General features: G+C 62.7%; 57 protein-coding genes (2 of these 57 only partly in view). 46 read left to right on the top strand and 11 right to left on the bottom strand.

Going from position 1 to position 56,674, the window contains the following annotated elements; all coding sequences use genetic code 11:
• Positions 1 to 663 carry the 5' portion of a YitT family protein gene (locus AC27E8_RS07320; RefSeq protein WP_014464358.1) on the bottom strand. The gene continues 216 nt to the left of window position 1, outside the view, so only the first 663 of its 879 coding nucleotides appear in the window; its start codon is at positions 661 to 663; its stop codon lies off the left edge, out of view.
• Positions 664 to 718: 55 nt separating this feature from the next.
• Positions 719 to 1,765: a YkvI family membrane protein gene (locus AC27E8_RS07315; protein ID WP_487098689.1), complete on the bottom strand. Its 1,047-nt coding sequence runs from the start codon at positions 1,763 to 1,765 to the stop codon at positions 719 to 721.
• A 170-nt stretch (positions 1,766 to 1,935) separates the two neighbouring features.
• Between AC27E8_RS07315 and AC27E8_RS07310 the strand changes: the two genes are divergently transcribed.
• Complete coding sequence (locus AC27E8_RS07310; protein WP_487098690.1) at positions 1,936 to 2,739, top strand: undecaprenyl-diphosphate phosphatase; 804 nt, start codon at positions 1,936 to 1,938, stop codon at positions 2,737 to 2,739.
• Positions 2,740 to 2,811: 72 nt separating this feature from the next.
• On the opposite strand, the gene ylbJ is transcribed toward AC27E8_RS07310, so the two are convergent.
• Complete coding sequence (gene ylbJ / locus AC27E8_RS07305) at positions 2,812 to 4,101, bottom strand: sporulation integral membrane protein YlbJ (RefSeq protein ID WP_487098691.1); 1,290 nt, start codon at positions 4,099 to 4,101, stop codon at positions 2,812 to 2,814.
• Between the two features lie 129 nt (positions 4,102 to 4,230).
• Here ylbJ and AC27E8_RS07300 point away from each other — a divergent pair, with 129 nt between their 5' ends.
• The 8 genes from AC27E8_RS07300 (at position 4,231) to ku (ending at position 13,365) form a co-directional block, all read left to right on the top strand.
• Positions 4,231 to 4,587: a nucleotide pyrophosphohydrolase gene (locus tag AC27E8_RS07300; protein ID WP_081462255.1), complete on the top strand. Its 357-nt coding sequence runs from the start codon at positions 4,231 to 4,233 to the stop codon at positions 4,585 to 4,587.
• Entirely contained in the window at positions 4,580 to 5,308 is a 729-nt protein-coding gene (dapB, locus tag AC27E8_RS07295; RefSeq protein ID WP_487098692.1) for a 4-hydroxy-tetrahydrodipicolinate reductase, read from the top strand. The genes AC27E8_RS07300 and dapB overlap by 8 nt, the downstream gene beginning before the upstream one ends.
• Positions 5,309 to 5,338: 30 nt before the next feature.
• Entirely contained in the window at positions 5,339 to 6,493 is a 1,155-nt protein-coding gene (gene bshA, locus AC27E8_RS07290) for an N-acetyl-alpha-D-glucosaminyl L-malate synthase BshA (protein ID WP_487098693.1), read from the top strand.
• A gap of 4 nt (positions 6,494 to 6,497) precedes the next feature.
• On the top strand, positions 6,498 to 7,691 hold the full coding sequence (locus tag AC27E8_RS07285; RefSeq protein ID WP_487098694.1) for a tRNA cytidylyltransferase: 1,194 nt from the start codon (positions 6,498 to 6,500) through the stop codon (positions 7,689 to 7,691).
• Positions 7,678 to 8,679, top strand: a complete 1,002-nt coding sequence (locus tag AC27E8_RS07280) for a biotin--[acetyl-CoA-carboxylase] ligase (protein WP_487098695.1) — start codon at positions 7,678 to 7,680, stop codon at positions 8,677 to 8,679. The genes AC27E8_RS07285 and AC27E8_RS07280 overlap by 14 nt, the downstream gene beginning before the upstream one ends.
• A 92-nt stretch (positions 8,680 to 8,771) precedes the next feature.
• Positions 8,772 to 9,695 carry a tetratricopeptide repeat protein gene (locus AC27E8_RS07275; protein ID WP_487098696.1) on the top strand — a complete coding sequence of 308 codons (924 nt, stop codon included), beginning with the start codon at positions 8,772 to 8,774 and terminating at the stop codon, positions 9,693 to 9,695.
• Complete coding sequence (locus AC27E8_RS07270; protein WP_487098697.1) at positions 9,655 to 12,513, top strand: helicase C-terminal domain-containing protein; 2,859 nt, start codon at positions 9,655 to 9,657, stop codon at positions 12,511 to 12,513. The genes AC27E8_RS07275 and AC27E8_RS07270 overlap by 41 nt, the downstream gene beginning before the upstream one ends.
• A gap of 27 nt (positions 12,514 to 12,540) precedes the next feature.
• The gene (gene ku, locus AC27E8_RS07265; RefSeq protein WP_487098698.1) at positions 12,541 to 13,365 is read left to right on the top strand and encodes a non-homologous end joining protein Ku; all 825 of its coding nucleotides are present in this window, start codon (positions 12,541 to 12,543) and stop codon (positions 13,363 to 13,365) included.
• A 5-nt stretch (positions 13,366 to 13,370) separates the two neighbouring features.
• On the opposite strand, the gene AC27E8_RS07260 is transcribed toward ku, so the two are convergent.
• On the bottom strand, positions 13,371 to 14,315 hold the full coding sequence (locus tag AC27E8_RS07260) for an ATP-dependent DNA ligase (protein ID WP_487098699.1): 945 nt from the start codon (positions 14,313 to 14,315) through the stop codon (positions 13,371 to 13,373).
• 61 nt (positions 14,316 to 14,376) lie between these two features.
• Between AC27E8_RS07260 and ligD the strand changes: the two genes are divergently transcribed.
• The 4 genes from ligD to AC27E8_RS07240 are packed head-to-tail and all read left to right on the top strand — an operon-like array spanning position 14,377 to position 18,497.
• On the top strand, positions 14,377 to 15,294 hold the full coding sequence (ligD, locus tag AC27E8_RS07255) for a non-homologous end-joining DNA ligase (protein ID WP_487098700.1): 918 nt from the start codon (positions 14,377 to 14,379) through the stop codon (positions 15,292 to 15,294).
• A gap of 35 nt (positions 15,295 to 15,329) precedes the next feature.
• Positions 15,330 to 16,127, top strand: a complete 798-nt coding sequence (gene mtnP / locus AC27E8_RS07250) for an S-methyl-5'-thioadenosine phosphorylase (RefSeq protein ID WP_487098701.1) — start codon at positions 15,330 to 15,332, stop codon at positions 16,125 to 16,127.
• A complete protein-coding gene (gene mtnA, locus AC27E8_RS07245) occupies positions 16,124 to 17,146 on the top strand; it encodes an S-methyl-5-thioribose-1-phosphate isomerase (RefSeq protein ID WP_487098702.1) in 1,023 nt (340 codons plus the stop codon). Before mtnP ends, mtnA begins: the two co-directional genes overlap by 4 nt.
• A gap of 34 nt (positions 17,147 to 17,180) precedes the next feature.
• Positions 17,181 to 18,497: an amidohydrolase gene (locus AC27E8_RS07240; RefSeq protein WP_487098703.1), complete on the top strand. Its 1,317-nt coding sequence runs from the start codon at positions 17,181 to 17,183 to the stop codon at positions 18,495 to 18,497.
• Here the strand turns inward: AC27E8_RS07240 and AC27E8_RS07235 are convergent.
• On the bottom strand, positions 18,494 to 18,661 hold the full coding sequence (locus AC27E8_RS07235; RefSeq protein WP_487098704.1) for a hypothetical protein: 168 nt from the start codon (positions 18,659 to 18,661) through the stop codon (positions 18,494 to 18,496). The two genes, AC27E8_RS07240 and AC27E8_RS07235, sit on opposite strands and share 4 nt — an antisense overlap.
• 89 nt (positions 18,662 to 18,750) lie before the next feature.
• Here AC27E8_RS07235 and surE point away from each other — a divergent pair, with 89 nt between their 5' ends.
• From surE to AC27E8_RS07200, 7 genes are all read left to right on the top strand, one after another.
• Complete coding sequence (gene surE / locus AC27E8_RS07230) at positions 18,751 to 19,506, top strand: 5'/3'-nucleotidase SurE (protein ID WP_487098705.1); 756 nt, start codon at positions 18,751 to 18,753, stop codon at positions 19,504 to 19,506.
• 16 nt (positions 19,507 to 19,522) lie between these two features.
• Positions 19,523 to 19,702 (top strand): YpmA family protein, encoded by a 180-nt coding sequence (locus tag AC27E8_RS07225; RefSeq protein WP_012810959.1) that lies wholly within the window; start codon positions 19,523 to 19,525, stop codon positions 19,700 to 19,702.
• A complete protein-coding gene (locus tag AC27E8_RS07220) occupies positions 19,699 to 20,211 on the top strand; it encodes a PepSY domain-containing protein (RefSeq protein WP_487098706.1) in 513 nt (170 codons plus the stop codon). The genes AC27E8_RS07225 and AC27E8_RS07220 overlap by 4 nt, the downstream gene beginning before the upstream one ends.
• Positions 20,212 to 20,315: 104 nt before the next feature.
• Positions 20,316 to 20,855, top strand: a complete 540-nt coding sequence (locus AC27E8_RS07215) for a hypothetical protein (protein ID WP_487098707.1) — start codon at positions 20,316 to 20,318, stop codon at positions 20,853 to 20,855.
• On the top strand, positions 20,852 to 22,363 hold the full coding sequence (locus AC27E8_RS07210; RefSeq protein WP_487098708.1) for an ATP-dependent metallopeptidase FtsH/Yme1/Tma family protein: 1,512 nt from the start codon (positions 20,852 to 20,854) through the stop codon (positions 22,361 to 22,363). The genes AC27E8_RS07215 and AC27E8_RS07210 overlap by 4 nt, the downstream gene beginning before the upstream one ends.
• 93 nt (positions 22,364 to 22,456) lie before the next feature.
• The gene (asnS, locus tag AC27E8_RS07205; RefSeq protein ID WP_487098709.1) at positions 22,457 to 23,752 is read left to right on the top strand and encodes an asparagine--tRNA ligase; all 1,296 of its coding nucleotides are present in this window, start codon (positions 22,457 to 22,459) and stop codon (positions 23,750 to 23,752) included.
• A gap of 20 nt (positions 23,753 to 23,772) precedes the next feature.
• The gene (locus AC27E8_RS07200) at positions 23,773 to 24,528 is read left to right on the top strand and encodes a DnaD domain protein (protein WP_487098710.1); all 756 of its coding nucleotides are present in this window, start codon (positions 23,773 to 23,775) and stop codon (positions 24,526 to 24,528) included.
• Between the two features lie 36 nt (positions 24,529 to 24,564).
• Here AC27E8_RS07200 and AC27E8_RS07195 read toward each other — a convergent pair whose 3' ends face one another.
• Positions 24,565 to 25,716, bottom strand: a complete 1,152-nt coding sequence (locus tag AC27E8_RS07195; RefSeq protein WP_487098711.1) for a D-alanine--D-alanine ligase — start codon at positions 25,714 to 25,716, stop codon at positions 24,565 to 24,567.
• 49 nt (positions 25,717 to 25,765) lie between these two features.
• Here AC27E8_RS07195 and AC27E8_RS07190 point away from each other — a divergent pair, with 49 nt between their 5' ends.
• The 3 genes from AC27E8_RS07190 (at position 25,766) to AC27E8_RS07180 (ending at position 28,695) form a co-directional block, all read left to right on the top strand.
• On the top strand, positions 25,766 to 27,133 hold the full coding sequence (locus AC27E8_RS07190; protein WP_487098712.1) for a UDP-N-acetylmuramoyl-tripeptide--D-alanyl-D-alanine ligase: 1,368 nt from the start codon (positions 25,766 to 25,768) through the stop codon (positions 27,131 to 27,133).
• Positions 27,134 to 27,311: 178 nt separating this feature from the next.
• On the top strand, positions 27,312 to 27,551 hold the full coding sequence (locus AC27E8_RS07185; protein ID WP_008338149.1) for an RING finger protein: 240 nt from the start codon (positions 27,312 to 27,314) through the stop codon (positions 27,549 to 27,551).
• 187 nt (positions 27,552 to 27,738) lie between these two features.
• Positions 27,739 to 28,695, top strand: coding sequence for an alpha/beta hydrolase family protein (locus AC27E8_RS07180; protein ID WP_487098713.1), 957 nt, complete (start codon positions 27,739 to 27,741; stop codon positions 28,693 to 28,695).
• 9 nt (positions 28,696 to 28,704) lie between these two features.
• Here the strand turns inward: AC27E8_RS07180 and csaA are convergent, their stop codons facing one another.
• Positions 28,705 to 29,037 (bottom strand): chaperone CsaA, encoded by a 333-nt coding sequence (csaA, locus tag AC27E8_RS07175; protein WP_487098714.1) that lies wholly within the window; start codon positions 29,035 to 29,037, stop codon positions 28,705 to 28,707.
• Between the two features lie 146 nt (positions 29,038 to 29,183).
• Here csaA and AC27E8_RS07170 point away from each other — a divergent pair, with 146 nt between their 5' ends.
• Positions 29,184 to 30,443, top strand: coding sequence for an NRAMP family divalent metal transporter (locus tag AC27E8_RS07170; protein WP_487098768.1), 1,260 nt, complete (start codon positions 29,184 to 29,186; stop codon positions 30,441 to 30,443).
• A 35-nt stretch (positions 30,444 to 30,478) separates the two neighbouring features.
• Here AC27E8_RS07170 and AC27E8_RS07165 read toward each other — a convergent pair whose 3' ends face one another.
• The gene (locus AC27E8_RS07165) at positions 30,479 to 31,744 is read right to left on the bottom strand and encodes an FAD-dependent oxidoreductase (RefSeq protein WP_487098715.1); all 1,266 of its coding nucleotides are present in this window, start codon (positions 31,742 to 31,744) and stop codon (positions 30,479 to 30,481) included.
• Between the two features lie 142 nt (positions 31,745 to 31,886).
• Between AC27E8_RS07165 and AC27E8_RS07160 the strand changes: the two genes are divergently transcribed.
• Positions 31,887 to 32,438, top strand: a complete 552-nt coding sequence (locus AC27E8_RS07160; RefSeq protein ID WP_487098716.1) for a DUF84 family protein — start codon at positions 31,887 to 31,889, stop codon at positions 32,436 to 32,438.
• A 48-nt stretch (positions 32,439 to 32,486) separates the two neighbouring features.
• On the opposite strand, the gene glnA is transcribed toward AC27E8_RS07160, so the two are convergent.
• Positions 32,487 to 33,908 (bottom strand): type I glutamate--ammonia ligase, encoded by a 1,422-nt coding sequence (gene glnA, locus AC27E8_RS07155; RefSeq protein WP_014464326.1) that lies wholly within the window; start codon positions 33,906 to 33,908, stop codon positions 32,487 to 32,489.
• 270 nt (positions 33,909 to 34,178) lie between these two features.
• Between glnA and AC27E8_RS07150 the strand changes: the two genes are divergently transcribed.
• The 3 genes from AC27E8_RS07150 to AC27E8_RS07140 all read left to right on the top strand — a co-directional run bounded on the left by AC27E8_RS07150 (position 34,179) and on the right by AC27E8_RS07140 (position 37,071).
• Entirely contained in the window at positions 34,179 to 34,931 is a 753-nt protein-coding gene (locus AC27E8_RS07150; RefSeq protein WP_487098717.1) for a phosphocholine cytidylyltransferase family protein, read from the top strand.
• Complete coding sequence (locus AC27E8_RS07145) at positions 34,924 to 35,634, top strand: CDP-alcohol phosphatidyltransferase family protein (protein ID WP_487098718.1); 711 nt, start codon at positions 34,924 to 34,926, stop codon at positions 35,632 to 35,634. Before AC27E8_RS07150 ends, AC27E8_RS07145 begins: the two co-directional genes overlap by 8 nt.
• Before the next feature lie 249 nt (positions 35,635 to 35,883).
• Positions 35,884 to 37,071 (top strand): 4-hydroxybenzoate 3-monooxygenase, encoded by a 1,188-nt coding sequence (locus AC27E8_RS07140; RefSeq protein WP_487098719.1) that lies wholly within the window; start codon positions 35,884 to 35,886, stop codon positions 37,069 to 37,071.
• Here the strand turns inward: AC27E8_RS07140 and AC27E8_RS07135 are convergent.
• Complete coding sequence (locus tag AC27E8_RS07135) at positions 37,038 to 37,865, bottom strand: IclR family transcriptional regulator (RefSeq protein ID WP_487098720.1); 828 nt, start codon at positions 37,863 to 37,865, stop codon at positions 37,038 to 37,040. The genes AC27E8_RS07140 and AC27E8_RS07135 overlap by 34 nt on opposite strands.
• Before the next feature lie 178 nt (positions 37,866 to 38,043).
• Between AC27E8_RS07135 and AC27E8_RS07130 the strand changes: the two genes are divergently transcribed.
• The 14 genes from AC27E8_RS07130 to AC27E8_RS07065 all read left to right on the top strand — a co-directional run bounded on the left by AC27E8_RS07130 (position 38,044) and on the right by AC27E8_RS07065 (position 50,245).
• Complete coding sequence (locus AC27E8_RS07130; RefSeq protein WP_487098721.1) at positions 38,044 to 38,853, top strand: DODA-type extradiol aromatic ring-opening family dioxygenase; 810 nt, start codon at positions 38,044 to 38,046, stop codon at positions 38,851 to 38,853.
• Between the two features lie 35 nt (positions 38,854 to 38,888).
• Positions 38,889 to 40,325: an aldehyde dehydrogenase gene (locus AC27E8_RS07125; protein ID WP_487098722.1), complete on the top strand. Its 1,437-nt coding sequence runs from the start codon at positions 38,889 to 38,891 to the stop codon at positions 40,323 to 40,325.
• A 14-nt stretch (positions 40,326 to 40,339) separates the two neighbouring features.
• Entirely contained in the window at positions 40,340 to 41,134 is a 795-nt protein-coding gene (locus AC27E8_RS07120; protein WP_487098723.1) for a 2-keto-4-pentenoate hydratase, read from the top strand.
• Entirely contained in the window at positions 41,131 to 42,030 is a 900-nt protein-coding gene (locus tag AC27E8_RS07115) for an acetaldehyde dehydrogenase (acetylating) (protein ID WP_012810938.1), read from the top strand. The genes AC27E8_RS07120 and AC27E8_RS07115 overlap by 4 nt, the downstream gene beginning before the upstream one ends.
• A gap of 6 nt (positions 42,031 to 42,036) precedes the next feature.
• Complete coding sequence (gene dmpG, locus AC27E8_RS07110) at positions 42,037 to 43,095, top strand: 4-hydroxy-2-oxovalerate aldolase (protein ID WP_487098724.1); 1,059 nt, start codon at positions 42,037 to 42,039, stop codon at positions 43,093 to 43,095.
• Complete coding sequence (locus AC27E8_RS07105) at positions 43,064 to 43,843, top strand: 2-keto-4-pentenoate hydratase (protein ID WP_014464317.1); 780 nt, start codon at positions 43,064 to 43,066, stop codon at positions 43,841 to 43,843. Before dmpG ends, AC27E8_RS07105 begins: the two co-directional genes overlap by 32 nt.
• A gap of 12 nt (positions 43,844 to 43,855) precedes the next feature.
• Positions 43,856 to 44,065: a 4-oxalocrotonate tautomerase gene (locus AC27E8_RS07100; protein WP_487098725.1), complete on the top strand. Its 210-nt coding sequence runs from the start codon at positions 43,856 to 43,858 to the stop codon at positions 44,063 to 44,065.
• Positions 44,062 to 45,033, top strand: coding sequence for an amidohydrolase family protein (locus AC27E8_RS07095; protein ID WP_487098726.1), 972 nt, complete (start codon positions 44,062 to 44,064; stop codon positions 45,031 to 45,033). The genes AC27E8_RS07100 and AC27E8_RS07095 overlap by 4 nt, the downstream gene beginning before the upstream one ends.
• 167 nt (positions 45,034 to 45,200) lie before the next feature.
• Entirely contained in the window at positions 45,201 to 46,151 is a 951-nt protein-coding gene (locus AC27E8_RS07090) for a VOC family protein (RefSeq protein WP_487098727.1), read from the top strand.
• Positions 46,152 to 46,189: 38 nt separating this feature from the next.
• Positions 46,190 to 46,843 (top strand): GntR family transcriptional regulator, encoded by a 654-nt coding sequence (locus tag AC27E8_RS07085; protein WP_487098728.1) that lies wholly within the window; start codon positions 46,190 to 46,192, stop codon positions 46,841 to 46,843.
• A 96-nt stretch (positions 46,844 to 46,939) separates the two neighbouring features.
• Positions 46,940 to 47,851: a DUF6282 family protein gene (locus AC27E8_RS07080; RefSeq protein ID WP_487098729.1), complete on the top strand. Its 912-nt coding sequence runs from the start codon at positions 46,940 to 46,942 to the stop codon at positions 47,849 to 47,851.
• Between the two features lie 57 nt (positions 47,852 to 47,908).
• Positions 47,909 to 48,625 carry a PIG-L deacetylase family protein gene (locus AC27E8_RS07075; protein WP_041695149.1) on the top strand — a complete coding sequence of 239 codons (717 nt, stop codon included), beginning with the start codon at positions 47,909 to 47,911 and terminating at the stop codon, positions 48,623 to 48,625.
• Positions 48,622 to 49,296: a 4-carboxy-4-hydroxy-2-oxoadipate aldolase/oxaloacetate decarboxylase gene (locus AC27E8_RS07070; RefSeq protein ID WP_487098730.1), complete on the top strand. Its 675-nt coding sequence runs from the start codon at positions 48,622 to 48,624 to the stop codon at positions 49,294 to 49,296. Before AC27E8_RS07075 ends, AC27E8_RS07070 begins: the two co-directional genes overlap by 4 nt.
• A gap of 34 nt (positions 49,297 to 49,330) precedes the next feature.
• Positions 49,331 to 50,245: a DUF1932 domain-containing protein gene (locus tag AC27E8_RS07065; protein WP_487098731.1), complete on the top strand. Its 915-nt coding sequence runs from the start codon at positions 49,331 to 49,333 to the stop codon at positions 50,243 to 50,245.
• An 81-nt stretch (positions 50,246 to 50,326) separates the two neighbouring features.
• Here the strand turns inward: AC27E8_RS07065 and glpX are convergent, their stop codons facing one another.
• Positions 50,327 to 51,292, bottom strand: coding sequence for a class II fructose-bisphosphatase (glpX, locus tag AC27E8_RS07060; RefSeq protein ID WP_014464307.1), 966 nt, complete (start codon positions 51,290 to 51,292; stop codon positions 50,327 to 50,329).
• A 309-nt stretch (positions 51,293 to 51,601) separates the two neighbouring features.
• On the opposite strand from glpX, the gene ppdK reads away from it, so the two are divergent.
• From ppdK to AC27E8_RS07040, 4 genes are all read left to right on the top strand, one after another.
• Positions 51,602 to 54,289 (top strand): pyruvate, phosphate dikinase, encoded by a 2,688-nt coding sequence (gene ppdK, locus AC27E8_RS07055; RefSeq protein WP_487098732.1) that lies wholly within the window; start codon positions 51,602 to 51,604, stop codon positions 54,287 to 54,289.
• A gap of 43 nt (positions 54,290 to 54,332) precedes the next feature.
• The gene (locus AC27E8_RS07050; protein WP_487111409.1) at positions 54,333 to 55,061 is read left to right on the top strand and encodes a helix-turn-helix transcriptional regulator; all 729 of its coding nucleotides are present in this window, start codon (positions 54,333 to 54,335) and stop codon (positions 55,059 to 55,061) included.
• A complete protein-coding gene (locus AC27E8_RS07045) occupies positions 55,040 to 55,906 on the top strand; it encodes a pyruvate, water dikinase regulatory protein (protein ID WP_487098733.1) in 867 nt (288 codons plus the stop codon). The genes AC27E8_RS07050 and AC27E8_RS07045 overlap by 22 nt, the downstream gene beginning before the upstream one ends.
• Positions 55,907 to 55,996: 90 nt before the next feature.
• A protein-coding gene (locus AC27E8_RS07040; RefSeq protein WP_487098734.1) for a DMT family transporter crosses the window boundary here: on the top strand, positions 55,997 to 56,674 show its 5' portion. Its footprint extends 222 nt past the window's final position; the window shows 678 of its 900 coding nt (coding positions 1-678); the start codon lies at positions 55,997 to 55,999; the stop codon falls past the right edge of the window.

The following is a 56,674-nucleotide window of genomic DNA, read 5'->3' as shown; positions in this document are numbered from 1 at the left end:
CGTGGTGCCGCGATCGAGCTCGCGATGGATGGCCTCGATGATGTCGTGATGGTGGTCGGAGACAATCATCATCGCCCGGCCGCTCGAGGCGCCTTCAATGACAAAGTCAATCACGCGACTCGCCACAAAGAGGGCCACGAGCGAATACATGGCCACCTCCTTGCCAATCAGCATCATTACCGAGAGGATCACGACGAAGTCAATGGCGAAGAGCGTCTGTCCCATGCCAATTCCCCGGTGGTGCCTAAGCAGGCGCGCGATGATGTCAGATCCACCTGTGGTGCCGCCCGCTCGGAAGATGAGCCCAAGCCCGATGCCGGTGATCACGCCGGCATAGAGTGCGGCCAGCAGGGGATCGTGCAGCGGAATCCGAACAGGTTGGGTGATTTCGCTGAAGGCAGACACGCCTGCGACCCCCGCCGCCGTCTTCAGGACAAACTCGTGGCCGAATTGCCTCCACGCCACGACGAGAAGCGGGATGTTCAGAATGAAAAAGGAGACGCCGATGGGCACGTGCAGCTTGTACAACAAGAGCAGCGAGATGCCCACAAAACCGCCTTCGGCCAAGTGATTGGCGACCAGAAATCCGTTCAGTCCGAGGGCGTAGATGAGGGCGCCCACTGCGATGGCGCCCCACTGGATTCCGCGTTCGAATGTTTTCATCAGGAGTGACTCCCTTGCCGCTTCACTGGTACTACGAGCCATTATACGGGCGAAATCACGGGGTCTTCAACGGGCCGCGCGCTATCGTCAAAACCGTGAGAAGCCACAATGCGATCCAGCCGAACGCCGTGTACCCATACTGAACAATCGCTCGAAAACCAAACGCCGTGAAAACGGCGCAGACACACAGCACCATGCCCGCTGCGGCGAATCGTTTCCTCCGCGTCGTGGGCCGTTCGCCGAGCAGGCCGTACAGATTGCCGACAAGTGTGGAATAGATTTCCCCAAAGAGGACCGCGATAAACATCACGGATACGGCGCGCGGATAGGTGGCGGCGATGCGGCCCATGGGCACGGCGTATTGATAGGCGTCCGGAGCATGCGCAAATAGGGTCACGGCCACGGAAGCGAGCAAGGCGCCAAGTCCTAGCGCACCGAGAATGGCGCCATTCCGGAGCGCGTCAGGTTGCCGGATTCGTCCACCGAGCGGCACGAGCACCCCAATCGACAGGCCGACGTTCATCGCGGCGTAGACCAGCGCAGAGAGCAGGGCTGCTCCGAGGGAGCCAGACGCAGCGAGCGGGTGAAAAATGGCCCAGCGCTTCGCCGGATTGCCCAGGTTGACCAGCGCCAATCCGGCGGCGAAGAGACAGAGCACCGGAACAATCGCCGTGTTGGCGCCAAACAAGCCGCGGATACCGAAGGACGTCGTGACGGCGGCCACGGCCATCGCGCAGAGCACGCCGAGCGCGTAAGGCAGATGGAGTTGTTCGCGAAAGAGCGCGCCCGTGCCGGCCAGCATGGCCGCCGTGGTGCCAAACAACATCGCGATGACGAGCGCGTCGACCCCGCGCGCGAGCCACGGCGACAGCGCATGGGCTGTGAGGTCTTGGAACGATGCGGCTTGACATTCCGCCCCAAGCATCAGCAAACGGTATCCCCACCACGCAAACAGACACGTGGCGATGCCAATCCCGACAAATCCCCACCCCCCGAATCGGCCAAAGAATTGATAGACTTCCTGGCCGGACGCGAATCCTGCTCCCACCACCGTGCCGATGTAAACCGCGGCAATCTGCAAGGCGAGTTTCACAGCCTTCACGCTCGTTCCTCCTCGCCACGTTGGCCTTGTCGCTACATGGTATGGAAATCATCTTGCAGACATGCTGCAAAGCACGGACATGTTCTGGTGCGCCCGTCCATAGATATCTAGGGGGTCAAGCCCATGGCGAGTCTGCAGGAGGGAGGTTGGGTGATGGAGGAGAACAGGAGATGACATACGGAGATGCGGTGCTCTTTGGAGCCGTGCAAGGGCTGACCGAATTTTTGCCCATCTCGAGCTCAGGCCACATCGTTCTCTTGGAGAAGTTGCTTCACGTCGACGTCGATCACAACACAGCGTTTGTCCTCATGCTTCACGTGGGGACGTTGGTGGCGGTCCTGTACGCCATGCGCAAGGAGGTCCGCTGGCTCATTCAACATCCGAAGGCCCGAGAGACGTGGATGGTCGTACTGGCGCTCTTGCCGACGGCCGTGATTGGCGGACTGTTCGAGGAGTGGTTCGATGATCTCTTTGCATCGGGCGCGACCATCGGCCTCGAATTCTTGCTGACAGGCATCCTTCTGTGGTGGATGGACGCCGTCGACGCGGGCCCCAAGAACGAGACCACGATGACGGCCGCAGACAGCCTTTGGATTGGGGCGCTTCAGGGCGCTGCCATTCTGCCGGCGCTGTCGCGCTCCGGTCTGACCATCGCCGGGGGGCTTTGGCGAGGGCTGAACCGGGAGGCAGCGACGCGGTTTTCGTTCCTCTTGTCCATCCCGGCAATTTTGGGCGGCGTTCTTGTCAAGCTCGACGACCTCGTCGAGGCCCACGGGTCGGCGGCTCTGTCGTCCGGGCCGATGCTTGCTGGCATGTTGGCGGCGCTCGCCACGGGGTACCTGTCAGTGCGGTGGACGAAGGCGTTGATCGCCCGCGCGAGAATGCGTTGGTTCGCGGTGTACGCGTTCGCGCTTTCGGCATGGATTTTGTTCGATCAGCTGATCCAACATCGTTTCTTTCCCCCTCTCGCATGACTGCCGTTTAGGGCTTCGCAAAGACGGCCAGGTATCGTACTGCGATACCTGGCCGTCTTGCGTGGTCTGGTTTCATCCTTGCGAGCGAACGAAGAACGCGACGATTCGAATCCTCCGGAGCAGCAGCACGCCGGCAGACAAAACGGTGAGGGCCGCGCAGATGCCGAGCCACAACTCGAAACTGTTCGACATCGCGTGTGTGAAGGTCGTCCAAAAACCCTCCCGTTCGCTTACGGAGGACATCATGGGAAGGTGACGTGTCACGCTTGCCAACGCGCCTTGGGCGGTTCTTCCCACACCCATCCCGTACAGGACGACGGTCAAGAGCGCCGCCAAGGAAGCGTGCAGAAAGCGCGCCAGAAAGTATGGGCGCATGCGGATGTCGGTATGCGTCAGCACACTTGCGACCTGCGCGTGGACGCTGAGGCCACTCCAAGCGATAATGCCGCTCACGAGCGCGAGCTTCTGAAGGAGCGGCGCGGGTACCGCCGCCGTCTGAGCGCTGCCAATGTCCAGCTCGAGTACGCCTGCAAGCGTCGGCTGAACCAGCCCCGTGTGAATGCCGAATAGCCCGTAGAGTTCCATCAGGGGCCATCCTAGAACGGCCATGATGCCGCTCACTTCGAGGATTTCGATCACGACGGCAAAGAACACGATGAACCCGGAGATCATGAGGATGGTTTGGACCGATTCACTCACCGCATTGCCGAGCAATTTCCCGAAGGGGCGACCGTCTTCCTCGCGTGCCGTGAGCATCTCCCGGTATGCGCGGGCGAACAGGTTGCCCTTCGGCCTCACCTCTTCGCGCTCCTTCACTTCTCTCAGATGGTCGGGATCTCGCCGTCCCCAGAACTTGAACGCTACGCCGACGAGGAACGAGGAAATGTAGTGGGCGAGGGCGAACAGACCGCCGAGGGCTGGCGATTTGAACATGCCGACCGCCACCGCCCCGAACATGAACAGCGGATCCGCCGTGTTGGTGAAGGCCAACAGTCGTTCCCCTTCGATTCGGGTGCACTGGTTCGTCTGGCGAAATCGCGCCGTGATCACGGCGTCCATGGGATAGCCGGCGGCGAGCCCCATGGACAGGGCGAAAGCCCCGACACCCGGCACGCTGAAGAGCGGCTGCATCAGCGGTTCGAGGAGGACCCCGAAACCGCGAACCACGCCCAGGCCCAGAAGCAACTCCGAGACGATAAAAAACGGCAGAAGTGACGGAATGATGATCTCCCAGCACACCCGGAGGCCCTGCATGCCCGCCTCGTACCCTACCTTCGGGTAGATCACGAGCGCCAGCGTGAACACCACTGCCATGGCGGCCAAGAGGACGGTGCTCTGGTGCCCGCGTCTCTCTTTGCGCAAGTGCGCTTCCCTCCTTTGCGGGACCCAGGTACGGGCCCATGATCGTCCATACATGCTTATGACAAGCCTCGTCTTTTATGTTTGCGAGGGACGCTCCGGTATAATGGGGACGCGAGGAGGAGAGTGCGCGTGCAACTGTCGGAAGTTCAGCAGGAAGTCCATCGGTACATATCCCAATTTGAAGAGGGTTATTTCCATCCCATGACGCTCGTCGTTCGGCTCGCCGAAGAGCTTGGGGAGTTGGCGCGGGAGATCAACCATCATTACGGGGAAAAGCCAAAGAAGCCGGACGAGCCGGAAGGAGATCTCGCGCTCGAAATGGGCGACATCCTGTTTGTGCTCGCCTGCCTGGCGAATCGGCTCGAGATCGATCTCGGCGAGGCATTTTCGGCGACCATGCACAAGTTTCGCACGCGGGATCGCGACCGCTGGACGCGCAGGGATCGAAAGGAAGAGGATAGTCAAGGGGGGCGAGCGAATGGATAAGGCGGCTGTCATTCGGGTGGCGCTAGCTGGGGCGCTCGGCCGCATGGGGCAGGTGGCGCTCGAGGCGCTGCGGCGCGAGGACGACATCGCCATCTGCGGGCTTTTGGTGCGTCGCGCCGACGAAGAGGCCGAGAGAAAGCTCTCCGCCTATGGCGCAGTGTACGATGACCCGGAGCGATTGATGGCCACGGAGGAGCCCGACGTGTGGGTGGACCTGACCGGCCCAGAGGCGGTGGTTCGCCATGTCGATCTCGCCCTTTCTCGCGGCGTTCGACCGGTCGTAGGGGCAACCGGCTACACGGACGAGGATGTGACGAGGTGGGACGAAATGGCGCGCCAACGGCAGGTCGGCGCCGCCGTCTGTCCGAATTTCGCGATAGGGGCGCTACTCATGATGCGTTTCGCGCGGGAGGCGGCGCGTTTCCTGCCGCGCGCGGAAATCATCGAGCTTCATCATGACGGGAAGCGGGACAAGCCGTCCGGCACGTCGCTGAGGACGAAGGCCATGATGGAGGTCGAGTACGACGTGCCGATTCACAGCGTGCGCCTACCCGGGCTGGTGGCACACCAGGAAGTGATTTTCGGCGGCGCCGGCGAGGTGCTGACCATCCGTCACGATTCCCTCAGCCGCGAGAGCTTCATGCCCGGCCTCATCCTGGCCGTTCGGCGTGTGATGACGCTGCACGCGCTAGTGTACGGGCTGGACAAGCTCCTTTGGTGAGCGAGCGCCGGGCAGAAAGGAGATGCGCCATTGCGCGTGGGTATCAGCTGTTATCCGACCGTCGGTGGATCCGGAGCGGTGGCCACCGAGCTTGGCAAGGCGCTCGCGCGGCGAGGACACGAGGTGCACTTCATCGTGACCGACGTGCCGTTCCGGCTCGGTGCGTTTGTGGAACACGTCTATATTCACCAAATCGAACCTATTACGTATCCGGTCCTCAAGACCCCGCCGTACGACTTTGCGCTCGCCAGTCTCATGGCGCGCGTAGCCGACGAATACCAACTCGACGTGCTGCACGCGCATTATGCACTTCCGTTTGCGGTGTGTGCACACCTGGCGCGCGAAATGGCGAAGCATCCCATCCGGGTGGTCACCACGCTGCATGGCACGGATATCACGGTCTTGGCTCAGGATCCGAGCCTCAAGTCCATCATCAAACTCGGCATTGAGCGGAGCGACGCCGTGACGGCCGTCAGCCAGAGCCTGGTTCGGGATACCGCCCGCCTGTTCGAGACAAATAAGCCCATTCGCTGCATTTACAATTTCGTCGATCCCGACGTGTTCCGACCCGGGTGCGGTGGAGAACTGAAGCGCCACTTCGCGCCAAACGGCGAGCGCGTTCTGCTTCACATCTCCAACTTCCGCCCAGTCAAACGGCTTCACGACGTGATTGCCGTGTTCGAACGAGTGGCGAGACGCATGCCGGCCAAGCTGCTCCTTGTCGGCGAAGGGCCGGATCTGGGCGCGGCGAAACGCCAGGTCGAGGAGGCGTGCCTTAGCCATCGCGTGCATTTTTTGGGGCGTCAGGACGAGGTGGCGCCGCTTTTTGCGGCCGCCGATCTGTTCCTGCTTCCTTCCGAAAGCGAGAGCTTCGGCCTCGTCGCGCTTGAAGCCATGTCGTGCGGCGTACCTGTCGTTGGCTCGACGGCCGGCGGCATTCCGGAGGTGGTGGTGCACGGGGAGACCGGCTTCCTCGCGCCAGTGGGCCGCGTCGATGAGATGGCGGATCTCGCGTGTAAGCTTTTGGAGGATGAAGCCTTGTATCGGGCTTTCTCCGCGCGAGCGCGTGAGCGAGCTATGCGAGCGTTTCATGTGGACGAGAAGGTCAGTGAGTACGAGGCTGTGTACCGCGAGGTGATGTCGGCTGAACGCGGCGAGTATCCGCATCCCCGCCCCGGCGCGTGAGGTCATGGAAGTGCTGCGAAACGCAGGATATGCTGCGTATCTGGTCGGCGGCGCGGTGAGAGATCTCCTGCTTGGGCGGACGCCCTCGGACCTGGACGTCGCGACGAGCGCGCGGCCGGAGGACGTGAGGTCGCTCTTTGCTCGAACCCTGGACACAGGCGTTCGCCACGGCACCGTCTCCGTGTGGTCCGCAGGGAACTGGATTGAAGTCACGACGTTTCGAGCCGAGGGACCCTATGGCGACGGACGGCGCCCCGACTTTGTCCGATTCGTGGACGACGTGGAGGCGGATCTCGCCCGGCGCGATTTCACCATCAATGCCATGGCCCTGGATTTGGACGGCTACCTCGTCGATCCGTTTGACGGCCAGGGCGATCTTGCGCGCCGGCTTCTCCGAGCGGTGGGCGATCCCGTCGCGCGCTTCCAAGAGGATGGACTCCGCCTCGTGCGGGCGGTGCGGTTCGCCGTGCAACTGGATCTGACGTGCCATCCCGACACGGAGGCGGCCCTCAAAGAAACGGCTGACGCCATTCGCCCGATTGCCCTGGAGCGAATCGGGAGAGAATTGGAGCGTCTCTCGCACGCGCCGTGGCATGCGCACCTCCCAACGCTCGCATCGACGCCGCTCTGGCGGCGAAAAGGGGAGCCGCTCGCCTGGCTGGAACCAGGGTTCTCCTGGCTCGAGACCCAAGGTCGCTTCTCGCTCGCCCCTCCCGCGGGCTGGCCGAGTGTGGCCCTTTGGTTTGTGGGTGTAGACGACGGTCCGCTTCGCGCGCGCCGGTTCGCCGAGGCGCTCGCATACGGGAAGGACGCCGCCCGGCTCATCGAGCGGGCGGTGCAATTGGTTCAGGCCTGGGCGCACGGGGAAGACGCCGCGTCTCCCCAGATGCTTTACGAGGCAGGGCGCGCGTCTGCTGAGATGGCGGCCCGGATGATCGCGTTTCTGGCGCGCGGCGACGTGTTTGAGATGGCGCGGTGGAAACGCGCCATCCGCGCCCAGCCGCTTTGGGATCGGTCCCATCTCGCCTTGCCCGCACACGAACTTATCGCCATGGGACTGCGGGGCAAGGAGATTGGAGAATGTCAAAAGAGCCTGGTGCGAAAGATCCTTCGCGGCGAGATCCAGAATCAACCTGACGCGCTGCGCCGCGAGGTGATGGCGCAGCGAAAGAGAGGCGATGACCATGGCTCAGGATGACACGCGCGTGCGGGATCAGCTCATTGAGGCGTTCCTCCACGCGGAGGGCCCCATCTCGGGAGAGGAGTTGAGCCACCGGTTGGGGCTCTCGCGGACGGCCATCTGGAAACACATCAAGGCCCTCGAGCAGATGGGATTCGAGTTTGAGGCCTCACCACGCGTCGGCTACCGAGCCGTCCGGATCCCAGACGAACTCATGGCGCCCCTCGTTCAGCCCCACCTGCCGCCGGACTGTCTGCTCGGCTCACCCATCCTGTGGGCGGAATCGCGAGCCTCGACGAACGATACGGCCCTCGAGCTCGCGGACAAGGGGCTTCCGCACGGCGCCGTCGTGACGGCTGGGGAGCAGACGGGCGGTCGAGGGCGGCGCGATCGCGCCTGGGCGTCGCCGCGGGGTGGCATGTGGTTCACGGTGTTTGTCCGCAATCCGTGCGCGCTCCGGCACGCGCCCGATCTCACGCTGCTCGCGGCGCTCGCCGTGTGTCGCGCGCTTCGCGGAGAGGGCGTGCCGGTCGAAATCAAGTGGCCGAACGACATTCTCCTCGGCGGCAAAAAGACCGGGGGAATTTTAGCTCAGATCCGGGCGGAGGGGGAAATGGTCGATCACGCCGTCATTGGCATCGGCCTGAATGCGAATTTTTCGATCGACGAGTTGCCGAAGGAGATCCGCCATCGCGCGACGACCATCCTGCATGAGGTAGGTCGGCCCATTGACCGGCCGAAGGCGCTCTCTCGCATCTTGATCGAGCTCGACCGTTTGTACCGCGACCTGCGGGACGGGCGCGGGTTTCAGGCGGTTCATGCCGAATGGACGGCCCTTTGTTCGACCATCGGCCATGAGGTGGAAGTCGCGATTGGCGACGAGCGCGTGCGTGGGATCGCGCAATCGATTGAACCCGATGGAAGCCTCGTCATCGAGACGTCGCCTGGCGTGACGCGAACCGTCGTGAGTGGTGAGGTGTTATTCTCCGAGCGCGAGCAGGTCTAGTCCATCCGTCAGGATTCCCCGGCGGGCGCGCGCATTTCCGGGCATGTGCGCGCAGGTCACATCCGATCCTAATCCCAAAGGGGGCGATGGGCATGACCGGGTTCTCGGATGTGGCGAGTTTGAAGGCGTGGCGCGTGCACTCGGCGTTGGCGGAGGTTCGGGGCGCGCTGGCTCTGGGCTTGTACAGCCGAGCGAAGCGAGCTGTTGCGCGCGCCATCGCCCTGGGTTGGCGCACGAGTTCTGCGTATCGAGATCTCGCTATTGCGTGTGCGGCTGAGGAGCAGTGGGAGGAAGCGAGTCGAGCCTTGGCTTTCGGTTGGCAAGTTGCCCGCTCGGCTCAGGATGCGTTCGATTTGCTCCGCGTCGCGGGTTGGATAGCCTTCCGACGCGGCGAATTTCAGCGCGCGGCCGCGACTTGGCAGCAGGCGCTCGTCTTGAGACCCGAATGGCTCGAAGGCTGGTCCTGCATCGCCGCCGCGTGTGCGCGTGCGGGCGCTTACCGCGCGGCTGCGGCGGCCTTTTGCGCGTGCGGGCGGGACGGAGACAGTTTCGCGCTTGCCGCCGCATGCGCGTACTTGGCAGGCAGGCCACGCGCTGCAGCGCGGAATCTTCACGTTGCCGCGAGACGAGGCGTCACGAGTTCCCGGCATGCGCGCGGCATCGGCGCGCTGGCTGTCGCACTCGGCCTTCGACAACTGGCCATAGCCTGGGCCCGCGCATGCGAGTCTGATGCCGAATATGTCCCTGTCGCGCTCGAGATTCGCGCTTTGATGGCGTGGATGGACGGTGACGCGTCCTCGGCCGCGTGTCTCGCGAAAAAGGCTGTGATGGCAGGAGGAAAAGGCCACGCGCTCCTCTACTTGGCGATGGCGGCTGGTGAACGCGATTTAGGCTTGGACGAGCAGAGGGACCGAATGTCGAGTACAATGGACATACGGGTTGATGGGACAAACGGACAGCGGGAGTGCGACGCGGGTGGAATGGATCATCGTGGATTTGGAGACGACGGGGCTTGATCCGGAGCGCGCCGAGATCCTGGAGATCGGCGCGCTGCGGGTGCGCGGCGAGGAGATTGTCGACACGTTTCACGCGCTGGTGCGCCCTGAGCGCCCCATTCCCGATGAAATCACTCGGCTGACGGGCCTGTCAGACGCGGACGTTGCCGATGCCCCGCCCGAGCGTGAGGCCCTGATGCGGTTCGCGGAGTTCGCAGGTGACACCCCGATGGCGGGGCACCATTGGGCGTTCGAGCGAAGTTTCTTGCTCCCGCGGGTCGCACGGTACGGTTTGCCACTAAAGCCAGGGGACGGACTCTGCACCTTGAGTCTGGCCCGGATTTTGGCGCCGAGGCTGATGAGCCATCGGCTGGAATATCTGGCGCGCCGCCTGTGCTTGCGCGCCGAGGGGAGCCATCGTGCGCTCGCGGACGCGCGTACGGCTCATCAGTTGCTCATGCGGCTCGAGGACAAGGCGCGCCGCCTCCCCTCCGGCGTCATCGAACTGCTCGCGGGGCTCGCGGGACTGTATTCCCCGCTTATCGCCGCTTGGTTCGAGCAGATATTGCGTCAACACGAGGCGCACCAAGGTCCTTCCCTCGAGGAGCGGCACGGCCTTTATTACACCAAGCCCGACCTGTCTTTCCGGCCGGAAGAACGCGATCCAAGGCCGGTGCCGGATCGCGCCAAGCTCGACGAGATCGTCCGGAAAGCGAAAGAAGTGCTTGCTCCGGGTGGGCCGTTGGCGGCGTCGATGCCTGGCTTTGAAGCGCGGCCGGGCCAGTTGGCCATGGTCGAGGCTGTGGCCCAGGCCATGGCAGAGGGCAAGCACGCCATGGTAGAGGCAGGGACTGGAACAGGCAAGTCGCTCGCGTATCTCGTGCCTGCGGCGCTCATCGCGATGGCCACGGGAGAGCCCGTGGTCGTGAGCACGCACACGCTCTCGCTGCAGGATCAGATCGCCGAACGAGATTTTCCGCTGCTTCGGCAGATTTTTGGCGACGAGCTCCGTCTGGTGGTGCAGAAAGGCCGCAACAATTACGTATGCCTGCGAAAGGTTCGAAGTGAAGCGCGCCTTGCCACCATGGCCACGCCCGTCGACGACATCCAGGGCGTCATGGCGCTACTGGTCTGGCTGACGGAGACACCCGACGGCACGCGCGAGACGCTGTCCAAGTCGTCGGTGGGGCCAGGACTCTGGGCCCGGGTTCAAAGCGAGAGCGAGTCGTGCATCAATCGGCGTTGCCCGTTCTTCCAGCCGTGCTACTACTTTCGAACGAAGCAGGCGGCTCATTCTGCGCACCTCATCGTGACCAACCACTCGCTCGTGATGTCCGATCTGGCTTCCGACCACCGTGTCCTGCCCAAGTATGCGCATCTTGTCGTCGACGAGGCACATCACCTCGAGGAACAGGCGACCCATCACCTCGGCTTCGAAGTCCAGAGCGGCGTCATGGCGGCCTTGTCCCACCGCCTTGTGCGCGATCGCGGCCGAGCTGGCGTGTTGGCCGAGGTCACCCGGATGTTGGAAGAGCTCCACATTCGGGGCACCACGCTCGAGTGGCTGGAAGAGGGTCAAGAATGGGTGGGGGCGCTCGGCACCGAGGTGGATGCGGCGTTTCAAGCTATCGCCGCCTACGTGCCCGCGGGGCAGTCGGAGGTGCGCCTCGACGCAGTGTGGCGCCAAAGCGAGTCGTTTCACGCGTACCGGGAGGCGTTGGACAGAACCCAGGCTGGCGTGAAGCGACTGCAGGATCTGCGCGCGCGACTCCTGGATCTGGTGAAATCGTTGCCCTCGGACGATCACGTCGGGCGCGTCGTCGACGCCGCGGGCTTTCTCGGCGCCTGGCTCGACGGAATCGCGCGGATGCAAGCCGTCCTAGAAGAACACCCTGACGACGTGACGTGGGCCGAGGTCCAGGCCAGCGGATCTCGTGTGCGGGTGAGCGTGCACCGAGCCCCCATCGATGTGGCCCGCGTGCTCAAGCAGCACCTGTTTGACCCGCTGCGCTCGGTGGTGCTGACCTCGGCCACGCTTGCGGTGAATGGGGAGTTTGGATTCGCGATTCGGAAGCTCGGCCTGGAGGAGCACGCTCGCGAAGACCGTTTCATTGCGCGGACCGTCCCGTCTCCGTTCGCGATGGACAAGCAGGCGCGCCTCTATGTCCCGAGCGATGTTCCGGACATCGCGGCAGCGCCGCCGGAGGAAGCCGCCATGTGGCTGGCCGCGTCCATCACAGATCTCGCAGAGGCGTCGCGCGGCAGGATGCTCGTCCTGTTCACGAGCCACGCGTTGCTTCGAGAGACCGCGCGTCTGGCTCGCGCGCCGCTCGCGGAGCGCGGCTTAAGCTTGCTCGCTCAGGAGATGGATGGGAGCCGCGCCGCGCTGCTCGAAGCGTTTCGGGCTCACCCAGAGAGCGTGATATTCGGCGCGCAGACGTTCTGGGAGGGCATCGACCTCCCGGGCGATCAGCTGACCTCGCTCGTGATTGTGCGCTTGCCGTTTGCCCCGCCCACGCACCCGGTGACAGCCGCTCGGTTAGAGCGCCTGGAGGCGAGCGGTCAGAACGCGTTTCGAACGCTCAGCCTGCCCGAGGCGGTGGTGCGTTTTCGCCAGGGCGTCGGGCGCTTGATCCGCACGCAGCAGGATCGGGGCGTAATTGTCGTCTTCGACAAGCGCATCGTGACGCAGCGATACGGGTCAATGTTCTGGAAGTCCATCCCTGGCCTTCGGCCGCGGGTCATGCCGGAGCGAGATCTCGTCGCGGAGGTGCGGAAGTTTTTGCGAGGCGCTCCTTCTTCCTCCGAGCATGGCGCGCGGGCTTCGCTCTCACCCTAACCGCGTGGGCGAGGGAGGGTGAGCGGCATGCACGCAATGTGGCGAGGATCGGTGAGCTTCGGGCTCGTGAACATTCCGGTGCGACTGTACAAAGCGACGGAGACAGGCGGGATTCACTTTCGTCAACTGCACAGGACCTGTCGGACGCCGATATCCTATAAGAAGTTCTGCCCTCGTTGTCAGGTGGAATTAAGCCAGGACGAGATCGTGCGGGGATTCGAATACGCAAAGGGCGAATTTGTCGTGGTAGAAGATGACGATCTCGCCGAATTTCAGGGTCGCCGGGCGGAAACCATCGATCTCGTCCAGTTCGCTGACGCGGGCGAGGTCGACCCGGTGATGTTTCAGGGCGCGTACTACCTCGCTCCCGAGGCAAGCGGGAAAAAGGCGTACCGCCTGTTGTGGCAGGCGCTCCGCGCTTCGGGCCGCGTCGGCGTGGCCCGGATGACGTTGCGGAGCGCGGAATCGCTCGGGCTGGTGAGGGCGAGCGAGGCAGACGGGAACGTGTTGGTGGTGCACGCGCTCGCCTGGCCGCAGGACGTGCGATCGACCGGGGAACTTCCCTACGTGCGGGAGTCTGTGGACATCGATGCGAAGGAGCTGGAAATCGCGGAGACCTTGATTCGGCAGTTGACTCGGCCGTTTGTGTCGAACGAGTATCGAGACGAGAGCAGGGCGCGGTTAGCTGCGTGGGTTGCCGAGCGGCGCCGCGAGGTTGGAACGGAAAGGGCGGGCGCTCAGGCGGCGGGCGAGGTCGTGGATCTGATGGAGGCCCTCAAGAAGAGCCTGCAGCTCGCGAAACAGAAAGAAAAGGGCGAGGACCAAAAGCGCAAGAAGCGGAAGACGTCATGATGGGGTCACGGGTCCGCCTGCGCAAAACTGCACACTGCGGGCATCGCCGGGGTCTCCAGCTCGGCGAGAACTACGGGGTGGCGCATGGTTCCTTTTGGGGTCCATTCGGCGAAACGTACCTTCACGGCGACGACGGGGTGCGCGAATCGACACGGTCTCACGACTTTCGGCGCATTGGCGAAGGGTGGCAACGTTGTCTCATGGGACAGGACCCGCTTGATGAGTAGTTCCCATGCGCGATGGGGGAGGCAACCGGCTCCCGCATTGCCGACGTGAATCAGCCGCGCTTGGTCGTCAAACAGACCGAGCATCAGCGCATTCGGAGTCCCGTCGCGGTACATCACGCCCCCAACAGCCGCGATGGCGTTTCGCGCGTGTTTGACTTTGACCCAGCGCCCGTCTCGGTGGCCTGGCGCGTAGGTGGAATCGACTCGCTTGCACACGATGCCTTCGAGCCCCAGTTGCTTGGTGGCGGCGAAGAGCGCCTTGGTGTCCTCTTCGCTTTCGGTCGCCAGCACGTGCTCCACACCTGAAACATGCTCGACCATCCAGCCGAGGCGTTTGGCCAATGGCCAATCCCCAACCCATTTCCCGCTAATCTGCACGACGTCGAAGACGGCGTACCACACGGGTATCTCGCGCACGAGGCGCTCGATCTCGCGCGACGTGACGGCCCGGTCCCTGCGAAGAACCCGGTAAAAGTTGGGCCTTCCCTGGGCGAGCGCCACCACTTCGCCGTCGAACGCACACCCCCGAAAGGGCCGCAGCGCGGATGCAATCTCCGGATACCGGTCCGTTCGAAGCCGTCCATGGCGGTTCCAGATTTGCACGCCGTCGTCCGACACCTCGGCCACGGCGCGCACCCCATCCCACTTGACCTGTGCTATCCACGCGTCTCCCGTGGGCACGACGGCGCTCGATAGGGGTTCGAACGGTCGAAAGAACGGCACCCAGGTTCCCTCCCTGATAGCGACATGCGCCTCTGCGCACGCTAGGCGAGAGGTGAAGCGCATGAAACGCCGCCAAACCCCGCCGACGCTCACCCATGGGGACAAGATCTACTTTCCAGGCGCGGGGCTCAACAAGCGCGACTACATGACGTATCTTACCCAAATCGGCGCGCACTTGGTCCGCCACCTGCGCTACCGGCCTGTCACGTTGGTTCGTTGCCCCGACGGGGTGACCGGCCGCCGATTCTACCAGCGGCATCTACCGCCGCACGCACCTCCAAGCCTGCCGCGTAAAGAGATCCAAGGCGAACGCCCGTTGATTGCCATCCCGGACGTCGAGACGCTCTTGTACTACGGAAACTTGGGCGCCATCGAGTTTCACGCGGGCCTGCACCAGTCCGACGGCCCTCAAGTCGGATGCCCCACAGCGCTCACGTTCGATCTCGACCCTTCCGATCCGAACGATTTCGAGCGCGTGCGTGAGCTCGCGCTGCGTCTGCGCGAGGTGCTTCGCGAGCTCGAGCTCGACGGACTTGCCAAGACGACAGGCGCCTCCGGCCTGCAAGTCTTCGTCCCGCTGGAGCAGCCGCTCCCATACGCTGTCACGCGTCCGGTGGTGAATTTTATTGCGGCGTACTGCGCGTCGCGCTGGCCGGATCTGGCCACCACTGAGAGGCGCGTGCACCAGCGAGGAAGCCGCGTCTACGTGGACGCGCCTCAGCACGGGCCATCGCGCACTCTGATCGCGGCGTACAGCGTGCGCGCGGTCGAGAAAGCCTTGGTATCAGCGCCTGTTACCTGGGAAGAACTTGCAGACGGGGTGTCGCCTGACGCGTTGGACCTCCGTGTCGTACCTGGCCGATTGGCCCGGATGGGCGACTTGATGGCCATCGCCCCGCGCTGCCCTTCGTCGCGCGTGCAGGCCATCCACGATGCGCTCCCTCCGCCTTGGCGACAAACGCGCGTCCGTTCAGTATAATCGAGGACAAGACTTCAAGAGTGGAGGAACTCGTCATGCGTTACGGCATTATCGGTGGCACAGGCGTGTACCAGCCTGGCGATCTGCCCGGCGCCACGCGCGAACGTGTACATACCCCGTACGGGGACGTCGAGGTGACACTCGGGACGTATGAAGGCAAGGAGATCGCTTTTCTCCCTCGCCACGGCAGCAGCCACAGCGTCCCTCCGCACCGTGTCAATTATCGAGCCAACATTTGGGCCCTGAAGCAACTGGGCGTCGAGACCGTGCTGGCAACGGCCGCTGTCGGCTCGCTCAACCGCCTGTTTCGCCCGGGCGATCTCGTCGTGATCGACGACGTGATCGACTGGACCAAAGGACGGCCTTCTACGTTTTTCGAGCACGGGCCGGTTGTGCACATCGACTTTTCGGACCCTTATTGCGCGCGCGTGCGGAAAGGCCTGGTGGAGACCGCGCGCCATCTCGGCCTTCGCGTGCACCACGGCGGCGTTTACGTCTGCGCGGAAGGGCCCAGGTTCGAGTCGAAGGCGGAAATTGCGCTGTTCGCGCGCCTCGGCGGCGACGTGGTGGGCATGACCAGCATGCCGGAGGCCGCACTGGCAAAGGAAGCCGAGATGTGCTACGCGACGGTCTGCATGGTCACCAACTGGGCGGCTGGGATGGCGGCGAAGCCGCTCTCCCACGAGGAGGTCCTCGAGGCGATGCGGGAGAACGTGGCGGACATCCGGCGCCTGTTCTTTGCCTATATCGCGCGGGATACCGGTGTGCGGGATTGTGCGTGCGGCTCGGCGGTGGGCGGCCAAGTGCCGCTTAGGGGAGAGAGTGAAGCGTGAGGGCCATCCGATACCAGCCGGACAGGCTGGAGTTGCTCGACCAGACGCGGTTGCCCCATGAGAAGGTCTGGCTGACGTGCCGCACCGCTGAGGACGTCTATCAGGCCATTCGGTCGATGCAGGTGAGAGGCGCGCCGGCCATCGGCGCTGCGGCCGCGTTCGGCCTCGCGCTCGAGGCGAGGCGGCTCGGGCCGGCCGACGTCCGGTCCCGGTTGCCGCAAGTCGCGGCATGGATGAAGACCGCGCGCCCGACCGCCGTCAATCTGATGCAGGCCGTCGACGAGCTCATGGCAGCGCTCGAGGAGGCGCCGCCGGGATCGGAAGCGGACGCGCTGTACCAACGCGCCGTCGCCATCGCGGAGCGCGACATCGAGACGAATCGCCGCATCGGTGAACTGGGCGCGAAGTGGGTCGCCGAACACGGGGGACGCGTGTTGACGCACTGCAACACGGGTTCCCTCGCGACTGTCGAGTATGGGACCGCCCTCGGCATCCTGCGGGCCATGCACGAGGCGGGGACGCTGGAGCACGTGTACGTGGACGAGACGCGGCCGTATCTTCAGGGCGCGCGCCTCACGGCGTACGAACTGCTGGAAGAGGGCATCCCGTTTGACATCATCACGGATTCCACCGCAGGGTTCGCGATGAAGCTCGGCTGGATCGACGCGGTGATCGTCGGAGCGGACCGGATTGCCCGAAACGGAGACACGGCGAACAAGATTGGCACCTATACGCTCGCGGTCCTGGCGTCGTTCCACGGCATCCCGTTTTACGTGGCGGCCCCCACCACGACCCTTGACCTGTCGATTCCGTCAGGCGATCACATCCCGATTGAAGAGCGCAGCGCGGACGAAGTCACGCATTGGATGGGGAGGCCCATCGCGCCCGAAGGCGCTTCGGCGAAGCACTTGGCGTTTGACGTCACGCCAGGTCACCTCATCTCGGGCATCATCACCGAACGCGGCGTCGCTCTGCCGCCTTACGAGGAGTCGCTCGCGCGACTTTGGGGCAAGCGTTGAAGAGGACCAAGGCGAATGGGAAGGATGAACGCAAATGGCACAGGAACGATCCGTCACCGTTCTCGAGGTTGGCGGCGCTGTCGTGGATCGTCATACCGTCTATCGGGGTCCCGCGTACTTCGTGATTGAAGGTTCCCGCATCGTCCGCCATGGAGAGGGCGCCTACGAACCGGAGCCCGGCGAAGTTGTGGTGCGGAGATGGCGAAAGCGCGACCGAATCGCCATTCCCGGCCTTGTGAACGCGCATGGCCACGCGGCGATGACGCTGCTTCGCGGCGTCGGCGACGATCTGCCGCTCATGACTTGGCTCCAGGAGCGCATTTTCCCGATTGAAGCGCGCCTCACGGGGGAATGCGTGTACTGGGGAACGCAGCTCGCGTGCTGGGAGATGCTGTTGTCCGGAACGACCGCCTACGCCGACATGTACATGATGATGGATCACGCCGCGGAGGCGGTGGCGGAGTCGGGCATGCGGGCACTTTTGTCCATTGGCCTAGCCGCTGCTGAGCCTGAGGTTCAGGTGGAAAAGCTCGAGGCGAGCCGCGCGTTTGTACAGACATGGCATGGGACAGCGGACGGGCGCATTCAGGTAGCGCTGGGTCCGCACGCGCCCTACACCTGCCCTGAGCCTTTCCTGACGCAAATCGCCGATCTCGCCGCCGATCTCGGGGTCGGTATCCAGATTCACCTGAGCGAGACGCGCGGTGAGGTGGATCAATTTCTATCGCAGGAAGGGCTCACGCCCATTGGTTTGGCAGAGCGCGCCGGGCTCTTCCAGGTGCCGACGCTCGCCGCGCACTGTGTGCACGCTACGCAGAACGACATCGAAATTTTGTGCGCGCACGACGTCCGCGTGGCTCACAATCCGCAGAGCAACCTGAAGCTCGGTTCTGGCATTATGCCGCTCCCCGACATGCTAAGCCGGGGCGTGACTGTGGGCCTTGGCACGGATGGCGCGGCGAGCAACAACAACCTGGACATGTTTGAGGAAATGCGCCTTGCAGCGACGCTGCACAAGGGCGTCCGTGAAGATGCGACATCCATCGATGCTGCCACCGCGTTTGCACTCGCCACAGAATTTGGCGCGCGTGCCCTCTTCCTGCCTGAAGGCCATGGCACGCTTCGAGCCGGAGCCGTCTGCGATATGGTGTTGCTCGACGCACGCTCGCCGCACTTCACGCCGTCCCACGATCTGCTCTCGGATTTGGTGTATGCGGCCGGCGCTGACGACGTTCGGGACGTGATCGTCGCGGGCGAATGGGTGCTCCAAAACCGAGAGCCCACGGCGCTTGACGTGGAGCGCATTCGGTACGAAGCGGCGCGCCTCAAGGACTTGTTGACACGCGCTTAATCGCGTTCCACCGTGTTGTCGACGTCGGGCTCCACAAGGCTGGTTTCGTCCAGCATGTCGGCCAGGGCGATATCCATGTAGGCCTCAAACACGAAGCGGCGGACGTCGTCACGCAAGGACGTACGATTCGTCCACGGAGGAAGCGCCTCTTCGCGCTCAGTCATATGCCCACCTCCCAGTATCGTACTTCTAAGTATGAGCGACGCGCCGCGGTCGTATGAGGCGTGAGGTGATGAGAGAGGAGAACGCCGTCATGCGCATGTTGATCTGCAACGACGATGGCATCCAGGCCGCGGGGCTGTTCGCGTTGGTCGAAATCGCGTCGGCTTTTGGCGAGGTCGTCGTGGCCGCTCCTGACCGGCAGCGAAGCGCCTCGAGTCATGGGATCAGTCTTCACCGCACCATTCGGGTGGAGCGGCGCGAGGTTCCTGGGGCGTCCGATGCGTTCGCGCTCTCGGGAACGCCGGTCGATTGTTGCAAATGGGCACTCGCCGTGTTGCACGCCGAGCGCCCCTTCGACCTCGTGCTGTCGGGGATCAACGCCGGCGCCAACCTGGCGACCGATGTGCTGTATTCAGGTACGGTGGCCATCGCGGGCGAGGCGGCCTTGCAAGGGGTGAAGGCGCTCGCGCTGTCCCACGTCGGCCCGCCGTTCGACTTTGCCTCGGCACAAGAGGCGTGTCGCTTGCTCATCGAACTCGCCATCGAACTCGATCTGCCCGCGGACACCTTCCTCAGCGCCAATATTCCCTTCGTTGGTCAGAAGACATGGACTCGCGCGGATATCGTGTGGTGCGATCTCGGCGTGCGCAGGTACCATGATGTTTTTTCGCGCGAACTCGACGTGGAAGGGCACGAGGTGTATCGTTATGGAGGGGATATCATTGACGAGGTTGGAGAGGGCCTCGTGGATATCGGTGTGGTGAGGTCGGGCAAGGTGAGTTTGACCCCTTTGAGATACCACTTCACAAATGATGAATTCTTACAAAACATGATATCTCGTTCATAACGGTGGGTGGAATGGTTTGGATTCGAAATGGAGCGTCTACGCGACCATGGTGTGTTCAAATTCGGAAGATCTGTACCGCCTCATTGATTTTTTAAATCGCAACCTGAAAGACAAGGACGTCATCTTTGGAATGGCCAAGTCGGAGCAACATCCCGACAAAGTGCAGATCACGATTTACCGGACGGATGCCACATGACCAAGCGGAGGATCGTATGGACTTCGGTGCCGATCGCGATGGTCGTGATCGGCATCGGCGTTCTTATGTACTTTTGGAACTTGTTGAGCCCCTACTGGCAAGCCGAACAACAGGCGGCGACCTACGTGTTAGATCACACGCCTCTCGACCGGTTGGAATCGTACAGCGTGTTCACCGCAGCGGGCGTGGAGGATGTGTTCCGGGGCCAAGATAGCTTCGGACGGACGTGGTATGCTTTTTACATTCCCGCGATGCGGAGAGCTTTTGTGCTGCCCTCGACGTCGGTCCTCCCCGCGGACGAGGTGAAAAAGAGAGCTTTGGCGCGCGGCATCGACGTTCAGTCCGTCACGCTTGGCTACGTGGCGAGCGACGAGGAGGCTCCGAGTTGGGCCAAAGCTGGAACTGCAGTCTACGAGGTCATGGGACGCTCGAACGGGCGCCTGGCCTTTTTCTATTTCAATGCTACGACGGGACAACTTTTGTGGCAGGATGTGCTTGTCCATTCTTGAAGGGCTGGAAGCGCGGGAAACAAGTGCGGCTGAACACATGTTCGACGGCGTGCTATACTGGTCTCAGCAGCCGCACAGACCAGCGATAGAAGGGGGCGAGGTCTTTGTCTCGCATCCGCATTGTGCCGATCTTTGTGACGGCGCTCCTGATGCTCGCGCTTCTCATCGGCGGCTGGCAGGCCTATCAACACTATAACTTGCTGATTCCGCTCAAACAAAGCCTGCAGTCGGTCGCTGGTGTGGAAAAGGTGGATATTACGACGGGAAGCCCGGATGTGGTGGTGATCCAACTGGGGCCCTTCCAGACGCTGAAGGAAGGCGACCTTCAGCTGACCTACGATGCCATATCCGACGAAATAGAGCGCAAACTTGGAACGAACGTCAGTGTTCGCATTGGCGATGCGCACGAGGGGCCGCTCACGCAGATCTTCGAGAGCGCGTTCGAGCTCGAGATCCAACAAGGCATCGCCAAGGAGGATTATACCCAAATGGCCGCCGACGTGGCGCGCCTGGCGAAGTCGTACCACATGGCCTACCGCTTGACCATGGATAATTCCTATATTTACCTACAGTTGCAAAAAGGCCCCTACTACCTGTATCGCGTGATTCCTTACGCGTCGCGCGCGGGAGGTGCGACGTCATGACCATGCGCGAATGGCTGATTGGAACCGGGATCGCCGTGGTGGCCTTCTTAGGCATGCTGCACGTGATTCAGATTATCCCGGTGCTCTTCCTCGCGGGACTTGGAGCGATGCTGTGGGTGGTCTTGGACCGGCGCAACGCGCAGGCGCCTGCCGGACGAGATGTGTCGGTTCGGCCGAACGTGTCGTTTGACGAGATCGGCGGGCAGGAATCCGCTAAGCGGGAGTTGATGGAGGCGCTGGACTTCTTGCGGTATCGGGACCGCATCGCACAACTCGGGATTCGTCCGATTAAGGGCATTCTGCTCACGGGACCTCCTGGAACAGGGAAAACGCTCATGGCGAAAGCCGCGGCCACCTACACCGATTCGGTGTTCCTGTCCGCGTCGGGCTCCGAATTCGTCGAGATGTACGTGGGCGTGGGCGCGAGCCGCGTGCGCGAGCTATTTCGCCGAGCTCGCGCGCTCGCGAAGCGAGAAAACAAGGACAGCGCCATCATCTTTCTCGACGAGATCGACGTGGTGGGTGGGCGGCGCGGTCAACACAGCCATCAAGAGTATGACCAGACGCTGAACCAGTTGCTGACCGAAATGGACGGCATGAACACGTCGCAACATCCATTCGTGCTCGTCATGGCAGCTACCAACCGGCCGGATATGCTCGATCCGGCGCTGCTCAGGCCGGGTCGCTTTGACCGGCAAATTCGCGTCGATCTGCCGGATAAAGAGGGGCGCCTGCACATTCTAAGAATCCAGACGAAAAACAAGCCCTTGGCGCCGGACGTCGACCTTGAACACATCGCACGCGAAACCTTCGGGTTTTCCGGGGCCCAGCTGGAAGCGGTGGTCAACGAGGCGGCCATCATGGCGCTGCGAAAAGGCGAGTCCGTGATCCGGCAGGAGATGTTCCGAGACGCGGTCGACAAGGTCCTGATGGGCGAAAAGACGGGGCGGCGTCCGACCGACGAGGAGTTGGAGCGCGTGGCGGTCCACGAGATTGGACACGCCATCGTGACCGAGCTTCTGCGGCCAGGCGCGGTCTCTCACATCACCATCGCGCCGAGGGGACGCGCGCTCGGCTTTGTTCGTCAGATCCCGGAAGATGACCAGTATCTCTACACGAAAGACCAGTTGGAACAGCAGATCGATATCGCGCTGGCCGGATGTCTGGCCGAAGAGCTCCAATATGGGAACCGAAGCACGGGGGCGCAGAACGATTTTCAACAGGCGTCTCAGTTGGCGCGGACGATGGTGAGGTGTGGGCTGTCCAGGCTCGGCATCGTGGATGAAGAGCACCTGCCCGAGCGACTCCTTGAGCGCGAAGTGCGCTTCATTCTCGCCGAGCGGGAGCGGGCGACGCGGGATTTGCTTCGGCCGTATCAAGGCGAGATTGCTCGCCTCGCGAAGCAAGTCGTGCGCGAGGAAAGCGTGGATGGAGCCGAGTTTCGCCAGTGGCTGAACGGACTCGCGCCGGCCGAGCTCACGTCCGCCATAACCACGGCAAGCGAGTGACGACTGGATGCTGGCGCAGGGGAAGCCAAGCCCCTGCGCTTTTCTGCTATAATCGGTGCGTATCGCGTTTGTACGTGCATGGGGGGAAACGGCGTGGCTGAATGGACCACGGTTCGCCAACTCGCCGATCACGTCGGTCAGGACGTGCGGTTGCGGGGATGGCTGTACAACAAGCGTTCGAGTGGCAAGATCCACTTTCTCCAGGTCCGGGACGGGACAGGCCTCGTTCAATGCGTGGTGGTCAAGTCGAACGTGTCGGATGAGACGTTCGCGGCGAGCGATGCGCTCACGCAGGAATCGTCGCTGGTCGTCGAAGGCACGGTGCGCCAGGACGCGCGCGCACCAGGAGGATACGAGATTGACGTCCGTCACATCGAGCCCGTGCAGTTGGCGCACGAGTATCCCATCGCGCTGAAGGAGCACGGGATCGACTTTCTCCTCGACCATCGCCATCTGTGGATCCGCGTGCCGCGGCAGCGGGCGATTCTCCGCATTCGCGCCGAGATCGAGCGCGCCATCCAGGCGTTTTTGGACGACAACGGGTTTACGCGCGTGGACGCGCCCATCCTCACGCCGGCGTCGTGCGAGGACACCACGGAGCTGTTTGAGACGCGCTACTTCGACGACACGGCTTACCTGACGCAGAGCGGCCAATTGTACATGGAGGCCGCGGCCATGGCGCTGGGGAAAGTGTACTGCTTCGGACCGTGTTTCCGGGCGGAGAAATCCAAGACGAGACGACATCTCATTGAGTTTTGGATGGTCGAACCCGAGATGGCCTTTGTCGAGCACGACGAGAATCTGCGCGTGCAGGAGGCCCTCGTCGAGCACGTGGTGCAGTCGGTGGTTGACCGCTGCACGCCGGAACTCGAACTGTTGGGTCGAGATATCGCGCGGTTAGCGCGAGTGAGGGCGCCTTTTGCCCGCATCTCGTACGACGACGCAATTGGCTGGCTGCGGGAACACGGGTTCGACATCGCCTGGGGTGACGACTTCGGATCGCCGCATGAAACGGCGCTCGCGGAACAGTTTGACACGCCGGTGTTCATCGAGCGATATCCCACGAAGCTCAAGGCCTTTTACATGCAGCCGGATCCGGATCGGCCTGAAGTGGTGCTCTGCGCCGACATGTTGGCTCCCGAAGGCTACGGCGAGATCATCGGGGGCAGCCAGCGCATTCACGACTACGAGTTGCTGAGAACGCGCTTTGAGGAACATCGGTTGCCGGAAGAGACCTACGGATGGTATCTCGATCTGAGGCGCTACGGTTCCGTGCCGCATTCCGGATTCGGCCTCGGCCTGGAAAGGACGATTGCATGGATCTGTGGGCTGGATCACGTCCGAGAAGCGATTCTGTTTCCCCGCATGCTCTACCGAATGGCGCCGTAAGCACAAGGGGAGGCGAGCGAATGGAACCTTCGGGCCGGCAAGGTGGCAACAGCGATTACTTAAGTGCCCCGTTTGTCGCCGTGCCGTGCGACCTTCTGCGGCGCTTCGCCCAGCTCGGCCTGCACCCGCATGAGCTCGTCGTGCTGTTGCAGATCCTCGCGAGCGGCCAGACGGAGGGCACGACGGAACTGTCTCCGCACGAATTGGGCGAGCGCTGCGGCATGTCGAGCAAAGAGGTCATGGCGTGTGTGGAGCGACTCGTCACGGAGGGATTCCTCGCCATTGGCGAACGGTACGACGATCAGGGAGCGCACGTGACCTATTTCGATCTCCAACCGCTATGGGACAAGCTGAAAGGGCGCCGGCGCGTGGTGCAGCCTCCGCCTGTCGAGAAGGATCTCGTCAGCCTGTTCGAGGAAGAATTCGGCCGCCCTCTCTCTTCGCTGGAATGCGATCAACTCAGGGCGTGGCTTGGCGAGCACGGCTATCCCGAGTGGCTCGTCGTGGAAGCGTTGAAGGAAAGTGTGTTGGCCAACAAATACAGTTTTCGCTACATCGATCGGGTGCTGTACAACTGGCAAAAGAACAACGTTCGTTCGCGACAAGATCTCGAGCAGTACCGCGCGCAATACCGCGAGAGACAGGCTCAATGGCAGGGCGATTCTCAGGGCGGCCAGCCGAAACCGAGATCGAGACCAGCCTCTCCGCGCACAGCTGCGCGCGAGCCTGTGCGCGACGAGCGATACGCCAGTTTCTATGAACTCTTTCCCGACTGACGAGAGCGCGGCTGGGAAACCAGCCGCGCTCGATATTTACGCCTTATCATACGATCTTAGAAGCTGGCTCCGCTCCGCGTGTCGTTCCAGTGCAAGCTCAATGAGGCGGTCGAGCAACTTGTCGTACGCCAGCCCGGACGCTTCCCACAGCTTCGGATACATGCTGAAGCGCGTGAAGCCAGGCATCGTGTTGATCTCGTTCACCAACACGCGGCCAGTTCCCCTTTCGACAAAAAAGTCCACTCGCGCCAGCCCGGAGCCGTCAATGGCCTGGAAGGCCCGGATGGCGTACGACTCCACGGCCTTTCGCTCCTCCGGCGACAGGGCTGCAGGAATGCGAAGTTCTGCGCCCCCGTCTTGATACTTCGCTTCATAATCGTAAAATTCGCGCTTGGGGATGATCTCGCCAGCCACAGACGCGATGGGGTCGTCGTTGCCGAGAATGCCGATTTCGATCTCGCGCGCGTCAATGGCCTCCTCCACAATGACGCGCCGGTCGTACGACAGGGCGAGATGAACGGCCTCCACGAGTTCCCGCTGGTTGCGAGCTTTGGAGATCCCGACGCTCGATCCAAGATTCGCGGGCTTGACGAAGCAGGGATATCCGAGTTCCTCCTCAATCTCTCGCACAATCCGGCCGTCATCCTGTGCCCAGGAAGCGCGCGTGAAACCCACCCAGCGCGCCTGAGGGATTCCGACGGCTGAAAAGATCTGTTTCATCGCGATTTTGTCCATACCTAAGGCTGAGGCAAGCACACCGGAGCCCACGTAGGGAATGCCCACCATCTCCAAGAGTCCTTGAATCGTCCCATCTTCACCGAACGTGCCGTGGAGTACCGGAAAGACGACGTCGATCTCGTTCACCAGCGCGGGAGGAAGCCAATCGGGCGACCGCTTGACCTCTACAGGTGACAACCCCTGGATTTCCGGGTTGATGAACCGCTTCGAAGCGGACGGGCCGTTCTGGGTGTGTTTACTCGGCAACGCGGCAGGCTGCTTTGCCTCGAGCGCCTTCCATGCACCCTTCCCGACGTGCCAACGCCCGTCCTTCGAAATCCCGATGGGTATCGTGGTATAGTGAAGAGGATCAAGCGCATCCATCACCGACTTGGCCGACTGCAGCGAGACCTCGTGTTCACCGGACTTTCCACCAAAGATGACGCCGACCCTCAGTTTGCGATTTGGCACAGACACACATCTCCTTTTCTAAAACGTGCGTAGAGGGGAACGAACCCATATGACACCCATGTCGCTTGCGAACTTCGTGCACGTGGTAGGGGGCACGCCCGCGTTCCACGAGGCCCCGGACGTCACCGTCAAGGGCGTGGCCATTGACCATCGACAGCTTCAGCCGGGACATGCGTTTGTCGCGTTTGTGGGACAGCGCGTCGACGGACACCAGTTTGTCGACGAGGCGTTTCGCCGCGGAGCCAGTGTAGCCGTCGTCACCAAAGACGTCAAGACGGCGCTCGGGCCGTGCGTTCGCGTCCCAAACGCCCTGAAGGCAGTGCAGGCTCTCGCGCGTTGGGAACGCGATCAATTCGAAGGTCCCGTGGTGGGCATCACCGGGTCGAATGGGAAGACGACGACCAAGGAGATGGTCGCAGCCGCGCTTGGCGCGCTCGGCCCGTGCGTGTACACCTCGGCGAACCAGAACAACGAATTGGGCTTACCTCTCACCATTCTACAGCGGGATGCCTCGCATCGTGCCATGGTTCTTGAGATGGGAATGCGCGGCCTGGGGCAAATTGAGGAATTGTGCACCATCGCCCGCCCGAACATCGGCGTCATTACCCACATTGGCTACAACCACATCGAACTCCTGGGTAGCCAGGAGAACATCGCCCTGGCGAAGACAGAGCTCATCGCGAGCCTGCCGAAAGACGGGATTGCCGTGCTGAATGGAGACGATCCCTGGCTTCGCCGGATGCAGCACCGCACGACGGCGCGCATCCTGTGGTATGGGCTGAGCGAAGCGTGTGACATCCGCGCCACGTCGGTGACCTGGTCGCAGGAAGGGATGGCCTTCAAGGTCAACACCCCACAAGGTTCGGCAACCATGCGCATTCGGCTCTTGGGCCAGCACAACGTGATGAACGCGCTCGCCGCCATCGCGGTTGGGCTGTCGCTCGGCATTTCCTTGGGCGACATTCAGCGTGGGCTGGGCCGCGTCGAAGCGCAGCGGGGCCGGCTGCGTCTGGTGGACGCTAGAGATGTGACCGTGATTGACGATGCGTACAATGCAAGCCCTTCATCCGTCGCCGCGAGCCTTGAAGTCCTCGAGCGCGTCGCGCGGCCAGGGCATCGCGTTGCCGTGCTCGGTGACATGCTGGAACTTGGGCAGATGGCCGTTCAGGCCCACCGGGAAGTCGGTCGCCGTGTGGCGTTGGCCGGCGTGGACCGCCTACTCTGTGTGGGCAAATTGGCGGTGGAGATGGCGCGTGCGGCAGAAGAGGCGGGAGTACCCGTAGTGCGTCACTTCAACGCGTTGGAAGAACTTTTGGCTTCTCTCGGCACGTACCTTCAGCCGGGAGACGTGGTGCTGGTGAAGGGCTCTAGAGCGGTCCAACTCGATCGCGCCGTGGATGCGTTGGCCGCGCTCTGACGCAGGGCGGGCAACCCCGCCCTCACTTGCCATTCGTCACGAGATTTTTACACGAAGTTGCCTAGCTTCGTCAATATTTTCGAGTAAAATAAAACTGTCGCACCTTTGAAGATGACACCGCGGGAATCTCAGGCTGTCGCATCGGAATCTCGGCTAGGCGGCGAAAGGGGAATGCCACGTGGTCACCTGTCCGATCTGCAACGAACTGTTGCAGGAACTGACGTCCGTGCACTGCATGACGCGCCACGGCATGACGAAGGCGAGTGTGATTGAAAAGTACGGCAAGCCCAAGCGCTTGTTCCTCACGTTCGCGTCCAATCATGCCATCCAAACGCCGACCATTAGTCCGCGGGACTTTTTGAATTCGCAGTTGCTGACCGATCGCCTTTTGTCCAAAACAAGAAAGTTTCACGTATAGATGCAGTTCGTCGCAGGTCGGAATCGATGAATGAGGCGGGCGTGCCCGAGTTGAGGCGCGCCCGCCTCTTGTTTGAATCCGTCGGATCGTGGCAACAAATATACAGGGATTTGTGAACGGCTCACAGCCCTCTCGCCGGACGGGTATGGTATACTGCTGGCGTCGGAGAAGGGAGGAGGCACAGCGAATGCGATCGCCGTCGTTTTGGAAGCGACTCTTCGCGTTTACGGCCGCGTCCGCGATGCTCGTCGTGCCCTTCCGGTTTCTGACCGTCAATGCCATTGTGCGCGCCCCCGACGTAAAACCTTCGGCTTCCGCCTTATCGGTGTCCGATGTCACCAACGGCATCTATGACGGCGTGTTGATGAAAATGACGGATTTGTCTTATGTGAATCTGGCGGCGGAAGTGGGACAGTCGTTCGACGAGATGGAAGAAGAGGCGCTCGTCCACCGCGGGCCTAAGTCCCTCCTCGACGAAATCGAGCGGGTGAACAGCATGGACTGGCATGAGACGTATACCCAGGCGGTGAACGAGTTCTTTTCCGATCTACGGGGATGGCGCGTGCTAGCCGTCGACAACGAGGAGTCCCAAGCGGGATTTTACGCCGTGGCTTACCAGAAAGGGTCGGATGTCGTCATCTCGTACCGAGGGACGACGAACAACGTGATGGACCTCGTTGCGGACGCCGGAATTTATTTGAGCGTTCCCAACATGATTGACCAACTCGCGCCCGCAAAGTCGTTCTTCATCCTAGCCTGCAACAGGGCCTCACAGGCGATTCATCAGTCCCCGATTCATGTGGTGCTGACGGGGCATTCAATGGGTGGGTGGCTTGCGCAGTCCGTCTATCTCGAAGAGCGCAAGGTCTCCGGTCCATGGGTGATTTCAGGCGTGATCGTGTTCAATTCCATTGGCACAGGGTTTCAGCCCATGGCGAATCCATCTGTGGATGTAAAGGACTATCATTTTGACGGCGACGTGTTCAGCCGCTACGGAACGTCGCTCGGCAGTGTCATCGACGTACCAAACCCTGATCCGGACGCGTCAGTGTATGACAAACATCAGATGTACGAGTTTTACCATTACTTTTACCCGTATGCCGATGGGACCGGCGCTGCGCCCGCCGCCGGAGAGCGGGCATGACGCGACCGCTCATCCGATGGGTGTGCCGTTTGGCACGGGGACGTCGGGTTTGAGCAAGACGACATCCCCTTCTTCGGGCAGCCCTCCGAGTATCAGCACTTCCGACGAAAATCCGGCGATGCGCCTCGGCGGGAAGTTGGTGACGGCGACGACTTGTCTGCCCACGAGTTCCTCCGGTGTGTATCGCCGCGTAATTTGCGCGCTCGAGGCGCGTACCCCTATCGCTTCTCCGAAGTCGATCCACAGCTTGATGGCCGGTTTCCGCGCTTCGGGAAACGGCTCGGCTCTCACGACGGTCCCAATCCGGATGTCGAGTTTTTGAAAATCTTCGATCTGCGCCATGCGCGGACACCTCCAGAGAATGTTGACCGTTGCAATCAAGTTTCTAGTTAGGTTAGACTAACGATAGAAAAGAGATTGGGCAAACTCCGTCTATCCCATATCCTATCCGCGGCAAGATGGTGTTTGCAACGAGAGGAATGGACTTGATGGGACACACGGACGTCATGCAGGCCGAGGCGCCTCGCGCGGCGCGAGGGTTTTGGTGGCGGCTCCTTGCTACGGTAGGGCCTGGTATCATCGTTATGCTCGCCAACACCGACGCAGGGTGCATTATTACAGCCGCACAGTCTGGCGCGGTGTGGGGCTACGCCATGGTTTTGCCCCAGTTGATCTTGATACCGATTGTCTATTTGGTGCAAGAAGTGACGGTGCGCCTTGGGCTTGTCACAGGGCGCGGACACGGGGAATTGATTCGACATCACTTCGGCCGCGGATGGGCCTGGATTTCCGTGTCTACGCTGTTTTTGTCTGCTATCGGCGCGTTGGTCACGGAGTTTGCCGGCATTGCGGGCGTGGGAGAACTGTTCGGCATCTCGCCGTATTACACGGTATCCACCGCGACCGTCCTCCTGATTGCCTTGGCGTTGACGGGGAGCTACAAGCGCGTGGAACGCGTCGGGATCGCCATGGGGTTGTTTGAGCTGGCCTTGGTGCCGGGAGCGCTGCTCGCGCATCCCTCCTGGCATCAGTTGCTGCGGGGTCTGGCGACGGTGCCGCTGAACCATCCGAGCTATGTGTACCTGCTCGCGGCGAATGTGGGAGCCGTTATCATGCCCTGGATGATCTTTTATCAGCAGTCGGCGGTGGTGGATCGAAAACTGACCCTGCGCGACCTTCGGTTTGCTCGCTGGGATACGTTCTTTGGATCCATACTGACGCAGGTCATCATGATCGCCGTGGTCGTGATGATCGCGGCGACGGTGGGGCGCACGCACCCGAACACGCCCCTTGAGACCGTAGGCGACATCGCGCAAGGATTGACGCCGTTTCTCGGCGCTGCCGCCGCGAAGGTGATTTTCGGCCTGGGGATGCTCGGCGCGAGCTTTGTGGCCGCACTCGTCGTGTCGCTTGCGGGCGCGTGGGGCATTGGCGAGGTCACGGGCATTCGCCACAGTCTGAACACCCGGTGGAAGGACGCGAAGGCGTTTTACGCGGTGTACAGCCTGGCGCACATCGGCGGCGCGATACTGGTCTTCAGCGGCGTGAACTTGATCAACCTCTCGGTGGACACCGAGGTGATGAATTCGCTCCTGTTGCCCATTGTCCTCGGCTTCCTGTTGCTGCTCGAGCGCCGCGCGCTTCCGCCCGAGTACCGCATGCGCGGATGGTACCGATGGGTTGTGACCGGGCTATCCTTCATCGTCATGGCGTTTGGCGTGTACATGGGCCTGCAGATCGTCATCTGACGTCGCAGGCCCTTTCGCTTGCGGATCCCTGCGTGTCAAATCATCGCGCCCTGTCGCTGCAACTCTGCCCGAACGGTTGCGGCCGCCGGCGCCTCGCCGTAGGACGCCTGCAGCGCGGCGGCGACGCCCGCGGCATGACCGGTGGCGAGCGCCGTGCCCATCACGCGCGCGGAAGCGAACGCCGTCGGATCGCAGTCGATGACCCGCCCTGCGCACCAGAGATTGGCGCGATCGCGCGCTTTCAGGGAGCGCAGCGGGATCTCGTAGTACGCGCGATCCCGAATGTGCTGGTAGCGGGGCGGCTCGCCGGGCTGGTGGATCTCCACCGGCCATCCGCCTCGAGCGATGGCATCTTCAAATTTTGCCGCATTCAAGACCTCTTCGCCGGTCAAGCGGTATTCGCCATCGACATGTCGGGTCTCACGCACACCAATACTCGGGCCTGTTGCGACGAGGTACGCATCCTTGAACCCGGGCACATGTTGACGAAAGGCCTCAAGATAGGCCCACGCCTGCCGGCGCGCCGACATTTCCGCCTGCGTGAGGCTGGCGCTGTCCAGCCCGTTGACTGCCTCGTCGGCGAAGAGCGCGAGCACGTGTTGCGATCCCGGCAGGCGAACCACCATGCCTCTGTCCTTCGTGAGCACGGTGTCTCCTTGCCGCTTGGCCTGCCACACGGCCGCAGTGAACTGGTGTCGGTGAAGCTGCACTTCCGGAGAGACGCCGCCGAACTGCATCACCAGGGTGCCCGCCTGCACGCGGCCTTCTTCGTCCCCGTAGCGGACGCCGTTGCCACTCATGAAAGCGAGATCCGCTTCGCCGCTCGCGTCCACAAACGACGTGGCCTCGATGGAGAATACCCCGCCGTGATGGAAACAGTGGATAGCGCGAATTCGGTCTCGCTCGACGTCACAGCCGATGACGGTCGTGTGGAGTCTCGCCTCGACGCCCGCTTCGAGGATCAATTGGTCGAGAGCGAACTTGGTGCCCTCAGCGTCTAAGGGAACAATCACATTTCCAGACCCGGGATTTCGAATGGGCCCGTAATATTTGCCGATCTCGTCCAGTTTCTCGAGAAGCCGCCGACCCACGCCGCCCACGACCGGCTCAAGCGGTTCCCGTTGGGCGAACAAGCCGCAGATGGTCAGCACGGAGGCGTGCGTCGCCGCGCCGCCAAAATACGGGTTGCGCTCGACAATGAGTGTCCTTGCCCCGAGCTTCGCCGCGCCCACCGCCGCGGCAACACCGGCGCTTCCACCGCCGACCACGACCACGTCATATCGCAACGTCTGTTGGCTCACCTTTCAACCTCCCGGACCTGTCCAGAACGCATGTCTATCATACAACATCGGCTAAGTTGCGAATATGGGAGATTCGGTCGTCCCATGTCGATCACGGCGGCCGGGATCGCTACAATGAAGGCGGGCAGGTGGTGAGTGGAAGATGCGGAATGAAGCGACGATGCGCGTCGCGCTTGGATCGCTGAACCGCGCGAAGCGAGACGCGGTGGAGCAGGCATTGCACGCGTTCGGCGTCTCATGGGAGATGAAGTGCGTGAACGTCCCGTCCGGCGTGCGAGCGCAGCCGCTGTCAGACGAGGAGACGCGGCGCGGAGCCGTCGAACGGGCGAAGCGAGCGAGGAAGGAGACCGGCGCTCACGTCGGCGTGGGACTTGAAGGCGGCGTCGAGGAGACGGAGCACGGCATGATGCTCGTCAACTGGGCAGCGGTGGCGTACGGCGACGACGAGGTGGCGGTCGGGGGCGGCCTGCGCATGATGCTGCCGGACGAGATCGCGCAAGGGATTCGCGCCGGTAGGGAACTGGGCGACGTGATGGACGCGTGGATGGGGATGACGGGGCTTCGCCACGGGGATGGGGCCATCGGCGTGTTGACCGGCGGTCGAATCACCCGATCCGGCATGTTCCGCGACGCGCTCGTTTGCGCGCTGGCCGCCGCTTTCGGGGAAGCACGAAGAAGGGATAGCGCGCGTTGACGACATGAAGCCGCGCGACCCAGAAGCGGGCGCGCGGCCTCTTCATCATCACAGATCGAAGTAGAGCGAGAACTCGTAGGGGTGCGGGCGCAAGTGGAGCGGCGCCAGTTCGTTGTTCCGCTTGAAATCGATCCAGTTGCGAATGAAATCTTTCGTGAAGACGCCGCCTTCCAGGAGGAACTCGTGATCCGCTTCGAGCGCGTCGAGCACCTCGCCGAGCGAGCCTGGCACGCTCTTGATCTGCGCCTTTTCCTCCGCGGAAAGCTCGTAGATGTTTTTGTTGATGGGACCAAATCCGAGTTCCGTCGGATCCAGTTTTCTGCGAATGCCGTCTAAGCCGGCCATGAGCATCGCCGCGAACGCGAGGTACGGGTTGGCCGTACAATCCGGCGTGCGGAACTCAATGCGCGCGGTCTTCGGCGAAACAACCGCCACCGGAACGCGAATGGCTGCGCTGCGGTTGCCGCGCGAGAACACCAGGTTCACCGGCGCTTCGTACCCAGGCACCAGTCGCTTGTAGGAGTTCGTGCTCGGGTTGGAGAACGCGAGAATCGCCGGCGCGTGATAGAGAATGCCCGCAATATATTGGAGCGCAATGTCGCTCAGATTCGCATAGCCGCCTTCGCGGTAGAACAGCGGTTCGTCGCCGTTGAACAAGCTTTGGTGAACGTGCATGCCCGAACCGTTGTCGCCGAAAATCGGCTTCGGCATAAACGTGGCCGTCTTGCCGTGCCGGCGGGCGACGTTGCGCACGATGTACTTGTACGTCATGACCGTATCCGCGGTGCGGGTGAGGGTGCCGAATCGGAAGTTGATTTCCGCCTGACCTGCCGTGGCCACCTCGTGGTGATGCCGCTCGACGCGAATGCCCGCCTTCATCAATTCGAGCACCATTTCGGTGCGGATATCCTGCTGCGTGTCCGTCGGTGCGACGGGGAAATAGCCACTCTTGTTCTTCACGTGATAGCCAAGGTTTTTCGCGCCGGTGCCGGTGTTCCACACCGCTTCTTCGGAGTCGATGGCGTAAAACGCACCGCTCTGCGTGGAGTCGAACCGGACGTCGTCGAAAATAAAGAACTCCAGCTCCGGCCCAAAGTACGCGGTTGTCGCGATGCCCGTCGACTTCAGATATTGCTCCGCTTTCTCCGCGATATAACGGGGATCTCGCTCGTACCGGTTCCCACTCGGTTCGTACACGTTGCACGTGACGGCGAGTGTCGGGACCTCCGTGAACGGATCTAAGAAGGCTGTCTCGAGCACCGGGCGCATCACCATATCGCTCTCTTCGATGCCCCGGAACCCAGGGACACTCGATCCATCGAATGCGACTCCTCGTTCCAAGACCTCTTCGTCGATCTCGGCCGCGGGCACGGTGACGTGATGCTGGCGGCCCGGGACGTCCACAATGCGAAAATCCACCATCTGAACTTCGTGCTGCTTCATGAGTTCGAGAATATCGCGCGGCGTCAAGTTCGATTCCTCCCACTGTGCAGCGCTGAACTGCGCTCATTATAGGAGTCGTTCCGAATCGACGTCAATGCTTTATGTAAGAATACTTTACATGAGGCGAGAATTTGTCATACGCCGTCGCGGTTTGAGAGACGCCCTCGAGGGGTGCGGATTTTGAGGTTTTTTTGAGATTCGGCAACGTATAGTCATATATCGGGCTCATTTTTGGCGAACCATTCTGGCAACCGTGGACAAGCATCATGCAGTCGCGGGTTATGGGGGAATACCGAGATGAAACCGACCGCAATCATCCTGGCGGCTGGCGTGTCGCGCCGCATGCGGCCGCTGACCGACGATCGACCCAAATGCCTATTGCCGGTGGGGCCGAAGGCGGTCATCGACTGGCAGTTCGAAGCGCTTCACAAAAACGGCGTTCACGACGTCATGATGGTCGTGGGCTACCGGAAAGAGATGGTTCAGGACTACGTCCAGACGCACTATCCAGCCTTCAGCGTGCGATTCATCGAAAATCCCGCCTATGAGTCGACCAACACGCTGTTCTCGCTCAGCCATGCGTTGCGCGGCTGGCGCGGCGATTTCTTTTATATGAACGCAGACGTCGTCTACGACGCGCGCATTCTCGAGCGCCTCGCCCCGGGACAAGAGGGCGGCTATCTCGCAATCGACAAGAAACAGTGCAGGGACGAAGAGGTGAAGGTGGAGGTTCGGTCGGGGCAGATTGTCGCCATTGGGAAGCACCTGGATCCCGCGGCGTGCGAAGGCGAGTTTATCGGCGTGGCGAAGTTCGCGGGTCAATTCGCCGAGCGATTCCGCCAAAAGGTGCTCGATCTCGCCGTGGAAGGCAACGAGATGCAGTTCTTTGAGTACGCTCTGGACCATTTGGAAGACAAATCGGGCTTGGTTCCTGTGGACGTCACGGGTCTTCCCTGCGTCGAGATCGATTTTCCCGAGGACTATGAGTACGCCGTGGAAAGTGTGGTGCCTCGGCTCCTCGCCGCGCAAGGGGCGGAGCGAGATGTCTGAGCTGCAGCGCATCGACGCATGTGCAAAGCGGCCCATTGATATCTGGACGAATTACTTGTTTTATCCATTGTCCATCCGGCTCGTGTACCTGTTGCGCAACACGCCCGTGACACCGAACCAGATCACGCTGTTCTCGCTATTTCTGTGCTTGCTGGGATGTGTGGGGTTTTCAACGGGCATTCGCGGCGACGTGATCGCCGGGCTCGTGTTGGTCGAAATCTCCTATGTCTTCGATTGCGCGGACGGTCAGTTGGCGCGATATCGCCAGCAATTTTCCGCCATCGGCGGTTGGTTGGACCAAGTCGCGGATCGCATCAAGGAGTTCGCCATTTACTTCAGCCTCGCGTACGGCTACACGCGCTGGCACCCGAGCGCAACGGGCCTGTGGGCGTGGGCCATGACGGCGCTCTTCGCCCTGTATCTGCTCGAGTACTACGGACAGATCCGGTTCAAGCCACGCGAGACACCGTCCGCGGGCGCCGATACGGCTCTCGGCGAGTCGAGGTTCCGACGGGCCCAGCGGTGGCGGAGCTTGATTCCTTTTCGCGGCTTCATCATCGGGGAGCAGTATTTTGCTCTCCTCGTTTTTGTGGCGTTCAACGCCATCGCGGCGTTCTTCCACTTTGTCGCGGTCCTGGGCCTTGTGATGTGCGTCTATCGGCCGGCGGTGCAGCTGTACAAGTGGTCCCGTGGCATTGCGTGATGGGGCATCCTTGTGAGTTTGGCGGGAGGTCGCGCGGCTCTCCCGCTTTTGCATTGGGCAAGAACGCAAAACCGTTCCAGACACATACGCAAAACCGGTGTGGACTGCCACCGGGTAGGATCACCAAGGGCGATCCGTCCACCATTCCGCATATCGGAACATTAGGGTCGTTCATGACTCAGCCTCGCGGTAGACTTGTTTTGGAAGCTTTTCGAAGATTCCAATCAAAGGAACGCGAGGTGGGGAACTGTGCGCACACAGGTCGGGATCATTGGCGCGGGGCCCGCGGGCCTGATGCTATCGCTGCTGCTCGCGCAGCGCGGCGTGGAGTCGGTCGTGCTTGAGGCGCGTTCGCGCCAGGCCATCGAGCAGACGATTCGAGCGGGCGTCTTGGAACAAGGCACAACCGATCTCATGCGAGAGCTCGGCGTGCACCGCCGCATGGAGGAATTCGGTGAAGAGCACGAGGGCATCGAATTCCGGTTCCGTGGCCGCGGGCGCCGCGTGCCCTTGAAGGAGCTGACAGGCAAGTGCGTGACGCTCTACGCGCAGCACGAGGTGATCAAAGATCTCGTCGCAGCGCGGCTCGAGCAGGGGGGCAAGATCCTCTTTTCCGTACAGGACGTGTCCCTCGAGGCCGTCGACACCGAGCAGCCGCGCATCCGGTTCCGGCGAGATCCCGACGCGCCGTTGGAGGTGCTGGAGTGTGACTTCATCGCCGGGTGCGACGGATTTCACGGGCCTAGTCGCGCGGCCATCCCTGAAAGCGCTCGCCAAGAGTTTTTGAAAACGTATCCGGTGGGGTGGCTCGGCATCCTGACCCAGGCGCCTCCATCGAGCCGGGAGCTCATTTACTGCAACAGCGACCGAGGGTTCGCACTGGTCAGCACGCGGTCTCCCGAGATCCAGCGCATGTATCTGCAAGTGGACGCGGACGACGACATCCGCAACTGGTCCGATGACCGCATCTGGGAAGAGTTGCGCCTACGGCTCGCCACGGAGGACGGCTGGGAGCCCATCGAGGGCCCCATCCTGCAGAAGTCCATTGTGCAGATGCGCAGTTTTGTCTGTGCCCCGATGCAATATGGCCGCCTCTACTTGGCGGGCGACTCGGCTCACATCGTGCCGCCGACGGGTGCCAAGGGGCTGAATCTCGCGGTCTCCGACGCGCGTGTCCTCGCGGAAGCCATCGCGCGCCACTATGCAGACGGATCGGACGACTTGCTGAGGCGATATTCCGCCATCTGCCTGCGGCGCGTGTGGAAGGCGGAGCGGTTCTCGTACTTCATGACGCAAATGCTGCATCGTTTCCCGGACCACTCGCCGTTTGAACGAGAGATTCAACTGGCAGAACTCGATTACATCACGTCGTCGCGGCACGGGCTCGCGACCATCGCCGAGAATTACGTCGGCCTCCCTATCGAGTGGGACGCGTGAAAGATGGTGCGCGATCTCGGCCGTTCATAGTAGCCGAGGCGATTCGAGATCTCCTTGCTGATGGAGATGAGCGTCTTGGCGAGCGATTTCATCTTCTCGTCCGTGAATCGAGCGGCCGGCCCCACGGCGGTGACCGCGCCGATCACGCGCCGCGTGTAATCGCGGACCGGTGCTGCGACGCTGTTGACGCCAGGTCGGAGTTCGCCGACGCTCGTCGCGTATCCTGCTTCGCGGATCTGTGCGAGGACGGTTCGCAGGCGGTTCGGATCTGTGATGGTGTTCGGCGTGAAGGGCTGCAGGCCACGGCGAATGACCTCTTCGACCATCGATTCGTCTTGGTAAGCGAGAATGACCTTGCCGGAACTCGTGCAGTAGAGCGGGTTGCGGCGGCCCACGTGGGTGGCGATTTGCACGGGATGTTTGCACTCCAGTTTGCTGACGTAGACCGTGCAAAAGTCCTCCAACACCGCGAGGTGAACGGTCTCGTCGAAGCGGTGCACGAACTCCTCGAGCAGGTGCTGGCCTTCTCGGCAGATTTCGAGGTTGGACATGATGATGCCGCCGAGGCTCAGCACGGAGAGTCCGAGCCGATACCGATGCGTCTCCTCGTCTCGGTGCACGAACCCTTCCTCGGCGAGCGTTGCCATGATCCGATGCACGGTGCTCTTTGAGAGGCCCAGTTTGCGCGAGATCTCCGTGATGCCGAGTTCAGGTTCGTCCTGAGAGAAGCAACGCAGGGCGTGCAGCGCGTGGCGCAATGACGAGAGCGTGCGAGCGTCTGACTGCCTTGGCACGGCGTTCGCCTCCCTTGCGGCGTGTAAGCGCTTCTAGGAATGGTGTATCACGTTCCGCATAGAGAAACAAGAGCGTATAGCGAGCGCTTTCAACGTGCTACGATGAGGTCAGCAACTGAGGGTGCCTACAGTCGCACCTTTCAAGGCCGCCCACGGTTTCATTCGGGGAGGGATTGAGATGAGTCTGGAATTGGCCATGATCACGCCGCACACGCCGAGGATCTGCCATCGGGACCGCGTTCCGGAGTTTCAGAAGCCGATGGTCGAGGCGATGTTGAAGTGTGCGGACGTGATCGACCAGATCCGGCCCGACGTCGTCGTGATCATTTCGTGCCACTGGATGTCCAGCTTCATGCACTACGTGGACGTCACGCCGCGGCACAAAGGCATTTTGACGGCCGTGGAGTGCCCGGATCTCATCAGCGACGTCCCGTACGACCATCCGGGTCACCCGGAGATCGGCAGGCGACTGGTGGAGGCGGGACAGCGAAACGGGCTGCAGGTCGTCGCGGTGGACGATCCGACCTACGTGTGGGACTACGGCACCGTGGTTCCGCTTCGGTACTTGCTTAAGCGTCCCACGCCCGTCGTCGCCCTCTCGGTCTGCTGGGCTGCGTCGCTCGAGGAGTCGATGCGTTGGGGCGAAGTGATGGGAGACGTGTTTCTGGAGTCGCCGGAGCGGGTGGTGTTCTTGGCGAGCGGGGCGCTCGCGCACAACCTGGGCCGCGGCCCGGAGAAATGGCCGAATCTCACGGAACAGGCGTTGGATCGCGAATTTTGCCAATATCTCGTCAAGGGTGACAAGGCATCGGCCGTGAGCATGCTGCCGTCGTACGTGCGCGCGGCGGGCGTGGAGTCCGGCGGCCGCCACGTGGCCGTGTTGCTCGGCGTGCTCCGGAAGCAGTTTGAAGGTGAATTGCACGGATACGGTCCGTCGTCAGGGTCCGGGAATCCCGTGCTGACCATCCGGTACCGCGATGCAAGTTGAGTCCTACCTATAGTTCGAGATGGCGAGGGATGAGGATGGAACAAGTGCTGCACTTCATCGACGGAGCCTTTGTGCCGTCCGAAGACGGGCGGACGTTTGATAATCTGAATCCTGCGACAGGCGAGCGGATTGGCACGGTGGCCGAGGGAGGGCGCGCCGAGATCGACAAGGCGGTGCGCGCGGCGCGGCGGGCCTTTCGGACCTGGAGTCGCACGACGGCCCAGGAGCGCGCCGCGATTCTGCATCGGATTGCCAACTTGATTGAAGAAAATCTCGAGGAACTCGCCCTTCTCGAGACGACGGACACGGGGAAACCTCTTTCGCTCGCGAAGAGCCTCGACATTCCGCGTTCCGCCTATAACTTTCGCTTTTTTGCCGATTTCGTGAAGGGGCTTTCGACCGAGACGTTCGAGATGGAGGGCGTCGCGTTGAACTATGCGCTCCGGCGCCCGGTCGGCGTGGCGGGGCTTATCTCGCCGTGGAACTTGCCCCTGTTTTTGTTGACGTGGAAGGTGGCGCCGTGCCTCGCGGCCGGCAACACGTGCGTCATCAAGCCTGCGGAGCTCACGCCGATGACCGCCACCAGGCTCGCGGAGATCTGCAAGCAGGCGGGCGTGCCAGACGGCGTGGTGAACGTGGTGCACGGCTTCGGGCCCGATGCGGCGGGTCAATTCCTCACCGAGCACGAGGACGTGGACCTGATTTCGCTCACGGGCGAGACGTCGACGGGCAAGGCGGTCATGCGGTCGGCCGCGAACACGCTGAAGCGCCTCTCGTTTGAACTTGGCGGCAAGAACCCCAACATTGTGTTTGCGGACTGCGACTTCGAAGACGCCATCGCGACCACCGTGCGCTCGAGCTTCGTCAACCAGGGCGAGGTGTGCCTCTGCGGATCGCGCATCTACGTCGAGCGCCCGCTGTACGACCGGTTCGTCGACGCGCTTGTCGATCGCGCACGCAAGCTTCGGGTCGGCGATCCGCTGGATCCGCAGACGGACGTCGGCAGCCTCATCTCAGAAGAACACCTGGAGCGGGTCGACGGCTTCGTCCGGCGCGCGGTGGAGCAGGGCGGTCGTGTACTCGTGGGTGGCAAGCGCCCCGAACATCTGAAGCGAGGCGCCTTCTACGAGCCGACCGTCATCGTCGACGTGGACGAGACCTGCGAGATCACGCGGCAGGAGGTGTTCGGCCCGGTCGTGACGGTGCAGCCGTTCGACACGGAGGAAGAGGTCATTCGCCTGGCGAACGACACACACTACGGCCTGTCCGCCACGTTGTGGACGTCGAACCTCAAGCGCGCGCACCGCGTCGCCGGTGAACTAGAGGCCGGCGTGATCTGGGTCAACACCTGGTTCCTGCGCGACCTGCGGACGCCATTTGGCGGCATGAAGCAAAGCGGCATCGGGCGCGAAGGTGGCGTGCACAGCTTCGAATTCTTCACGGAGCTAAAGAACGTCTGCATTAAGCTGTGATCGGAGTGGATGAGATGAGCGAACGGCTGGAATCCCTGGCGGAGGCGCTGTGGCGCGCGGAGCGCGAGCAGTCGCCCATTCCGCCTCTGACGGATGAACACCCCGACCTTTCGGTGCAGGACGCCTACCACATCCAGCTTGTGAACGTGAAGCGGCGCGTGGCCGCGGGCGATCGCGTCGTAGGGCACAAAATTGGCCTCACCAGCAAGCCGATGCAGGTGCAACTCGGCGTGGATCAGCCCGACTTTGGGCACCTGTTTCAGTCGACGTGGTTTGAGAGCGGCTCGGATCTCAATTTTCCGCTGATTCAACCGAAGGTCGAGCCGGAGATTGCATTCATTCTCGCAGAGGACCTCGTCGGACCGGGCGTGGATCTGCACCGGGTTTTGACGGCGACCCGGGCCGTGGTGCCCGCCATCGAGGTGATTGACAGCCGGATCGCAGACTGGCGCATTCGGCTGGTGGACACCGTGGCCGACAACGCGTCCGCCGGTTGCTTTGTCTTGGGGAACCTGCCCACCGCCATCGCCGGCCTGGAGCTGGAGACGGTGGGCGGCGTCCTGAAGCTGAACGGAGAGGTCGTTCAGACGGGCGCGGGTGCGGCGGTGATGGGGCATCCGGCGAAGGCCGTGGCCTGGCTCGCCAACACCCTGACCGAACTCGGCACGCCGCTTCGCGCGGGTCACGTCGTGTTGTCCGGCGCCGTCAGCGCCGCGGTGCCCATTCGGCCGGGCGATCGCGTCCAGCTGTCCTTTGGGCCGCTGGGCAGCGTGGAGTTCGTGTGGGCGAAAGGAGAGGGTTCGGATTGAAAAAGCTCAGTGCCGCGATCGTCGGGTCCGGAAACATCGGGACGGATCTGATGATCAAGTTGAAGCGCAGCCCGTGGATCGAACCGCGGTGGATGATCGGCATCGACCCGGAATCGGACGGCCTGCGGCGCGCCCGCGAGATGGGGCTTGAGACGTCGGCGGACGGCCTCAAGGCGGTCCTCGAACAGGGGGTTCGCCCGGACATCGTCTTCGACGCGACGAGCGCGAAGGCCCACGTGCGCCATGCCAAGCTCCTGCGCGAAGCAGGCATCCAGGCGGTCGACTTGACGCCGGCAGCGCGCGGGCCATACGTCATCGCGGCGGTCAACCTGGAGGAGCACCTCGATTCGCCGAATGTCAACATGGTCACCTGCGGCGGCCAAGCCACCGTGCCGATGGTGTACGCCGTGAGCCGCGTGGTCGGCGTGCGGTACGCGGAGATTGTCGCCACCATCGCCAGCAAGAGCGCGGGCCCTGGCACGCGGGCGAACATCGACGAGTTCACCCAGACCACGGCGCGCGCGCTCGAGGCCATCGGAGGCGCCAAGCGAGGGAAGGCCATCATCATTCTCAACCCGGCAGAGCCTCCCATTCTCATGCGCGACACCATCTACTGCTTGATGGAGGACGCGAGCCCGACCACCCAGGCGAAGGTGCTCGAGTCCATCGAACAGATGGTGCGCCACGTGCAGACGTTCGTCCCGGGGTATCGGTTGAACCGCGAGCCCATCTTCCAGGACGATCTCGTCAGCATCTCCATCGAGGTCGAGGGACTCGGCGACTACCTGCCGGTGTACGCGGGCAACCTCGACATCATGACCGCGGCGGCGGTGAAGTTTGGCGAAGAATACGCGCGTCACAAGATGCAGGTGGCGTCGGCGGAAGAGGCGAGGTGAGGCGCGGTGTCGTATCGGTACAAGATTGAAATCACGGACGTCACGCTCCGCGACGGGATGCACGCCGTGAGGCATCAGTTCAGCGTCGAAGATGCGAAGGCCATCGCGAGCGCGCTGGACAGGACGGGCGTGGCCAAGATCGAGGCGTCCCACGGCGATGGGCTCGGCGGAAGCTCGATTCAGTACGGTTTTTCGAAGGAGTCGGAAGAGGATTACGTCGGAGCGGTGTGTCAGGCGGTGAAGACCTCTCAGGTCGTCGCGCTGCTGTTGCCTGGCATCGGAACGCTCGAAGACTTGAAGCGCGCCGTCGGCCTCGGCATCCGCGGAGTGCGGGTCGCCACACATTCCACGGAGGCGGACATCTCCGCGGAACACATGGAGGAAGCGCGCAAGATGGGACTCGATGTGGTCGGTTTTCTCATGATGAGCCACATGACGGAGACCGAGCGCCTGGTGGAAGAGGCGAAGAAGATGGCCTCTTACGGCGCGCACTGCGTGTACATTGTCGATTCGGCGGGCGCGATGCTCATGGACGAGGTTCGCCGCAAGGTGTCCGCACTGCGGGAGGCCCTGCCGGACGACGTCCAGGTCGGATTTCACGCGCACAACAACCTCGGCGTGGCGGTCGCCAACTCTATCGCGGCCGTGGAAGAGGGCGCATACCGGATTGACGCGAGCCTCGCGGGGCTCGGGGCAGGCGCGGGAAACACGCCGCTCGAGGTGTTTGTGGCCGCGTGCGAGAAATACGGCATCGAGACCGGCGTGGACCTGTACGCCGCCATGGACGCCGCGGAGGACGTCGTGCGCCCGCGGATGGCGCGACCCGTCCTGACGGATCGCACGGCGCTCACGCTGGGCTACGCGGGCGTGTATTCCAGCTTTCTCTTGCACGCCGAGCGAGCAGCGAAGCAGTTTGGGGTCGACGTGCGCGACATTCTTGTGGAACTCGGCAGGCGCCGCGTGGTGGGTGGCCAGGAGGATATGATCGTCGATGTCGCGTACGAGATCGCGCACGGCAAGGAGGCGAACGCGGATGGCCCTGTCGCTTCCGTCCATCGCGGATGAGTTGTATCGCCACCAGACGGCGGCCACGGAGTTGAAGAAGCTGACGCTCCGCTACGAAGGCCTCACGGTGGACGACGCGTATGAGATCCAGCGGTTGACCATGCAGAAGTACATGGCGGAGGGTGCGCGGCTCGTCGGCTGGAAGATGGGGCTCACGAGCAAGGCGAAGCAGCGGTCCGTGGGCGTCGACGAACCCATTTTCGGCCATCTACTCTCCACGATGGAACTGGAGCGCCCGGTGTTGTCGATGCAGGGACTCATCCATCCGCGCGTGGAGCCGGAGATCGCGTTCGTGTTCCGCAGCCGTTTGGAGGGGCCGAATGTGACCGCGCGCGACGTCTGGCTCGCGACCGAGTGCGTCGTGCCAGCGGTTGAGGTCATCGACAGCCGATACGAGAACTTCTCGTTCACGCTCGTGGACGTGATCGCCGACAACGCGTCGAGCGCGCGCTTCTATCTGGCGGATCAGGCGTACTCGCCGTACGCATTTCGGCTCGACGAAGTGGGGGTGGTCATGCGCCTGAACGGGGACGTCGCGCAGACGGGCGCGGGCGCGGCGGTGCTCGGCCACCCGGTGCGGTCCGTCGTGGAACAGGTGCGCATGCTCACGCGCTTCGGCGCGGCCATCGAGCCCGGGATGGTGGTCCTGACGGGCGGCATCACGGAGGCCATCTACGTGCACCCGGGCGATCGCGTCGAGATCGCCTTCGCGGGCATGGGTGTCATCGAACTGGACGTCATCGAGTGAGGGGGGATCGAGATGCCGCTGGTCCAGGTCACCATGGTGGAAGGGCGCTCGTCGGAGCAGAAGCGGGCGCTTATGGAGAAGCTGACCGACGCGGTGGTGGAGACGCTCGGCGCCAAGCGGGAGACGGTGCGGGTCATCCTGTACGAGGTGCCAAAAGCGCACTGGGGCGTTGGCGGCGTGTCGAAGGCGGAACAGGACGCGGCCCGAGGTGAAATGCCGTGATCGAGCCGAATCGGGCGGCGGACGTGCACACGCACTTCCTGCCTGCTGAGGTGCTTGAGTTCCTCAAGCGAGAGCCTCGCATTCAGGTGGATCTGGAGCGGCGCGCACCGGACAAGGAGCCGTTTCTCACGGTGGAAGGGCGTTGGTCGTTCGAGCTGAAGCGGATGTTCGTCGACTTCGAGGCGTTCGCGAGCGCCTATCGGCAGGCTGGCATCGGCCTGGCGCTCGTGTCGCCCCTGCCGCAGCTCTTCGTGTATCACCTGTCTGCCGAGATCGGCGCGCAGGTGGCCGAGGTGTACAACGACGCCTTGCGAGATGTGCTGGCGCCGCACCGCGATCGGTTTCGCCCGCTCGCCACGCTGCCGCTCGCGGAGCCGATGGCCGCCGCGCGGGAGCTTGAGCGCCGGATGGACGAGGGCTTCGTCGGGGCCATCGTGGGCCCGGGCGTCGGGGAGGCGCTCATCGGCGACGAGGCCTTTTGGCCCGTGTGGGAGGTCGCGGACGCGCGCCGGGCGGTGCTGTTTCTGCATCCTTTGCTTCACGCCGATCCGCGGGCGGCGCGCCTCATGCTGCCCAACCTGGTCGGCGTGCCCTGGGAGACCACGCTCGCGGCGGCGCACCTCGTCCTCTCTGGCCTTCTCGACCGGTATCCCGGCGCCCGCGTGCTATTGGCGCACGGGGGTGGCTTTCTGCCGTATCAAATCGGGCGCATCGAACAGGGATACGACGTGTGGCCGCAGGTGAGAGGGCGGCTGCAGGACAGGCCGACGGCGTATCTTCGGCGCATGTTCTACGACAACGTGCTGTGGTCCGACGCTGCGCTTCGCTGTTTGATCGACGTGGTCGGCGCCGATCGCGTCCTCCCGGGATCGGACTTTCCATTTGACCTGTCCGCCTGGCCGCCGCGCCCGGGGGCCGACGTGTCCGTCCTCGCCGGCGGTGGCGGCCGCGAAGGCCGCTTGTCTTGAGCGCAGGGCACTCTCGCCCTGCGCGCCACCCACGCGCGGGCGAAATGACACGAAAGCGTTGACATGCATCAAGTGGTGCGCCATGATAGAAGTGTCGACTAAATTGTCATACAATCATGTTGCCGAATGATCCGGCCGATCTCGGCCGGCGGCGAGAGGGGGAATCGATGGTGAGTGCCGAGCCCGTGTATGACATCGCTCACCTTGGGCACGTTGAGCTGTTCACGCCTGTGATGGACGAGAGTTACCGTTTTTTTCATGATCTCTTGGGCATGGAGGAGGTGAGGCGTGATGCGCGCTCCATCTACTTGCGTTGCATGGGCGACTACGAGATGTACTCGCTCATCCTCACCGAATCCGATCGAGCGGGCGTCGGCCATACGGCGCTTCGCACGACGAGCGAGCAGGCGCTTGCGCGCCGAGTTCGAGCGCTGACGGAGGCGGGCGTCGACGGGGAATGGGTGCATGGGAGCTTCGGGCACGGTCCCGGCTACCAGTTTCGCGGGCCGGATGGGCATTTGTACGAGCTGTACTACGAGACGAAGTATTATGATCCTCCTGACCACCTGCGCCCTTTCCTGAAGAATCAGCCGCAGAAGTTGACGGGCCGGGGCGTCGGGGTGAAAACGCTGGATCACGTCAATTTTTTGTCGTCGGATGCGGAGCGCGACGGCGACTTTGTCGAATCGGTGCTCGGGCTCAAACTCACGGAGCAGATACGGCTGGACAACGGGAAGCGGCCTGGGGTTTGGTACCGCGCCATGAACAAGTCGTACGACGTCGTGTATACCTTGGACGCAACAGGGGCCCGCGGCCGCTTGCACCACATCGCCTTTCGCGTCGACACGAACGAGAGCATTTGGCGAGCCGCGGATCTGTTCGTCGATCACGGCGTGTTCATCGAATTCGCTCCCAGCAAGCACGCCATTAACCAGACTTACTTTGTGTATGTGTACGAGCCCGGCGGCAACCGCATCGAGGTGTGCGCAGGCGGCTATCTTGTCCTCGCGCCAGACTGGCAGCCCATCACCTGGACGGAGGCCGAACGCGCTCGCGGTCAAGCGTGGGGCAACAAGACGGTCGAAAGCTTTCACCATTACGGCACGCCTGTGGTATAACTGTTCCAGATGACAAGCCGACCGGAGGCGGGGCCTACGTGGAAGTCTCAAGTCAGGGTTACACGGAAGAAGAGTGTTACAGGCGGCTGCGCGACGCCATCATCGACGGCACGCTCATGCCGTCTCAGCGGCTCGTGGAAATGGATCTCGCGCGCTGGCTGGGCGCGAGCCGAGCTACCATTCGCACTGTCCTCGCCCGCCTGGAACAGGAGGGCTTGGTGGAACGCGAGCGGTACCGCGGTGCCCGCGTTCGCCACGTCTCCCACGAGGAAGCCGTGGAGATCTTGGAGGTCCGCATGGCGCTGGAGTGCCTCATCGCGCGGTACGCGGCGCTAAGGGCGGCGGACGAGGACGTGCGCCGGCTGGATGACATTCTCGCGTGGATGCGCCGTCAGTATGAGGGGAACGATCTGTTGGCGTACTCGGACGGCAACGCGCAACTCCACCGGACCATCGCGGAGATCTCTCGTCACCACACGGCCCGGCGACTGCTCGACACGCTCAACTCGCAAAGCGTTCGATACCAATACCGCACCATCTTGGCGCCGAATCGATCGGCCGCGTCCATGCAAGAGCACCAAAACATCGTGGATGCGATTCGCCGGGGAGATCCGGACGCGGCCGAGCAGGCCATGCGCGTGCATCTCAGCCATGTCTGTGACACGCTCCGCAACATGCGCCAGGGATTTTGACGCAAGGGTGAAGGCCCAGGCGTCGCTGCGTTTTTGATTGTTGGCTATTTTGTAAGACAATCATGAATTTCTTCTTGACAGAAAGGACGCGAGCCCATGGGACAACGGGAGGACATCCTATCGCTTCTCAGCGGCCTCTACGACCTGCATGTGCACGTCTGGCCGGACCTCGTCGAGCGCAGCATCGACGACGTGTCGTTGGCCCGCCAGTTCCGAGACCTCGGTTGGTCAGGATTTGCCCTCAAATCTCACTACTTTCCCACGGTTGAACGAGCGAAAGTGGTGTCCAGCGTCGTCCCCGAAGTCGACGTGATCGGAGCCCTCGTGCTCAATCACGCCGTCGGCGGGTTCAACCCGGTCGCCGTGGACATCGCCGGCCGAGCCGGGGGGCGCATTGTGTGGCTGCCCACCGTCGACGCGGCGAACGAAAGCCCCGAAAGACAGGCTGCCCGCGGCCAATCCCACCTTCCGTTTTGGGCGCGCATCCAATCGGAGGTGCGGGCAGAAGGCATCGGGCTCGAGCTGCTGTCGATATGGGACGAACAGGGCCGCTTCCGTTCAGACCTCGCCCAATGCCTTGAACGGGCTCGTCACCATCAAATGGCAATCGCGACCGGGCATCTGGCGCGAGACGAAATCTTCGCCGTGGTGGAGCGCGCGCGGGCGCTTGGGATTCAAAAGATCATCGTGACACACGCGCTGTTTCCTTCCGAAGCGCTGTCGATTGAAGACCAGGTGAAGCTCGCCGATCTCGGCGCCTTCATCGAACACTGCTACACCACGTTTTACACCCAGAAGTGCGATTGGGGCGTGCTCTTCGAGGCCATCCGCGCCGTGGGGCCAGAGCGCACACTCCTTTCCACGGATCTCGGTCAGAAGTCCAATCCGAGCGTCGTCGATGGCATCGTGGACTTCACCGCGCGCCTTCTCGACGCCGGCTTTTCGCCCGATGCCCTGCGAACGATGTGGGTAGACAACCCGCGCAAGTTGATGGGACGCGAGGCGTGAGATGCGCTTCGCATGAGATGGATTCGAGACGTGTGGGATGAAAGGAGAGGTTGTCACGTGCAGAATCGGGGAACGTTGATGGTCGTGAGCGCGCACGCCGCCGACTTCGTGTGGCGGGCTGGGGGAGCCATCGCCTTGTACAGCGATCGTGGCTGGACGGTGCGCGTCCTGTGTCTGACGTACGGCGAGCGAGGAGAGTCTGCGCGCCTGTGGAAGGAGGGCAAGTCGCTCGATGAAATCAAGCGCATTCGGCGCGAGGAGGCCGAGCGGGCTGCGGACATCCTGGGCGCGGAGGTCCGCTTCCTCGACGTTGGAGATTACCCCATCGAGGTGACGCCGGACTTGCGAGATGCGCTTGTGCAGGAGTTTCGCAAGTATCGCCCGGATGTGCTGTTGTCGCATACGTTCGTGGATCCCTACAATGCCGACCATCCGCGCACGGCCGAACTCGTCCGTGAGGCAAGGATTCTCGCGCAGGCGCACGGGTATCCGTCTGAATACCCGCCCATCGGCGCCCCTCAGCTCTATTCGTTCGAACCTCATCAACCCGAACAGTGCCAGTTCCGGATCGATCTCCTGCTGGACATCACGCCGGTCTTCGAGAAGAAGCGGCAGGCGATGGAATGCATGGAGGCCCAGGAGCATCTCTGGGCGTATTACACGGATCTTGCGAAGCGCCGCGGTGTGCAGGCAGGCCGCAATTCCGGGCAACCCATCGTCTACGCAGAGGCGTATCAGCGCGTGTTTCCTTCTGTCGGAGGTGAATTCGTGTGAGGCCGGTCATCGTCACGAAGGTTGAGCGGCCGGAGCGCGCGCTCGTCGAACATCTGGGCCGCCACTCCGTCGCGACGCTTCACGAGGCGATGGGGCGCGACGGGCTGATGTTGCCCTACATGCGGCCCATCTACCGAGGCGCGCGCGCGTTTGGCACCGCCGTCACAGTCCTGTGCCAGCCCGGGGACAACCTCATGATTCACGCCAGCGTCGAGGTGTGCCAACCAGGAGACGTCTTGGTCGTCACCACGACTTCACCGTCGACCGACGGGATGTTCGGTGAACTCCTCGCAACCTCGCTCCAGGCGCGCGGCGTGGCGGGGCTTGTGATTGAGGCAGGCGTACGCGACGTGGCAGAACTCGAGAAGATGGGCTTCCCGGTCTGGTCTCGCGCCATCTCGGCTCGCGGCACCGTCAAAGCAACCCCGGGGTGTGTGAACGTGCCCATCGTGTGTGCGGGCGTTTGCGTTCGGCCGGGCGACGTGATCGTCGCGGACATGGACGGGGTGGTCTGCGTGCCCCGGGAGCGCGCGTTGGACGTTGCGGCACAGGCCGACGCCCGAGTCGAGAAGGAAGAAGCGACTCGGGCGCGACTCGCGGCTGGGGAACTCGGCATCGATTTGTACGGACTGCGGGACAAGCTGCGGGAACTCGGTGTGACATGGATTTGAGGTGCGGTATCAGAACAACGGGAGGGCGAGCGGCATGAAACTGGGGTTCATCGGATTCGGAGAAGCCGCGAGCGCCATTACGGCAGGTCTTCGGCAGGGAGGCACCCTCGACCTGTTGGTGTACGACGCCGCGCCTTCTGATACCTGGAAGACAAGGGCGCAGGATCTTGGCGCTTCATGCAAGGCGTCGGTGGCGGAAGTGGCCGTCGAATCTGACGTCATCTTCTCTTTGGTCCCGGCGCAGGCTGCGCTCGAGGTAGCGAAACAGGCCGCTCCGCATCTGAGCGATGGGGCGCTGTACGCCGACTTCACCTCGTGCTCGCCGGCCGTCAAGCGAGCCATCGGAGAAGTCATCTCGCAGAACCGTCCGTCGGTGCAATACGCTGCTGTCGCAGTGATGTCAGCAGTCAAGCCGCACGGCCATCGGGTGCCCCTCGTAGTGGACGGCGACGGCGCGCACAGGTTCCAGGAGACCTTCGCGCCCTACGGCTGCCAGATCGAGGTGTTGGACGGCGAGGTGGGTGGGGCCGCCCTTCTCAAGATGTGCCGCTCCGCGGTGTTGAAGGGACTCGAGGCGCTGTTTCTGGAAGCTTTGTTGGCCGCCGAGAAGATGGGGCTGGCCGATCGCGTCCTTGACTCGCTCGACGCGTCGTTTCCAGATCATCACCTGCGAGATCTGGCCCTGTATCTGGTGGGGCGTAACTTGGAGCACGCGGAGCGGCGCGCGCATGAACTCGGCGAGGTGGTGGAGACCCTTCGCTCTATTTCCGTCAAGCCGTTGGTCGCCGAGGGCGGGTATCGCCGCTTGACGCGCGCGGCTGAGGTTCGCGCCGCGATGGGCGAACGGCCAGACGGTGTCGGGGCGTGGCTCAAGGCGCTCGCCAGGGCCGAGGCAGTCCCGGGGAAAGCGAACGGCGTCGCGGCGAGCGAACGCTCGAAAGACGCATAAAAGGAAGGCCGCCCTCAGGGCGGCCTTTTGAGTTGGGAACGTGTGGAGAGGATGAAGCATCAACACCGACCTCGGACAGGGTCACACCGTCTGCGCGAGCCGCAGTTCGAGCGGCCGATAATGCGTGGCATTGACATGGCGGACCGTGCCCGTGCGAACCCGCATGACGACCGAATGCGTGTGCAGGTAGTCGCCTTCGCGACGCACGCCCTCGAGCCAATCCCCATCGGTGATGCCCGTCGCCGCGAAGATGGCGTCGTCATCGCCGGCGAGATCGGACAGGGTGAGGGTCTTGGCGACGTCGAGGCCGAGTTGCTGGCAGCGCTCGCGCTGCTCGGGAGTCTGCGGCATCAATCGGCCTTGGAAGTCGCCGCCCAAGCAGCGCAAGGCCACCGCCGCGAGGACGCCTTCCGGCGCACCACCGGAACCGATGTACAGGTCGGTGCCTCCGCGAGGCAGCGCCGTGGCGATAGAGCCCAGCACATCGCCCGCGTTCAGCAGCTTGATCCGCACACCTAAGCGCCGAGCCACTTCGAGGTGGGCTTTGTGGCGATCGCGCTCGAGCATGGCCACCGAGAGCTCCGACAGAGGCTTGCCGAGCGCTTCGGCCGCCTTCCGCAGCGTGGTCTCCAGCGGGTCGTCGAGGGAGAGGATGCCGCGCAGGCGAGGGCCGCACGCGAGCTTCTCCATGTACATGTCCGGGGCCTTCAACAAATGTCCTCGTGGGGCGATGGCCGCGACCGAAAGGGCGTTCGGCAGCATCTTGGCGACCATAGACGTGCCTTCGATGGGATCGACGGCCACATCGACGCGCGGCCCGCGTCCCGTCCCGACCTCTTCCCCCTGCGCGAGCATGGGCGCTTCGTCCATCTCGCCTTCGCCAATGACCACGACGCCGCGGATGTTGACGGTGCGGAACATGTTGCGCATCGCCTCCGTGGCTGCACCGTCCGCGCCGTCCGCATCACCCCGGCCTACCCACTTGCTGGCGGCAAGCGCGGCCGCTTCCGTGACGCGAACGAGTTCGAGAGCGAGCTCTCGATCCATCGGCGATCCCTCCTTGGTAACTCCGTTGGCTACAACCGGCTTCCATCGCGTGGTGTTCCCGACTGCGCGGCGACCCGTCGATTGGTACGCGCAGACTCACCTTCAACAGAATTATGACATCACAATCCCGGTTTCGTCAATGGATTCACGAAAATTGTTGCGTCATAATTGGTTCTGTGGTATGAACAAAATACAGGGATTTCGAATTGTGATGTGTCACATGGCGAGCTCGCGGCAAGCGCACGGCGACCGATGTGCAAGCGCTTCGCCGGATGGGCGACACGAAAGCCGCGACAAGGGGGATGCAAGATGGCACAGGTGCAGGATGTCGAGCGCCAGCAGGCACTCACGAACCGGTGGGTCTATTCCTTTGATCAGGCCGATCCGAACAATCGAAGCCTTCTGGGCGGCAAAGGTGCCAATTTGGCGCAGATGGTTCAATGGGGGTTCCCGGTCCCGCCTGGATTCACCATCACAACGGAGGCTTGCAACGAATATTGGGCGCGGGGAGGCAAGTTTCCCGAGGGGCTCATGGACGAGGTGGCGCTCGCCATTCTTCGGCTCGAGCGCACGGCCGGGAAGCGATTCGGCGATGCGTTTCAGCCGCTTCTCGTGTCGGTCCGCTCCGGCGCGCCCGTCTCGATGCCGGGCATGATGGACACCATTTTGAATCTGGGCCTAAATGATCTGACCGTGCGGGCGTTGGCGAACCAGTCGCAGGACCCCGCGTTCGCGTACGACTCTTACCGCCGCCTGATTCAAATGTTCGCAAACGTGGTGTTCAATGTATCCCTTGAGCCGTTTGAACACGCGCTGAGGGCCGCCAAGGCGAAGCATGGCGTCGAGCGCGATCGCGACCTTCCGGCCGACGCGTGGAAGGAGCTCGTGGCGACGTACCTGAAACTGTTTGCCGAGCACGTCGGGCAGCCGTTCCCACAGGACGTAAACGTGCAATTGGAGCTCGCCATCGAAGCTGTGTTCCGCTCCTGGAACAGCCCGCGAGCCATCGTCTATCGTAAGGCACATGGCATCCCAGAGACGCTCGGCACGGCGGTGAACGTCCAGGCCATGGTGTTTGGCAACATGGGTGACGACAGCGGCACGGGGGTCATCTTTACCCGCCATCCGTCGACAGGTGAACCGGTGTTGTTTGGCGAGTTCCTATCGAATGCGCAGGGTGAAGACGTCGTTGCGGGCATCCGCACGCCTCAACCCATTGCCGATCTCGCCCACACGATGCCGCACGTGTACGAGTCGCTCGTGGCCCTCGCGAAGCAGTTGGAGACGCGCTTCCGGGACATGCAGGACGTCGAATTTACCGTGGAGCGGGGCAAGCTGTTCGTGCTGCAGACGCGGAGCGGGAAGCGCACGGCGCAAGCGGCCGTCCGCATCGCCATCGACATGCTGCACGAAGGTCTCATTCAGCCGGAAGAGGCGCTCCTGCGCGTCGATGCCCAACATCTTCGCCAGCTCTTACACCGTCGCCTCCAGGGAACCGATGCGCTGCAGGTGTTCGCCAAGGGTCTTCCGGCGTCTCCAGGCGCGAGCGTGGGGCGAATCGTGCTGGACGCGGACACGGCAGTGGAGTGGGCGCAGCGCGGTGAAAAGGTCGTCCTTGTCAGGCCCGAGACGACGCCCGAGGACATCCACGGCGTGTTGGCCGCAGAAGGCGTCGTCACGACGCACGGAGGAATGACGAGTCACGCGGCAGTCGTGGCGCGCGGCATTGGCAAACCAGCGGTCTGTGGCTGCGACGGCGTGCATATCGACTTCGAGGCGCGGCAGGTCGAAGCGAACGGCGTCGTGCTGAAGGAAGGCGACGTCATCTCGGTGGACGGCGGAACCGGGACGGTATACGTCGGCGAGGCCCAGATGGAAGAAGCCAAAATGGCGGACGAGTTGAAGGAATTGTTGTCTATTGCCGACGAAGTGCGGCGCCTCAAGGTCCGCGCCAATGCGGATACGCCGGAAGACGCGCGGCGGGCGAGAGAGTTCGGCGCCGAAGGAATTGGCCTTTGCCGCACGGAGCACATGTTCTTGTCGCCAGACCGGGTCCCGCTCGTGCAGCGAATGATTTTGGCGACCACGTCGGCGGAACGACAAGCGGCGCTGTCGAAACTGTTGCCGCTCCAGGTCTCGGATTTCACTGCTATCTTTGAAGCGATGGACGGCCTGCCGGTCACCATACGCCTGCTGGATCCGCCGCTGCACGAGTTCCTGCCTCGAGAGGAAGAGCTGGAAGAGAGGCTGGAGGCACTTCGCGCGCAGGGCGCGTCGCAGGACGAGATCGCCGAGACGGAACAGTTGCTCCGGCAAGCCCGCTACCTGCGGGAGGCCAATCCCATGATGGGGCTCCGAGGGTCTCGACTGGGTATTGTGTACCCGGAGATCTACGACATGCAAATGGAAGCCATCATCACGGCCGCGGCGCAGGCCAAACGCCGAGGCATCGCCGTCGAGCTGGAAGTGATGTTGCCGCTCATCGGATCGCCAAAGGAGCTTCGCGTGTTGCGCGAACGCATGGAGGAAATCGCGAAGCGTACCATGGAGCGCGAGGGCGTTGAGATCACATACCGCATCGGCACGATGATCGAGGTGCCGCGCGCCGCGCTGACGGCGGATCAGATTGCGGAGGATGCTCAGTTTTTCTCCTTCGGCACGAACGACCTGACGCAGATGACGTTCGCCTTCAGCCGAGACGACGCCGAGGGCAAATTCCTAAACGTATATCTGGATCGGGAGATCTTGCCGTACAACCCGTTTGAGACGCTGGACACGGAGGGCGTCGGCAAGCTGATTCAATGGGCGGTCGAAGCCGGGCGCAAGCGCCGTCCGGATTTGAAGACCGGCGTGTGCGGCGAGCACGGGGGCGATCCGGCTTCTATCGCGTTCTGCGAGGACATCGGACTCGACTACGTCAGCTGCTCGCCGTTCCGCATCCCAGTCGCGCGGATTGCCGCGGCGCAGGCAGCGGTGCGCAAACGCATGACGGGTTGATAAGGCGGTAGGCACCCAGGGGGACAAATGGAGACAAGATGAGATGCGGATATTGATGTACAATAGAGACACACGCGATGCGATTCGCGGCCAGGCGGTCGAGTGTCCGCCTGGCCGCCTCTTGCTGGGGGAGAGGCCCATCGAACTCACACCTCGTCAGAAAGAAATTTTGCGACTCGTGCAGGCACATCAACCCATCACCGGCGATCAAATCGCGGAAATGCTTGGCGTCAGCCGGCCCACCATTCGCTCGGATCTCTCGTTGCTCGTCATGCTAGGACAGCTGGACGCGAAGCCGCGGGTGGGCTATTTTCTTGCCGATCCGGCCGAGCCAGCCACGCCCGTCCCATGGCGCGATCTGCGCGTGGGTGAGGTTCAATCCCTTCCCGTGATTGTGCGGGAAACCACGACGGTTCACGACGCCGTGATCACGATGTTCCTGGAGGACGTGGGAGGGCTGATCGTGGCGGATGAAGAGGGGCGGCTGCAGGGGGTCGTCTCGCGCAAAGATTTTCTGAAGTTTACGCTGGGAAATGCCAGCGCAACCTCGCTTCCCGTGGGCATGATCATGACTCGCTACCCGCACATCGAAACGGTGACACCGAATGATCTCGTGATCGACGCGGCGAAGCGGATGATCGAGTACAAAGTCGACAGCCTGCCCGTCGTCGAACCCTCAAGCGAGGATGGCAAACCGCCGATTGTCGTCGGCCGGATCACCAAGACGACGCTGGCGCGCCTGGTGGCAGAATGGGGGACCAACTGGCGATGACCGAATCGAACGTTCAGGACACGCGCACCATCTACATCTGTTCCGATTCGCTGGGCGATACAGCCGAGGCCGTGGTTCACGCGGTGATTCATCAGTTTGACATGCGGCGCGTGAAGATCGTCCGGTATGCGCAAGTGCGCACGGAAGACGAGATTCGCGAAGTCGTGGAGGCGGCCAAAAAGACGGGCGGCTTCATCGCGTACACGCTCGTGCAGCCCGAGTTGCGCGAGATGATGAAGATGGAGAGCATCCGGCTGGGCGTGCGCGTCGTCGACATCATGGGCCCGATGATGCAGGCCTTTATCGATACGTTTCACGACCACCCGAAGCAGAAGCCGGGACTTCTTCACGTCTTGAACGAGGACTACTTCCGGCGCGTGGACGCCATCGAGTTCGCGGTGAAAGCGGATGACGGGCGCGATCCCCGGGCGCTCTTGCAGGCCGACGTCGTCCTCATCGGCGTCTCCCGCACGTCCAAGACCCCGGTCAGCATCTTCCTCGCCCACAAGGGCCTTCGCGTGGCCAACCTGCCGCTCGTGCCCGAGGTCAAACCTCCCGCGGAGTTGTATCAGGTGCCGCGATCGCGCATTGTAGGACTCACGATGGGCGTCGAACAGATGATGCGGATCCGCAGCCAGCGCCTCAAGCACATGGGGCTGCCCGTGCTGGCACAGTACGCGGATCGCAAGCGGATTGAGGAAGAGTTGCTGTACGCCGAATCGATTGTGCGCGATCTCGGCTGTCCACTCATCGACGTCACGGACCGGGCCATCGAGGAAACGGCGCAGCGGATACTGGAGCTCGTAGCGAAGGATCGGGAGAGGGAAGGGCACAGGCAGCCGTAGGACACCTTGCCCTCTCAACATTTCAATGGTGAAATGAGAGATCTGATCTCTTCAAACGGGCTACCGCCCGTCGGCAGAAAGGATGGAATCATGCAGCGTTCCCGAGACGCGAGCGTCTGGGCAGCCCGCGGGCTGCTCGTCTTCGTGACGCTCGTATGGGGCGCCACATTCACGTTGACCAAACAGGCGCTTGCCATCTTGCCAGTGTACGCCTTTCTTTCCCTTCGCTTCTCCGCGGCGGCCTTCGCCACGCTGGGCCTGGCGTTTTTGTCTCGCCGCGGCTCGGCTTGGAAGGATGCGCGCACATGGGCCGTTGGTGCGACGGCAGGTATCCCGCTCGGGGCGAGCTTTCTCCTGCAGACGCAGGGACTTCGCACCATCACGCCCGGGCTCAGCGGGTTTCTCACGGGCCTGAATGTCGTCATGGTGCCCATTCTCGCGAGTGCAATCACGAAGCGGCGGCCGGACGCCCGCACCTGGTGGGGCGTCGTTCTGGCATGCATCGGACTTCTTTGCATGTGCGCCGGGACACCAGCCGGGACACCACTTGCCGGGAGATTTCAAGGCGTCGCGGAGACCCTTCTCTGCGCGCTGTGCATTGCCCTGCAGATTGTCGTCGTGGATAGGTGGGCGAAAGGGCTCGACGCGTTCGCCGTTGCCGCGGTGGAAGTGTGGGTCACAGCGCTCCTCACGTGGGTTGCCGCCCTTGTCGCCCGACAATGGGCGCCGCTCGCGGACGTGCGCTTCTGGATGCAGCCTGTCACGTGG

The organism is Alicyclobacillus sp. CIJ1, from assembly GCF_057538885.1.
Note: the sequence above shows the minus strand (reverse complement) of the source record. Positions and strands in the feature narration are given on the sequence as shown.

Bases quoted from the DNA above. Each gene is read 5' to 3' on its own strand.
- AC27E8_RS07310 (WP_487098690.1), top strand. From the start codon at position 1,936: ATGACATACGGAGATGCGGTGCTCTTTGGAGCCGTGCAAGGGCTGACC.
- dapB (WP_487098692.1), top strand. From the start codon at position 4,580: ATGGATAAGGCGGCTGTCATTCGGGTGGCGCTAGCTGGGGCGCTCGGC.
- AC27E8_RS07285 (WP_487098694.1), top strand. From the start codon at position 6,498: ATGGAAGTGCTGCGAAACGCAGGATATGCTGCGTATCTGGTCGGCGGC.
- AC27E8_RS07280 (WP_487098695.1), top strand. From the start codon at position 7,678: ATGGCTCAGGATGACACGCGCGTGCGGGATCAGCTCATTGAGGCGTTC.
- AC27E8_RS07275 (WP_487098696.1), top strand. From the start codon at position 8,772: ATGACCGGGTTCTCGGATGTGGCGAGTTTGAAGGCGTGGCGCGTGCAC.
- ku (WP_487098698.1), top strand. From the start codon at position 12,541: ATGCACGCAATGTGGCGAGGATCGGTGAGCTTCGGGCTCGTGAACATT.
- ligD (WP_487098700.1), top strand. From the start codon at position 14,377: ATGAAACGCCGCCAAACCCCGCCGACGCTCACCCATGGGGACAAGATC.
- mtnP (WP_487098701.1), top strand. From the start codon at position 15,330: ATGCGTTACGGCATTATCGGTGGCACAGGCGTGTACCAGCCTGGCGAT.
- AC27E8_RS07240 (WP_487098703.1), top strand. From the start codon at position 17,181: ATGGCACAGGAACGATCCGTCACCGTTCTCGAGGTTGGCGGCGCTGTC.
- AC27E8_RS07235 (WP_487098704.1), bottom strand. From the start codon at position 18,661: ATGACTGAGCGCGAAGAGGCGCTTCCTCCGTGGACGAATCGTACGTCC.
- surE (WP_487098705.1), top strand. From the start codon at position 18,751: ATGCGCATGTTGATCTGCAACGACGATGGCATCCAGGCCGCGGGGCTG.
- AC27E8_RS07220 (WP_487098706.1), top strand. From the start codon at position 19,699: ATGACCAAGCGGAGGATCGTATGGACTTCGGTGCCGATCGCGATGGTC.
- AC27E8_RS07210 (WP_487098708.1), top strand. From the start codon at position 20,852: ATGACCATGCGCGAATGGCTGATTGGAACCGGGATCGCCGTGGTGGCC.
- AC27E8_RS07200 (WP_487098710.1), top strand. From the start codon at position 23,773: ATGGAACCTTCGGGCCGGCAAGGTGGCAACAGCGATTACTTAAGTGCC.
- AC27E8_RS07190 (WP_487098712.1), top strand. From the start codon at position 25,766: ATGACACCCATGTCGCTTGCGAACTTCGTGCACGTGGTAGGGGGCACG.
- AC27E8_RS07180 (WP_487098713.1), top strand. From the start codon at position 27,739: ATGCGATCGCCGTCGTTTTGGAAGCGACTCTTCGCGTTTACGGCCGCG.
- csaA (WP_487098714.1), bottom strand. From the start codon at position 29,037: ATGGCGCAGATCGAAGATTTTCAAAAACTCGACATCCGGATTGGGACC.
- AC27E8_RS07170 (WP_487098768.1), top strand. From the start codon at position 29,184: ATGGGACACACGGACGTCATGCAGGCCGAGGCGCCTCGCGCGGCGCGA.
- AC27E8_RS07160 (WP_487098716.1), top strand. From the start codon at position 31,887: ATGCGGAATGAAGCGACGATGCGCGTCGCGCTTGGATCGCTGAACCGC.
- AC27E8_RS07150 (WP_487098717.1), top strand. From the start codon at position 34,179: ATGAAACCGACCGCAATCATCCTGGCGGCTGGCGTGTCGCGCCGCATG.
- AC27E8_RS07145 (WP_487098718.1), top strand. From the start codon at position 34,924: ATGTCTGAGCTGCAGCGCATCGACGCATGTGCAAAGCGGCCCATTGAT.
- AC27E8_RS07130 (WP_487098721.1), top strand. From the start codon at position 38,044: ATGAGTCTGGAATTGGCCATGATCACGCCGCACACGCCGAGGATCTGC.
- AC27E8_RS07125 (WP_487098722.1), top strand. From the start codon at position 38,889: ATGGAACAAGTGCTGCACTTCATCGACGGAGCCTTTGTGCCGTCCGAA.
- AC27E8_RS07120 (WP_487098723.1), top strand. From the start codon at position 40,340: ATGAGCGAACGGCTGGAATCCCTGGCGGAGGCGCTGTGGCGCGCGGAG.
- AC27E8_RS07105 (WP_014464317.1), top strand. From the start codon at position 43,064: ATGGCCCTGTCGCTTCCGTCCATCGCGGATGAGTTGTATCGCCACCAG.
- AC27E8_RS07100 (WP_487098725.1), top strand. From the start codon at position 43,856: ATGCCGCTGGTCCAGGTCACCATGGTGGAAGGGCGCTCGTCGGAGCAG.
- AC27E8_RS07090 (WP_487098727.1), top strand. From the start codon at position 45,201: ATGGTGAGTGCCGAGCCCGTGTATGACATCGCTCACCTTGGGCACGTT.
- AC27E8_RS07080 (WP_487098729.1), top strand. From the start codon at position 46,940: ATGGGACAACGGGAGGACATCCTATCGCTTCTCAGCGGCCTCTACGAC.
- AC27E8_RS07065 (WP_487098731.1), top strand. From the start codon at position 49,331: ATGAAACTGGGGTTCATCGGATTCGGAGAAGCCGCGAGCGCCATTACG.
- glpX (WP_014464307.1), bottom strand. From the start codon at position 51,292: ATGGATCGAGAGCTCGCTCTCGAACTCGTTCGCGTCACGGAAGCGGCC.
- ppdK (WP_487098732.1), top strand. From the start codon at position 51,602: ATGGCACAGGTGCAGGATGTCGAGCGCCAGCAGGCACTCACGAACCGG.
- AC27E8_RS07050 (WP_487111409.1), top strand. From the start codon at position 54,333: ATGCGGATATTGATGTACAATAGAGACACACGCGATGCGATTCGCGGC.
- AC27E8_RS07045 (WP_487098733.1), top strand. From the start codon at position 55,040: ATGGGGGACCAACTGGCGATGACCGAATCGAACGTTCAGGACACGCGC.